Consider the following 56,409-nt stretch of genomic DNA (forward strand, 5'->3'; position numbering starts at 1 on the left):
ACTCTCGACCTCAACCTTGGCAAGGTTGCGCTCTACCAACTGAGCTACTCCCGCAGTGGACAACATTGTATCAGAAGCTCTACTACATCGCCAGTACTACTTTTTACTGCATTTGCTGTTTTTACCTATGACACGATCCAGAAAACTGGAGCGGGAGAAGAGTCTCGAACTCTCGACCTCAACCTTGGCAAGGTTGCGCTCTACCAACTGAGCTACTCCCGCGTCATCAACAACAGGCCAGCATTATAGAGGGATTACAGGGGCTGTCAACGGGCAATATCTGGTCTTTTGCAAAATATTTGGGGTCAGACCCTTTGGGTCTGACCCCAGCTCTTGCGTTTGGGTTAAAAAGACGCCAGCCCAATGCTATCGGCGTCCATCACCTCAATGCAAATTGCCCGCTTTTTCCTTGATGAGCGGCCATGCCAGGCGCAGGTAATAGAACATCGACCACACCGTCAGCACGCAGGCGATCCACAGCAGCTTCTCGCCCCACACATGGGTGTCGATCGCGCCGAAGATCACTTCGTGGTACAGCAGCAAGGGAATGGCCGTCATTTGCGCGGCCGTCTTGATCTTGCCGATCGAGCTGACGGCCACCGATTTCGATGCACCGATCTGCGCCATCCATTCGCGCAAGGCGGAAATGGTGATTTCGCGGCCGATGATGATGAAGGCCAGCACGGCATTGACACGGTCCAGCTGCACCAGCACCAGCAAGGCGCCCGCCACCATCAGCTTGTCGGCCACGGGGTCGAGGAAGGCGCCGAAGGCCGAGGTCTGGTTCCAGCGCCGCGCGAGAAAACCGTCGAACCAGTCGGTCACGGCCGCAACGATGAAGACCAGGGTGGCAACCAGGTTCTGGTCGCCATGCAGCAGCATCGACGGCGGCAGGTAAAACACGCCGACGACGAGCGGGATGAGGGCCACGCGCAGCCAGGTCAAAAGGATGGGAATATTAAAAGGCATAAGAGAGCAATCGGCCGACGGGTAAATTGAGCATGAAGAAAGCGTGAAGAAAGCGCCACTAGTCTACATGGCCCCGGGGTATTAGCCTAGTCCGGTTGCCGCAGCGCCGGACCAGGCCACCTGTTCATTAATGCAGCTGCTTGTAGATTTCTTCCGCCAGCTGCGTGGAAATCCCCTCCACCGACATCAGGTCCTCGACGCTGGCGTCGACCACGCCGCGCAAGCCGCCAAAGCGCGACAGCAGTTTCTGGCGGCGCTTGGCGCCGATGCCTTCGATCTCTTCCAGGCGCGAGGTCTGGCGCGTCTTGGCCCGCTTGGCGCGCATGCCCGTGATGGCGAAGCGGTGCGCCTCGTCGCGGATCTGCGCGATCAGCATCAGCGCCGCCGATTCCTTGCCCAGTTCCTGCGCCGGACGGCCATCGACGAACAGCAGGGTTTCCAGGCCCACCTTGCGCCCTTCCCCCTTGGCCACGCCGACAATCAAGCTGATATCGAGTCCCAGCTCGGCGAACACCTGGCGCGCCATTTCGATCTGTCCCTTGCCGCCGTCGATCAGCACCACGTCGGGCATCACGCCGTCGCCATTGGCCACCTTTTCGTAGCGGCGCATCAAGACCTGGCGCATGGCCGCGTAATCGTCGCCGGGCGTGATGTCGTTGATGTTGTAGCGCCGGTATTCGCCGTTCTGCATGGCGTGGTGGTGGAACACGACGCACGAGGCCTGCGTCGCTTCGCCCTGCGTGTGGCTGATGTCGAAACACTCGACGCGCAGGCTGTCGAGGTCTTCCGTTTCCAGGCGCAGCGCCTCGGCCAGCGCGCGCGTGCGCGACTGCTGCGAACCCTGCTCGGACAACAGGCGCGCCAGCGAAATCTCGGCGCCCTTCTGCGCCATTTCCAGCCACTGGCGGCGCTGCCCCTGCGGCTGGAAGATCAGGTTGATGCGGTGGCCGCACTGCTCCATCAGCGCCACCATCAGGGCCGGCTGGTCGAATTCGATATTCAGGATCAGGGTGCCGGGAATGAATTTTTCCGTGTAGTGCTGGGCCAGGAAGGCAGCCAGCACCTCCACCTCGATGGCTTCTTCGGCAATCGCCGCCGCATCGCTGAGCTGGCTGGGGAAATACGCGCGGTCGCCCAGGTGGCGCCCGCCCCGCACCATGGCCAGGTTGACGCAGGCGCGCCCGCCCTGGACCAGCACGGCGATGATGTCGACGTCGGCGTCGCCCGTCGTCTCCATGCTCTGCTGGTGCAGCACGCGCGACAGCGAAGCGATCTGGTTGCGCACCACCACGGCTTGCTCGAATTTCAGTTCGGCGGCAAACGCGTGCATCTTCTTTTCCAGGTCGGCCATCACCTCGCTCTGGCGCCCGCGCAGGAAGCGCGCCGCGTTTTCCACGTCGTTTTTATAATCTTCCTTGCTGATCAGGTTCACGCACGGCGCGCTGCAGCGGCCGATCTGGTGCAGCAGGCAGGGCCGCGTGCGGTTGGCGTAGACGCTGTCCTCGCAGGTGCGGATCAGGAACACCTTTTGCAGGATCTGCATCGATTCCTTGACGGCCCAGGAACTGGGGAACGGCCCGAAATACTGGTTTTTCTTGTCCACCGCACCCCGGTAATACACCATGCGCGGCGCGTCGCCATTGGTGATTTTCAGATACGGGTACGATTTATCATCGCGGAACAGGATGTTGTAGCGCGGCTGCAGCGCCTTGATCAGATTGTTTTCCAGGATCAGCGCTTCCGCCTCACTGTGCGTGACGGTCGTTTCCAGGCGCGCGATGCGCTCGACCATCATGGCGATGCGGGGGCTGGCCAGGTTTTTCTGGAAATAGCTGGACACGCGTTTTTTCAGGTCGCGTGCCTTGCCGACGTACAACACCTTGTCGGCGGCGTCGAAATAGCGGTACACGCCGGGCAGGTTCGGCAGCTTGGCAACGGTGGCCAGCACCTGCGCGCGCGGGTCGGGTGGCGTTTCCGCCAAGGAAGGTTCTGGGCTTGCTTCGGTCATTGCTGGCTCATTCTTGCACTGCTTGCTCCACGATCACGAACGCGACCGCATATTCTTCTTCATCGCTGATCGTCACTTGCGCGCTCAACCGGTTTTTTTCCATGAAATCCGCCAGCACACCGCTGCAGACGATCATCGGCTTGCCGCTGGGGTGGTTCAGCATCTGCGCGGCGGGCCACGTCATCGGCATGCGCAAGCCCAGACCGATGGCCTTGGAAAACGCTTCTTTTGCGGCGAAGCGCGTGGCGAGAAAACGCACGCCGCGCACGGCATTCTTGGCGCTGCGGGCGCGGAATTTTTCCAGCTCCTGCGGTCCCAGTATCTTTTTGGCGAAACGCTCGCCGTGGCGCGCCAGGGCCGCCTCGATGCGGGGAATCTTGCAGATATCGGTGCCGATGCCGTAAATCACGCCGAGCTCCCTTGTCAGGCCCTGTAGCCCAGGCGCGTGGCCACCATGATGGCCTTCATTTCGCGCACGGCGTTTTCCCAGCCGACAAACACGGCATGGGCGACGATGGCGTGGCCGATGTTCAGTTCGGCAATATCGGGAATCGCGGCAATCGCCTGCACATTGGTGTAATGCAAGCCGTGGCCCGCATTGACCTTCAAGCCGCGGCCCACGCCGAACAGCACGCCGGCCTTGATGCGTTCCAGCTCCGCCAGCTGTTCCGCGCCTTGCGTATCGGCGTAGCGCCCCGTGTGCAGTTCGATCACGGGCGCACCGAGTTCGGCGGCGGTGGCGATCTGTTGCTCATCGGCATCGATGAACAGGCTCACGCGGATGCCCTCGCCTTGCAGCTGCTGCACGGCAGCCTGCACTTCCTTGAAGTAGCGCACCACGTCCAGGCCCCCTTCCGTCGTCACTTCCGTGCGTTTTTCCGGCACCAGGCACACGTCGGCCGGGCGGATGCCGCAGGCGAAGTCGATCATTTCCTGCGTCACTGCCGCTTCCAGGTTCATGCGCGTGAGCAACTGCGGCGCGATGGCGATCACGTCCGCATCCTTGATGTGGCGGCGGTCCTCGCGCAAATGCAGGGTGATGGCGTCGGCGCCCGCCTGTTCGGCCAGCAAGGCCGCGCGGATCGGGTCCGGATACGCGGTGCCGCGCGCATTGCGCAAGGTGGCCACGTGGTCGATGTTGACGCCCAGGTCGATGACGGGGCCGGCAGGCTGCAAAAAGCTCATAGTGATGGTATCCGTAAAGTGCTGTAGCGCAACCGCTACAACTGCATTAAATCGATCAGTATCTGGCGCGTGTTCAAGGTGGCGCCTCCCAGTTGATGGGCCAGCAAAAAACGCATCAGCAGCTTGCTTTGCGCCTGCGTGGCCAGGTCACAATAATCTTCGCGCTCCATGTCGAGCAGGGTCTTGCCCGTGATCTTGGGCCAGGCGTCGGCGGCGCGCGCCGGGCGCGGTCCCCGTTCCGGGTCGACCACGTATACCTGCCCCGCTTCGACGGCCTGGCGCGTGCCCGTGCAGCGCGTCAGGTCGGCCGCCACGCCCGTTTCCTTGAGCAGCGCGCGCTCGAACTTGCGCAGCACGATGGGCGGCGGCTCATTGTGCGCCAGTTGATTCAAGGTGGCAACGTAGTGGTCGAACAGGACGGGATGCGGATCGTCGCGCGCCAGCAGTTTGACGAGCAATTCGTTCAGATAGAAGCCGCACAGCAGGGCCGTCTTTTCCAGCGGCAGCATGCCGCCCACCCATTCCGCGCCCGTCAGGATGCGCAGTTCGGACTTGCCCGTCCAGCCCGCCTGCAGCGGCTGGAACGTCTGCAGCACGCCGCGCAACTGCGAATGGGGCCGCTTGGCGCCCTTGGCGACGAGCGCGATGCGGCCGTACTCGCGCGTAAACACGTCGACGATGAGGCTGGTTTCTTTATGCGGATAGCTGTGCAGCACGAAGGCTGGCTGGCCCGTGATGCGACCGTCGCGCGCGGGCGGACGGCTGCGCCGGGGTGCTGCGGAAGGTGCGGCCGGCGGCGCGATGGCCGCCGGCGCGGGGACAACGGGTGAGGCTGGCGCGGGATCGTGCAGCGCTGGCGTGGTGGTGCTCATGCGTGTGGTGTCGCCCCCGGGTTGCGGATTACTCGTAGCCGTAGGCGCGCAAGCCCGCCTCGTTGTCGGCCCAGCCCGACTTGACCTTGACCCAGATTTCCAGGTACACGGGGCCGCCGAACAGTTTTTCCATATCCAGGCGGGCCTGGGTGGAGACTTCCTTCAGGCGCGCGCCCTTGTTGCCGATGATCATGGATTTATGCGTATCGCGCTCGACCAGGATGGCGGCGAACACGCGGCGCAAATCGCCTTCCTGCTCGAATTTCTCGATCAGCACGGTGCTCGTGTACGGCAGTTCGTCGCCGACGAAGCGGAACAGTTTTTCGCGCACGATTTCCGAGGCGAGGAATTTCTCGCTGCGGTCCGTGATGTCGTCCGGGCCAAAGATGGGCTGGTTTTCCGGCAAGAAGCGCTTGATCTCGTTCTGCAGGCCTTCCAGCTGGAAATGCAGCTTGGCGGACACAGGAACAATGGCGGCGAAGTCGCGCATGGCGGCGATCTTTTGCGCGAACGGCAGCAGCACGGCCTTGTCCTTGACCCTGTCCGATTTATTGATGACGAGGATGCACGGCACTTCCTTCGGCAGCAGGTCCATCACTTGCTGGTCGGCCGGGCCGAACGTGCCCGCCTCGATCACGTACAGGATCACGTCCGAGGAAATCAGCGTGTTCGTGACGGTCTTGTTCAGCGTCTTGTTCAGCGCGTTCGAGTGGCGCGTCTGGAAGCCGGGCGTGTCGACGTAGATGAATTGCGCGTCCGGCACCGTCTGGATGCCCGTGATGCGGTGGCGCGTGGTTTGCGCCTTGCGCGAAGTGATGCTGACCTTCGCGCCGATCAGCACGTTCATCAGGGTCGATTTGCCCACGTTGGGGCGGCCCACGATGGCGATATAGCCACAGCGGAAGTTGTCGGGCATTTTGGTGGCTGTCATGCTAGTGTCGATTCTGTTTAGTGTGAGCGGCGATCGCCGGGGCAGCCGGGGCTGGCGCGTCGTCGCTCTGGATGGTGGCAATGCCGGCCAGCTTGAGCTGGGCGGCGCGCGGTTTGGGCTTGCGGCTGGCGGCAGGCGACTTCAACAGCGCCTGCTCGGCCACGTCCAGCGCCAGTTTGGCGGCGGCTTGCTCACCGGCGCGGCGGCTTCCGCCACGGCCGTAAACCTGGATGTTCAATTTCGGCACCAGGCATTCGATCTCGAATTCCTGGCTGTGGGCGGCGCCATGGGTAGCCACCACGTTGTACTGTGGCAGCGAAATTTTCTTGCTCTGCAAAAACTCCTGCAGCAGGGTCTTGGCATCCTTGCCCAGCGTTTGCGGATCGACCGAGTCGAGGATGGGAATGTAGAAGGCGCGGATCACCGTGCTGGCGGCGTCAAAACCCGTGTCGAGGAAGATGGCGCCCAGCAAGGCTTCCAGCGTGTCGGCGAGGATCGACGGACGGCGGAAGCCGCCCGATTTGAGCTCGCCTTCGCCCAGGCGCAAAAATTGCGACAATTCCAGCTTTTGCGCGATTTCATACAGCGACTGCTGCTTGACCAGGTTGGCGCGCAAGCGCGACAGGTCGCCCTCGTCGATGGTCTTGAAACGTTCGTACAGGATGGAGGCGACCACGCAGTTGAGGATGGAGTCGCCGAGGAATTCCAGCCGCTCGTTATGCAAACTGCTGTGGCTACGGTGCGTCAAGGCTTGCTGCAACAGGCCAGCATCCTGGAACGTATAGCCTAAACGGGTTTGCAATAGCTGAAGATTCATTGTTGTTTCTGTGTCATCTGAGTAATTCGGCTGGCCGCCGCGCGGGGAGTCGGCGCGGCAGCCATGGTTGGTCCATTACAGACCAGGCCGGCTTAGTGTATGCCGCCCACGCGTTTCGGATTGCTGAAGTTCATCCACACCAGGAAAGCCTTGCCGACGATATTCTCGTTCGGCACGAAACCCCAGTAGCGGCTGTCCGCGCTATTGTCGCGGTTATCGCCCATCATGAAGTAATTGCCTTGTGGCACCACACACGTGAAGCCGTCTTCGTTGTAGTTGCACGCCTCCTTGTGCGGGAAATCCTTCACTTCGCGCAAGTTCAACGTGGGAGCGGGCTCGTCGTTGAGGATGCGGTGGCTCACGCCCGTCAGGTTTTCTTCCAGCTGCTTGTGGTAGACCGTGCTTTCGTCATCGAGGTAGTCGTCCAGCGGGGTGTACGCCACTTCCTTGCCGTTGACCGTCAAGCGCTTGTTTTCATAGGTGATTTTATCACCGGGCACCCCGATCACGCGCTTGATATAGTCTTGCGACATATCTTTCGGATACTTGAACACCATCACGTCGCCGCGCTGCGGATCATTGACTTCAATGATGCGCTTGTTGACGATCGGCAAACGAATGCCATAGGTGAACTTGTTTACCAGGATCAAATCGCCGACCAGCAAGGTCGGCACCATCGAGCTCGACGGGATCTTGAACGGCTCGTACAGGAACGAACGCAGGCAAAACACGAGGGCGATGACGGGAAAGAAGCTGCCCGAATACTCGACCCAGGTCGGCTGGCGCAACAGATCTGCCTCGATGGCGGCGCGGCGGCTGCTACTACCATCGGACTTGATGCCTTCAGCCAACGACTTCGCTTGACGCTCATCGAACTCGGCCAGGGCACGGTCGGCCGCCTTGCGGCGCTGCTTGGACAGATAAAATACATCCAGGCACCAGACCAGGCCCGTCAACACCATCAGCACGAACAGGATTAAAGCGAAATTTCCTAAAATCACTTGCAGGTTCATTGATTAACCATCCACTTGTAAAATTGCCAGGAATGCCTCTTGCGGGATCTCCACGGAACCCACTTGCTTCATGCGTTTCTTACCCGCTTTTTGTTTTTCCAGCAATTTCTTCTTGCGGCTGATATCGCCGCCATAGCACTTGGCCAGGACGTTCTTGCGCAAGGCTTTCACGTTCTCGCGCGAAATGATGTTCGCGCCGATGGTCGCCTGGATGGCCACATCGAACATCTGGCGCGGAATCAGTTCGCGCATCTTGGCAGCCACCTGGCGGCCACGGTACTGGCTGTTCGAACGGTGAACGATGATGGCCAGCGCATCGACTTTTTCGCTGTTGATCAGCATGTCGACCTTGACCACGTCGGCCGCGCGGTATTCCTTGAACTCGTAATCCATCGAGGCATAGCCGCGCGACGTCGATTTCAGGCGGTCGAAGAAGTCCAGCACGATCTCGGCCATCGGCATTTCATACACGAGCTTGACCTGGCGGCCGTGGTAGCTCATGTCCATCTGGATGCCGCGCTTGCCGATACACAGGGTGATCACGGAGCCCACGTATTCCTGCGGCATGTACAGATTGACCGTGACGATAGGCTCGCGCACTTCCTCGATGCGCGACGGATCGGGCATCTTCGACGGATTGTCGACGTTGATCATGGTGCCGTCGCGCTGGATCACTTCGTACACCACGGTTGGCGCCGTGGTGATCAGGTCCATGTCGAATTCGCGTTCGAGGCGCTCCTGCACGATTTCCATGTGCAGCAAGCCCAGGAAGCCGCAGCGGAAGCCGAAGCCCAGCGCCTGCGACACTTCCGGCTCGTACATCAGGGCCGCATCGTTCAGTTTCAGCTTTTCCAGCGAGTCGCGCAGCGCGTCGTACTGGTTCGCTTCCACGGGGAACAGGCCGGCGAACACTTGCGGCTGCACTTCCTTGAAGCCAGGCAATGGCGCGGCGGCAGGACGGTTGGCCAGAGTGACGGTATCGCCCACTTTCGCCGCTTTCAATTCCTTGATGCCGGCGATGATGAAGCCCACCTGGCCTGCCGACAACTGCGGCAAGGATTGCGAACGGGGCGAAAACACGCCGATGTCTTCCACCAGCTGCACCGAATCGGTGGCCATCAGGCGGATCTTGTCTTTCGGTTTCAGGGTACCGTTGATCACGCGCACCAGCATGACCACGCCCACATAGGCGTCATACCAGGAGTCGACGATCAGCGCCTGCAGCGGTGCATCGGGGTCGCCCTTCGGTGGCGGCACCTTGACGATCAGCTGCTCGAGCACGTCCAGCACGCCGAAGCCCGTCTTGGCCGAGCAATGCACGGCGTCGGCCGCGTCGATGCCGATCACGTCTTCGATCTCGGCAATCGCGCTCGGTGGATCCGCGTTCGGCAAGTCGATCTTGTTCAGGACGGGCACCACTTCCACGCCTAGGTCCAGCGCCGTGTAGCAGTTGGCGACCGTTTGCGCTTCCACGCCTTGCGATGCATCCACCACCAGCAGCGCGCCTTCGCACGCCGACAGCGAGCGCGACACTTCATAGCTGAAGTCGACGTGGCCGGGCGTATCGATCAGGTTCAGGTTGTAGATCTGGCCATCGCGCGCCTTGTAGTGCAGGGCCGCCGTTTGCGCCTTGATGGTAATGCCGCGCTCGCGCTCCAGATCCATCGAATCGAGCACCTGCGCCTCCATCTCGCGGTCGGACAAGCCGCCGCACAATTGAATGATGCGGTCAGCCAGGGTCGATTTACCGTGGTCAATATGGGCGATGATGGAGAAGTTGCGTATGTTGTTCATTAACTAATATAAGTGCGAAGTTGACGACACTGCTTTAACAGGAATCAGGGGGATCATGTCCGGGCCAAACAGGGCCAAAACCAGGCGCCCCACTCATGATGAAAAAAGCGCTCCGAGCAGGACATCTGCATGCCCAGGCGAGCGCTTTTGAAGCGACAGAAGCTGCTGCCTCGGACAGTAGCTTTTTCGACCTCCCCATTTTACCGGATTTCAGAGTAGAAAGCCCGTCTTATGAGGCCGGCACCGGGGCAAGCCGATATTTTCGGCTGTTTTCAGCACCAGAATGGTGCAATGCAGTGTCAATATTGACAGTTAAACTACATCAGGCTGCGCCGCACGGCCGCCTCGTCGAGAAAATAATGGCAGAGCTCGGGCTGCGCCAGGTCGCCGAACAGCACCGGCACCAGCTCGTCGAAACGGGCCAGCAGGGAGGCGTCGGGCGAGGCGTCGATGTCGATCACCTCCACCGTGAACGGTTTGCCGGGCGGCTGCAGCAGGAGCAAGGCGTCGAGCATGTCCTGGCAAAGGTGGCAATAACTGCGGGAATAGAGCGTGAAGTGCATGGAAAAGAGAAAAAGGCATCCCGGCCACAGCCGGGATGCAGGTGAATCAGAACCTTACTTCGCCGACGGGCGCAGCGAAACGAATTGCGCTACGTCGCCACGGCGCACCAGCACGGCCGACGTCTTTTTCGGATCGAGCTTGGCCACGAGGGCGTTGAACTGCTTGGCGTCTTTCACGGCAACGTTATTCAGCTGCAAGATCACGTCGCCAGGCTGCAGGCCGGCCAGAGCGGCCACGCCATCGGCCTCGTCAACCTGCACGCCGGCGTCGATCTTCAATTCCTGTTTCTTCGCGGCCGGCACGTCGCTGACCTTCAGCCCCAGTGCATTGACGGCTTGCGCTTCCGGCTCCCTGGCGCCCTTCTTCGCCGTTTTCTCGCTTTCCAGTTCGACGACGGTGACGGGAATGTCCTGCTGCGCACCCTTGCGCCAGACGGTGAGCGTGGACTTGCCGTTGACGGGAGCGCCGCCCACCAGACGCGGCAGGTCGGACGAACGCTCGATCGGCGCGCCGTTGAATTTCAGGATGATGTCGCCCGGCTTGATGCCCGCCTTGTCGGCCGGACCGCCCGGCTCCACCATCGACACTTGCGCGCCCTTGGCATTCGGCAAGCCCAGCGATCCCGCCACGTCCTTGCTCACTTCGCCGATCTGCACACCGATGCGGCCGCGCACGACCTTGCCCGTCTTTTTCAGCTGCTCGCCTACGCGCATGGCTTCATCGATGGGCACGGCAAATGAAATGCCGTTGTAGGCGCCGGACAGGGTAGCGATCTGCGAATTGATGCCGATCACTTCGCCGCGCATATTGATCAGGGGACCGCCCGAGTTGCCGGGATTGACGGCAACGTCGCTCTGGATCAACGGCAGGTAGTCGCCCGTGTCGCGCGACTTGGCGGAAATAATGCCGGCCGTCACCGTGTTTTCCAGGTTGAACGGCGAGCCGATGGCGATCACCCATTCGCCCACGCGGATCTTGTTCGAATCGCCGATAGTCAGGCGCGGCAGGTTGCCGCCCTCGATTTTCAGCAGGGCTACGTCGGTGCGCGCATCGGCGCCGATCACCTTGGCCTTGAATTCGCGCTTGTCCGTCAGCGTCACGTAAACCTCGTCGGCGCCATCGACCACGTGGGCATTGCTCAGCACGTAGCCATCGGCCGAGATGATGAAGCCGGAACCGACACCGCGCTGCACTTCCTGTTCCTGCGGCACGGCGCGGCGGCCGCCACGCGGCGCCTGCTGGCGCGGCGTCGGCATGGTGCCGCCGAAGAAGCGGCGCAGGAATTCCTGCATTTCCTGCTCATCCTGACTGCCGGCGCCGGCGCCGCCCATTCTCAGGCGTTCGGTGGTGCGGATATTCACCACGGCCGGGCCAACGGCGTCGACCAGGTCCGAGAAATCAGGCAGTTTCACTGCCGGCACGGCGGCCTGCGCCTGTGGCGCCAGGCCCAGCATGGTGGGAGCCAGAAACACGCCAGCGGTACCGAACAATAAGGCGGAAAGCGTCTTTACTGAAAACGACTTGCTGGCGGCACACATGTTTTTTTTCATGGAAAGGATCTCTTCGAATATATAAACGGATCAAAACGCGAATCAGGCGATTGCCTGCGTGCACGATTGGCCGTCATGACGGCGTCCCCGGGGCAAACCCATCCGGTTGCGCGCATGGCAGCAACAATATATCGCAAAAGCAAGATATTGCCTGCACACAGTGTCAATCGTACCGAAGGCCAGTGTCAAGAGGGCGACAGGAACGTTAAGCCTGGCATAAGATGGCGAAACGCCCTAGCGCTGCGCCAGCGGCCCCGCCTCCAGCGGCTCGGCTGCACCCGGCGGCACGATGGCGGCGGACAGGGGCAGCAGCGGTTCCGCATGGGCAGGCGCCGACTCGGCGGCCAGGCGGCTGGCCAGGCGTGCATCGAACTGGGCGCTCAGTGCATGGCCGCACTGCTCCGAGCGCAGCACGTCACCAATATGGCGATAGACATTCCAGGCTTGCCTCCCCTCATCCGTGTCGAGGGCGGCAAAAGCCAGTTCGAGTTCGCTCGCCGCCAGCTCGCCATCGGCCAGGGCGGAAATAGTCTCGTGCAATCGTGTGTGCGTATCCATGATGGGTCCTGCCATTTCAAGAGGATCGGTGCGAAAACCGGGCGCAGCCATGCCAACCTCATACTCTTCAGATTACCAGCGCTTGTCAATTGGCATGTCCAGCAACGGTTTCAATTTTTCCGCAATCACTTCGCGCGCGCGAAAAATCCGGCTGCGCACGGTGCCGATGGGGCACGCCATGATCTCCGATATTTCTTCATAGCTCAGGCCCTCGATCTCGCGCAGCACGATGGCCGTGCGCAATTCGATGGGCAGCACATCCATGGCCGCATTGACGGTGGCCGCAATCTGCTTGCTCGCCAGCACCGATTCCGGTGTATTGTTGTCACGCAATTTATTGCCATCATCGAAGGACTCGGCCTGCTCGGCGTCGGCATCGCTGGACGTGGCGGCGCGCCTCCCCTGCGTGACGAGATAATTCTTGGCCGTATTGATGCCGATGCGGTACAGCCAAGTATAAAAGGCGGCATCGCCGCGAAAATGGCGCAGCGCCCGGTATGCCTTGATAAAGGTTTCCTGCACCACATCTTCGGCCTCCGCCGGGTCGTGCACCAGGCGCGACACGAGGCGCATCAAGCGGCGCTGGTATTTCGATACCAGCACATCGAATGCCCGTTTGTCGCCAGCCTGCACCCGCTCGACCAGTAACTGATCATACTCGCGCTCTGTCCTCACGCCCAATGTCCCTGTAGTCATGCAGCGTGGGCGCCTGTATGGATATAGAGTTGGCCCGCTGCAAGAAGTTCAGTGTTCGCCCCACTTTTATTCGTCCCCACTCCGCGCCGCAATGGCCCGGCACGCCACGGCCAGCGGGCGGAAGGCGGGGCAGCCGCCGCCGCGCTGCACCAGCACCTGCGTGCGCCGCCCCGCGGCATCGGCCAGGCACAGCACCAGCAGCGACGGCCACAGGGTCGAGCCCGGCAACAGACGCAGTCCTGACGGCGGCGACGGCCCCGGGCCGGGCGGCGCCGCCACCCCGCCGGCATCCGCCCCTGGCGCTCCGCCATGCTCCAGATATACCGCCAGCCGCAATTGGCCAACCGGCGAAATATCAAGCGTCTGCGGCTTTCTGCGCCTGCGCAGCAAAGCGAGCAACAACACGCCGCCAGCCGTGCTCAGCAACGCACCGGGCCAGCCCAGCGCATAGCCGCCCACCAGTTGGCCAGGCACCGCCGCAGCGCGCCACGCACCGCTCAGGGGCCAGGCGGCCAGCAAGGCACACAGTCCCAGCGCCGCTTGCAACAGACGCAAACAGACAGGCGTGCGAATGACAGCCGCTACTGCGATTGACATACTTCATGGGAAAAAAAAGGCGCGCCGGCAACATGCCGGGCAAATTCAGGCGCCAACGAACGTTGGCGCCGAATCAGCGCTCACTACGATTTGACCGTAGCGAGCGCTTGAAAGTTCCTGCTTATTTCGCTTTACCGAAAATCAGTGTGCCATTCGTGCCGCCGAAGCCGAACGAATTCTTCACTGCATAATCGATCTTCATATCCCGCGCCGTGTTGGCACAGAAATCGAGATCGCAAGCCGGATCCTGGTTGAAGATGTTGATGGTCGGTGGCGACACCTGATGGTGCAATGCCAGGACCGTAAACACCGCTTCCAGACCGCCCGCGCCGCCCAGCAAATGGCCCGTCATCGACTTGGTCGAGTTGACAACCAGATTCTTGGCGTGCTCGCCGAAGGTGCGTTTGATGCCCATCACTTCCGCCACGTCGCCTTGCGGGGTCGACGTGCCGTGCGCGTTCAGGTACTGAATCTGATCCGCGTTCAAGCCGGCGTTGTTGAGGGCCGCGATCACCGATTTGCTGCCGCCGCTGCCATCTTCCAGCGGCGAGGTCATGTGATAAGCATCTGCGCTCATCCCGAAACCATGCACTTCGGCATAGATCTTGGCACCACGGGCCACCGCGTGCTCGTAGTCTTCCAGCACCATGACGCCAGCGCCCTCGCCCAGCACGAAGCCGTCGCGGTCGGTATCCCACGGACGCGATGCCGTTGCCGGATCGTCGTTGCGGGTCGACAAGGCGCGCGCCGAGGCGAAACCGCCCAGGCCCAGCGGCGACACGGTCGATTCAGCGCCACCGGCGATCATGACGTCGGCATCGCCGTACTCGATCATGCGCGCTGCGGCACCGATGCTGTGCAAACCGGTGGTACACGCCGTCACGATCGCCAGATTCGGGCCCTTCAGACCATATTTGATCGAAAGGTTGCCAGAGATCATGTTAATGATCGAGGCAGGCACGAAAAAGGGCGAGATACGGCGCGGACCGCGCTTTTCGTACTCGGACTTGGTTTCCTCGATCAGCGGCAAGCCGCCGATACCGGAACCGATGATCACGCCGATGCGCTCGGCGTTTTCTTCGGTCACTTCCAGGCCGGAGTCCTGCATCGCCTGGATGCCGGCAGCCATGCCGTAATGGATAAAGGTATCCATATGGCGTGCTTCCTTACCGGAGATATACTCTTCGATATTGAAGCCTTTGACTTCACCGGCAAAATGCGTGGTGAATGGCTGTGCATCAAACTTGGTAATCGTGGCAATGCCGGATTTACCTTCAATGATTGCGCCCCACGCCTCGGCAATAGTATTGCCGACAGGTGAAACGCAGCCCAGGCCGGTGACAACAACACGACGGTTTTTAGAACGGCTCAAGCGATTCTCCTGAAGTCGGTCAGACAGGCTTAGGCCTTGACGTGTGCGGTGGCGTAGTCGATCGCCTGTTGCACGGTGGTGATTTTTTCAGCTTGTTCGTCAGGGATTTCCATTTCGAATTCGTCTTCCAGGGCCATGACCAGTTCCACGGTGTCCAGGGAATCGGCGCCGAGATCGTCGACGAAGGAGGATTCGATTTTGATGTCTGCTTCTGCAACGCCCAGTTGCTCAGCGACGATTTTCTTAACGCGTTGTTCGATATCCGACATGTTATGGCTCCAAAGTGTGTGTTACGGAAAGTGCGCGCATTTTATCAGGTTTGCGCGTCCGAATACTAATTTCGGTGTCTGCTGCTAATTCGACCGAAGCTGCTGCTAAAAGATGCGATTATAGACAAAAACGGCCATTGAATGATGCCACAAACGCCCGCCCCGTCTAGCTTTCACATCAATTCATGTACATACCGCCGTTCACGTGCAGGGTGGTGCCCGTGATGTAGGCCGCTTGCGGCGAGGCCAAAAAGGCCACCGCCGCCGCCACGTCTTCCGGTTTGCCCAGGCGGGACAGGGGAATTTGCGTCAACAGGGCCGCGTGCTGCTCTTCGCTCAGGGCCTTGGTCATGTCGGTATCGATGAAGCCAGGGGCGATGCAGTTCACGGTAATGTTGCGGCTGCCGATTTCGCGCGCCAGGGCGCGGCTCATGCCTTCCACGCCGGCCTTGGCCGCCGCGTAATTCATTTGCCCCGGATTGCCCGACGACGCCACCACCGACGTGATATTAATGATACGCCCAGTTTTGGCTTTCATCATCCCGCGCAGTACGGCGCGCGACAGGCGGCCGACGGCCGACAGGTTCGTGGAAATCACGCTGTCCCACTCTTCATCCTTCATGCGCATGGCCAGCTGGTCTTGCGTAATGCCCGCGTTATTGACGAGGATGGACAGGCTGCCGTAGGCTTTCTGCACTTCATCGACGACGGCTGCGCAGCGCGCCGCATCGGTCACGTTCAGGACCAGGCCCTTGCCCGTGACGCCTTCGGCGGCCAGGTAATCGGTGATCGCTTGCGCACCGCTTTCCGAGGTGGCGGTGCCAACCACGGTAGCACCCTGTTTGCCCAGTTCGGTGGCGATGGCGCGGCCGATGCCGCGCGAGGCGCCCGTGACCAGCACGACTTGATTTGCTAAATTCATGAGTATCCTTAAAAGCAAGCGCGGCAGGCAGGCTGCCGCGATCTGATGTTTATTTGAGCTGCGTCAAAATGCGTTCCAGCGAAGCCTGGTCGACGATGGCGTCGCCCACCAGCACGGGATCGATGCGCTTGGCCAGGCCCATCAGGACCTTGCCCGGGCCGCATTCGATCACTTGCGTGATGCCGTCTGCCGCCACTTTTTGCATGGTTTCCACCCAGCGCACGGGACTGGCTGCCTGGCGCACGAGCGCATCCTTGATGCCGGCGACGTCGTTGACGATGGCCACGTCGACGTTGTTGATCAGGGCGATCTGCGGCGCGGCGAACGTCAGGCCGGCCATGTACTCGCGCAAGCGGTCCGATGCCGGTTTCAGCAGCGACGAGTGGAATGGCGCGGAAACGGGCAGCTTCATGGCGCGTTTGGCGCCCTTGGCCTTGGCCAGTTCGCAGGCGCGCTCAACGGCCGCCGTGTGGCCGGCGATGACCACTTGCGCCGGCGCATTGAAATTGACGGGCTCGACCACCAAGGCCGGGTTTTCCGCCGCCGCTTCCGCACAGGCGGCGCGCACGTCATCATCCGACAGGCCCAGCACGACAGCCATCGTGCCCTGCCCTACCGGTACGGCTTCCTGCATGGCTTGCGCGCGGAAACGCACGAGCGGCACGGCATCCTTGAACGAGATCACGCCAGCGGCGACCAGCGCCGAATATTCACCGAGGCTGTGGCCGGCCACGACCGTCGGCACGGGGCCGCCGGCCGCCAGCCAGGCGCGGTAGAAGGCCACGGCCGCCGTCAGCATCACCGGTTGCGTATTGGTGGTCAGGTCCAGCTCTTCCTTCGGACCTTCGGCGATCAGCTTGCCCAGGTCGCATTGCAGGGCGTCCGACGCTTCGGCGACGGTTTGCGCAACCACGGGGTTGCCGGCGAAACCATCGAGCATCGCAATCGCTTGCGAGCCTTGGCCTGGGAAAACAAATGCAAATTGTGTCATGTCGACTCCGTTTTTTTAATAGTGTTGCGGGATTACATGCGCGCCAGCACGGCGCCCCAGGTAAAGCCGCCGCCCACGCCTTCCATCATGACGTTGTCGCCCTTCTTGACCCTGCCATCGCGCACGGCGATGTCGAGCGCCAGCGGGATCGAAGCGGCCGAAGTGTTGCCATGCTGGTCGACGGTGACGACCATCTTGTCCAGCGGCAAACCGAGTTTCTTCGCCGTGCTGTTCATGATGCGGATATTTGCCTGGTGCGGGATCAGCCAGTCGATCTGGTCCGACGTCATGTTGGCGTGTTCGAGGGCTTCGTGCGCGACCTTTTCCAGCACGGACACGGCCAGCTTGAAGACGGCCGGGCCATCCATGTACAGGAAGGCGCTGCCGTCCAGCGCGCCGCCAGCCAGGCTGCCCGGCACGCTGAGGATGTTCGAATGGCGGCCGTCCGCGTGCAGCTTGGTGGCCAGAATGCCCGGTTCTTTCGATGCCGTCATGACGATGGCGCCGGCGCCGTCGCCGAACAGCACGCAAGTGCCGCGATCGTCGAAATTGAGGATGCGCGAAAACACTTCGGCGCCGATCACCAGCACGTTTTTATGCATGCCCGATTGAATAAAACTGTCGGCCGTGGCCACCGCATACACGAAACCGCTGCAGACGGCTTGCACGTCGACGGCGGCGCAATTGTTCGTGATGCCCAGCTTGTTTTGCACGATGCAGGCGGTGCTGGGGAAGCTGCCGAAGAAGTCGGGGGTCGAGCTGGCGACGATGATCAGGTCCAGGTCGTTGCCGTTCAGGCCGGCCATGTCCAGGGCCTTTTTGGCCGCTTCCACGCCCAGGTCCGAGGAGTTTTGCGTTGGCGCCGCGTAGTGGCGCGCCGAGATGCCGCTGCGCGACACGATCCATTCATCCGACGTCTCGATGCCCTTGGCGGCCAGCTGTTCGGTCAAGTCCTGGTTGGTGACGCGCTTCTCCGGCAGGTAGCTGCCGGTACCGATAATTTTGCTGTAAGTTTTGCTAAAAACAGTCATGCAAGTACCCGTCCACTAAATGGTAGAGCTTGTTGATGTAGGTTCATCCGGAACTGGCGTGCGCGGCATCAACTCGGCGATCAGGCTGGCCAAGTGCGCTTGCACGTCATTTTTTGCCGCATCAAAGGCGCGGCGCAAGGCCCATTCGAAGGAATAAGCATCGGCGCTGCCATGGCTCTTGAAGACGAGGCCACGCAAGCCCAGCAGGCTGGCGCCGTTGTAACGCGAAGGATTCAAACGGTTGCCGATGGCTTTCAGGGCCCCGCGGGCGATCAGCGCGCCCAGCATGGTAATCGGATTGCGCTTGAATTCGGAAGTGAGCACGTCTTTCATGAAGCGCGCCAGGCCTTCGATGGCCTTCAGGGTCACGTTGCCGACGAAACCGTCGCAGACGACGATATCGGTCGTGCCTTTGAAGATATCGTTGCCTTCCACGTTGCCGTAGAAGTTCAGCGCGCCACGCTCGTGGTCGGCCTGCAGCAGCTTCGAGGTGAGTTTCACCACTTCATTGCCCTTGATATCTTCCGTGCCCACGTTCAGCAAGCCGATCGTGGGACGTTCGATACCCTCCATGGCGGACACGAGCACGGAGCCCATGATGGCGAACTGGTGCAAGTGATGCGGTTCGCAATCGACGTTGGCGCCCAGGTCCAGCATGTAGGTCGGGCCGTTCTTTTGATTCGGCAAGATGCTGCAGATGGCCGGGCGGTCGACGCCGGACATGGTTTTCAATACGTAGCGCGACACGGCCATCAGGGCTGCCGTATTACCGGCGGAAACGGAGGCTTGCGCCACGCCGCTCTTGACCTGTTCGATGGCCACGCGCATGGAGGAATCCTTCTTGCGGCGCAGGGCCACTTCCAGGGGATCGTCCATGGTAACTTGTTCGGAGGCATGCAATACCGACAGGCGCGGATGCGTGTCGGCTTTATGTTTCTTCAGTTCGGCACGAATCACGTCTTCCAATCCAACAAGGATCAGTTCGGCTTCAGGCTCATGTTTTACGAAGGAAATTGCTGCGGGGATAGTGACTGAGGGACCGTGATCTCCGCCCATGCAGTCGATAGAAATTTTGATTGTCATTTGTGTTGATTCAATACCGCTGCGGGCGTGCGGCAAGATGTGAATCGGACTGGAGCATATGCAGGGCGCAGCATGTCATGCACAGGCCTGGACAGCGTGATTCAAAATGACGGGTGTGCAAGATGAATTGCAGCCGATAAAAAAGAAGAAGCGGCGCCACGCCGAATAACCACGCAACACCGCTTTCATCTTACCCAACAAAAACGTCGATTACTCGTCGTTTTTGGTCTTCAACACTTTACGGCCACGATAGAAGCCATTAGGGCTGATATGGTGACGCATGTGTGTTTCGCCGGTAACTGGCTCGACGCTCAATTGCGGCGCGACCAGGAAGTCGTGCGAACGGTGCATGCCGCGCTTGGAAGGGGTTTTCTTGTTCTGTTGAACTGCCATGATGACTCCTAATACATAAGTTCTAAAATTTTAGCACAATCGATTGGCAAATACATGCGAATCGAGTATCCCAGCGGCAAAGACTACCCGAAAATAGCCCGGACCGACATCGTTTATTACAATTACATTTCACTACACTTGCCATACTCGATTACTACACGCGTTTGACACGTTCTTTACAGGAAGCATAAAAAACCTACTGCGCTTCCCGCTATCGCCTCGGCGTTGCTCAGCGTACCTTCGTACGCTTGCGCTACTCAAGACGATATCGGGCCGCTCGCTACGGTTTTTTAAGGCTTCCTTTCTTACACTACTTATTCTGGCTTCAAGTCTTTCAGTGCCGCAAACGGCGACTTCTTTTCAGACTTGAGAGCATCGAGCTGCGCCGTATCGGGGCAGACGTCGTGTTTGGGTACCTGCGGCAGGGCCAGCAAGGCTTCATCTTCGATCAGGGCCGCGGCATCCATGCTGCGGCTGCCGACGATCACGTCGATCAATTCATCGTTGATGATTTCTTCGATCTCGTCTGCGTGCTCGTCATCCTTGCCCAGCATCAGAGTGGTCGTCGAATCAATTGCGTAAGCATACGGAGTCAGGCAGCGCTGGCAAACCAGCTGAACGGTGCCGTTGACCGACAAGGTCAGTTGTGGGTAGCCCAGCTTGCTGGTGCCGCCGACGATCTTCCAGGCGATCTCGCCGGAATTATCTGCACAATCCTTGGTCAACCGGGTCATTTCAGCGACAGGAGTTACACCCTCGCGGCTCCCGCTGATACGACAAAAATCAAAGGCGTCGATCACAAAAGCATTCATTGGTAGAAAATTTCCCCGGAAAACCTGCGATAATAACAGGGTTTTTAGCACGGAGTCAAAGGCTAAGCATCTTTTTTGACGCAATCATTGCCATCAACATGACAACTTCATCAACACCGTCATGCCGCATGGAGCCTCAGTTATGGGCTCTGCGCCCTGGAATTTGCGTGAAATCCCACTGACATCGACCTGCGCGGCCATGCCGGCCGCCATCCACTACCGAATGATACCAACTTCCGCCCCATTGCGCTTGATTCTTGCATCGAGCTCGACCTACCGCAAGGAATTGCTGCAACGCCTGCGCCTGCCTTTTGAGGTGGCCGTGCCCGATCTCGACGAAAGCCCCCTGCCAGGCGAAAGCCCCAGCGCCACGGCCTTGCGCCTGGCGCAGGCCAAGGCGCAGGCCGTGCTCGACCGCTATCCCGGCAGTCTCGTCATCGGCTCCGACCAGGTCGCCACCCTGGACGGCGCGCAGATCGGCAAGCCCGGCAACCATGACTATGCCCTGCGCCAACTGCAAACCATGCGCGGGCGCCAGACCGTGTTCCACACGGCCCTGTGCCTGCTCGATGGCCGCCAGACGCCGGCAGTGGCGCAGGTGGAAGATATCCAGACCCTCGTCACCGTGCGCGACTTGCCCGACGCGGAACTGGACGCCTACCTGCGCATCGAGCAGCCGTACGACTGCGCCGGCAGCGCCAAGAACGAAGGCCTGGGCATCGCCCTGCTCGAACGCATCGACAGCACCGACCCGACCGCCCTCACCGGCTTGCCGCTGATCGCCCTCACCGGCATGCTGCGCAAGGCGGGCGTGGCGTTTTTTAAAATTTAAAATACCCCTAACGGCAACATCTGGGGTCAGACCCGACGGGGGAGTGCGCTCCAATGGAGCACACTCCGATCCCGAAGGGACTGACCCCGGCAGTTTGACGTTGGGGTACTAACATGACTGACTAAAATCCATGACCGGCACCCTGTACCTGATCCCCAACCACCTCGGCCTGTCCGAAGGCGCCATCGACCCGCTGGCCCGCATCATTCCCGAGCAGGTGCGGCAGATCACCTCGCAACTCGATTATTTCGTTGCGGAAAACGCCAAGACGGCGCGCGCCTTCCTGAAATTGATCGGCAACCAGCATCCGCTGGCCAAGCCGCTGCAGGAAATCACGATTTCCGAACTCAACGTCAATACCCCGGCGCAAGCGCTGGCCGGCTTGCTGGCACCGCTGCTGGCGGGACGCGATGCGGGCCTCGTGTCGGAGGCGGGCGTGCCCGCCGTGGCCGACCCCGGCGCCGACCTGGTACGCCTGGCGCATCAGCACGGCATTAAAGTGCGTCCGCTGGTGGGCCCGTCGTCGATCCTGCTGGCCGTGATGGCCAGCGGCTTGAACGGCCAGAGCTTCGCCTTCAATGGCTACCTGCCCACGGACGCGGCCCTGCGCGCCAAGCGCATCAAGGAACTGGAAAGCCGTTCGCGCAATGAAAAGCAAACTCAGCTGTTCATCGAAACGCCATACCGCAACGCCGCCATGCTCGAAGCCCTCGTGGCGCAATGCGCGCCGTCAACCCTGATCTGCGTCGCCACCGACCTGAGCCTGGACTCGGAAAACGTGCAGACGTGGAATGGCGGACAGTGGAAGAAACAATTGGCCGCCGGCAAGGCGCCGGACTTCCACAAGAAACCGACCGTGTTCTTGCTGCTGGGACAGTAATTCCTCGCCAGCCAATAAAAAACGCCATGGTCGACTGCACCGTGGCGTTTGTATTACCTCACTACGACAGTCACTATACGCGACGTGTGCCCGTATTTTTCTGTCCGCCCTTGCCCGTTTCCAGCACAAACTTGGCGCCATCGTCGCGGCCCAGCACCTTGACCAGGTAGGGCATGACTTCGCGCAGCATCGGCTCCAGCGTGTACGGCGGGTTCAAAATGAACATGCCGCTGCTGTGCAAGCCGAAGCCGTCCGGCGACGGCGTGTTGACGGTCAGGGTCACGTGCAGCCAGTCCGAGCTGGGCAGTTGCTTGAGCTTGTCGGCGAACTGGCGCGATTCCATGCGCTGCAGCACCGGGTACCAGACGGCGTAGATGCCGGACGGGAAGCGCACGAGGGCGTCGGCCAGGGTGTCCTTGACCTTGCGGTAATCCATCTTGTCTTCGTATGGCGGGTCGATCAGCACCAGCGCGCGGCGCGATGGCGGCGGCAGCAGGGCTTTCAGGCTCTGGAAACCGTCCGCCTTGGTGATGAGCACGCGCTTGCCGCGCACGGTCGGACGCTCGCCCTGGGCCAGCGCATGCGCCTCGACCTTGCGGAAGTTGTCAGCCAGAATCTTGGCATCGGCAGGATGCAGTTCGAACAGGCGCAGACGGTCTTGCTCGCGGCTGACCTTGTCGGCGCAGTACGGCGAACCCGGGTAGTAGCGCATCTTGCCGCTCGGATTCATTTCCTTGATCAGCTTCATGTACTCGGCCAGCGAGGCCGGCCAGTCCGTACGGTCCCACAGGGGCGCGATGCCCGTTTCGTACTCGGCATTTTTCGAGGCATAACCGCCGTCGAGCGCATACACGCCCGCGCCGGAATGGGTATCGATATAACTATAGGCGGTATCTTTTTGATTCAGGTATTGCAATAACTGAATCTGCACATAATGTTTCAACACATCGGCGTGATTACCCGCGTGAAAGGCGTGGCGGTAACTCAACATAAGCTGGCTAATTCCATAATAAAAATAAACAAAGGCGGGAGCGCTGACACCGGGCAGGGCATGAAAACAGACTGGAGGGGGTCAGGCTGCGGGGCCAGGAAACAGCATGGACCAGCGTAATCAGCGCGCAATTATCAGCATTATCCACCAGAAAGGTGTATTGCATCAAAAAACACCCATAAACAAGCTCATGCATTCTCGGGACCGCGGGGGCCGGGCGCGGTAGAATACGCGCATCGGGCGCCCCGCGCCCATCAGCCTACTAATATATACAGCCATGCACAGCCTGACCCTCACGACCGATAACCGCGCCGACGTCGCGGCAGCCCTGGCCGGCCCGCGCTGGACGGTGGCCTGCCTGTGCGCGCTGTGGTGCGGCACTTGCGGCAGCTACCGCGCCACGTTCGAGGAACTGGCCGCGCGCCATCCGGACACCGTCTTCGTCTGGATCGACATCGAAGACCAGGCCGACGTGGTGGGCGACCTCGACATCGACAACTTCCCCACCCTGCTGATCCAGCACGAAGATAACGTGGCCTTCTTCGGCACCGTGCTGCCCGACGGCGGCCTGGCGCACCGCATGGTGCAGGCGCAGCAGGCGCTCAGCGCCGAGGAACTGGCGGCGCTGGCCACCAGCACGCAGGAACGGCGCGACTGGCAGCGCGACTGCAATCTGCGCCATTTACTGGCTACCACGCTGGCCTGATCCGCATCAAGCCAGGCGCAGCGGCAAGCTGCGCAGGCGTTTGCCCGTCAGACTGAACACGGCGTTGGCCACGGCCGGCGCGATCGGCGGCGTGCCCGGTTCGCCCACGCCTTCCGGATGCTCGGCGCTGGCGATGATGATGGTTTCAACCTCGGGCGTTTGCCCCATGCGCAGCACGGGATAGTCGTGGAAGTTGCCTTGCTCGACCTTCCCTTCCTGGAACGTGATCTCGCCGCCCAGCGCCGCCGACAGGCCGAACAGCACGGCTGACTCCATCTGCTGGGCGATGATGTTCGGATTGACGGCGATGCCGCAATCGATGGCGCACACGACGCGCTGCACGCGGATCTCGCCGTTTTCCACGGACACTTGCGCCACTTGCGCGACGATGCTGCCGAACGACTGGTGCAGGGCCACGCCATGCGCATGGCCGGGCGGAGCACTGCCCGCCCTGGCGACGGCTGCATCGAGCACGGCCAGGTGGCGCGGATGCTGCGTCAGCATGGCGCGGCGGAAGGCGATGCCGTCCTGCCCCGCCGCATGCGCGAGTTCGTCGATAAAGCTTTCCTTGAAGAATGCATTATGCGAATGCCCGACGGAGCGCCAGTAGCCGACCGGCACGGCACTGTCGGCGATCACGTGGGCGATGCGCTGGTTGGCGATTTCATACGGCATGTCGAATTCGCCTTCCGCCGTGGTCTTGTCCGGCCCCGCGCCGGGCAGGCCGAAATTGCGCTGCAGGTACTGGTGCGTGATGGAGCCGCTGACGGATTTATTGTCCCAGGAAGCGATGCGGCCATGCTCGTCGAGCCGGGCCGCGAAGCGGGCCAGCGCGGCGGGACGGTACATATCGTGCTTGGTGTCCTGTTCGCGCGTCCACACCAGCTGCACGGGCGCGCCATCGCACTGCAGCGCGATGGCCACGGCCTGCGCCACCATGTCCACTTCCAGGCGGCGGCCGAAACCGCCGCCGAGCAGCAGCACTTCAATGCTGACATCCTGCGCATCGACGCCGGCCACTTTCGCCGCCACGTCGACGGCGATGCCGGGCGCCTGCGTCGACACCCACAGCATCACCTTGCCATTTTTCACCTGCGCGGTGCAGTTGACGGGTTCCATGGCGGCGTGCGCAAGGAACGGCGCGCGGTATTCGGCCTTGACGCTGCGCAAGCCTTGCACGGCTTTACTTTCCACCTCGCCGCTGGCGTGGTAGGCGTAACCGGCCTCGGTGTCCAGCAGGCGGGCAAATTCCGCATACACGCCCGCGCTGGACAAGTTCGCCTGCGGGCCGGCCTTCCACTGCGTCGGCAAGGCGGCGGCCGCCTGTCTGGCGCGCCACCAGGTGTCGGCCACCACGGCGGCACACGAGACGCTGCGCTGGGCCAGCTGCGGCGTCAGGTCCAGCACTTTCTTTACGCCGGGCATGGCCAGGATGGGCGCCGCATCGAACGCGGACAAGGTATCGCCCAGGCGCGGCGGCAGATGCAGGGCCGCATACAGCATGCCGGGCGGACGCGCATCGATGCCGAAACGCGCGCTGCCGTTGACTTTGGACGGCGTGTCGCGGCGCGGCGCCGGCTGGCCGATCAGTTTGAAATCCTTGGGCAGTTTCAGCACGGGCGTGCCCGGATCGATGGCGGCGGCGCGCTGCGCCAGGCTGGCGTAGCTGGCGCGCCGGCCATCGGGGTGGACCACGGCGCCATTTTCCGTGCGGCATTGCGCGGCCGGCAACTGCCACTGCGCGGCGGCGGCTTGCAGCAGCATGGCGCGCGCGGACGCCCCCGCCTCGCGCATCGGACCCCAGCCATCCTTCACGCTCGACGAGCCGCCCGTGACGATTACGCCCAGTTCGCGTGCCGCCTTGGCCACCGTCCACTGGGCCAGCGCTTTGACGCGGCCCTGGTCATCGGGATGGAACGGCAGGCTATCCTTGAGCATGGCGACGTTGCCGAAGATTTTATCGTTCGGCGCCTGGATCAGCTTGACGCTGGCCAGCGGCACGTCGAGCTCCTCGGCCACCAGCATGGGCAAGGCCGTGTGCACGCCCTGCCCCATCTCGCTGCGCGGCATGGCCAGGGTCACCGTGCCATCCGTGCCTATGGCCAGCCAGCCGTTCAAGGGCACGGCGCCATCCTGGAGCGGCAGCGGCGAACTGCCATGCAAGCGCTGGCGCGGCGGCAGCACGCCCCATCCCAGTACCAGGGCGCCCACGCCGGCCACGCCGAGGCCAAGGCCGCCGAGCAGGAAACGACGGCGCGACGGGGAGGATTGTGCGGCCATGGGCTGTCCTTTATAGTAGTGAGTGATCGATCCAGCGCTCCAGCATATCCTGTGCCAGCACCGGACGGCTATAAAAATAACCTTGCGCCAGCTTGCAGCCATGGCGCAGCAGGAAGGCCGCCTGCTCTTCCGTCTCCACGCCTTCGGCGATCACCGACAATTGCATGCTCTTGCCCAGCTGGATGATGGCAATCGCAATCGCTTCGTCATTGACGTCCGTCGAGATATCCTTGATGAAGGAGCGGTCGATCTTCAAGGTCTGCACGGGCAGTTGCTTCAGATACGCGAGCGAGGAATAGCCGGTGCCGAAATCGTCGATGGCCAGGCCCACGCCGATGGCGTGCAAGTCGTTGATGAAACCGAGGGCGTCGCCCGTGTTCATGATGACGGACTCCGTCACTTCCAGCTGCAGCCGCTGCGGCTCGAGACCCGTTTCCTGCAAGATGGCGGCCACCATGCCGGCGATGCTGCCCCGTTCGAACTGCTTGACGGACAGGTTGACGGCCATCTTCGGCACGTGCAAGCCCTGCGCCTGCCAGCGCATCATCTGGCGGCACGCTTCGTCGAGCACCCATTTTCCCAACTGGTTGATGAAACCGCTGTCTTCGGCCAGCGGAATGAAACGCGCGGGCGGCACCAGGCCCAGTTCCGGGTGGTTCCAGCGCACCAGCGCCTCGACGCCGACCAGGCGGCCCGTGTCGATTTCCACCTGCGGCTGGTAATTGAGGAACATCTCGTTTTTCTCGATCGAGCGGCGCAAAAAGGTTTCCAGGCGCAGCCGCTCGACGCCCTCGCCCGTCATCGACGGCGCATAGAAGCGGTAGCCGTTGCGCCCGCGCGCCTTGGCCTGGTACATGGCCACGTCGGCATTACGTATCAGCATGTTCAAGTCCAGCGCATCGTCCGGATACAGGCTGATGCCCACGCTGCAGGTGACGAACAGTTCGTGGTCGGCCACCGTGAACGGCTGGTCGAACATGGTCATCAGCTTTTCCGCCACCTGCGTCGCGCCATACTCACCGTCGATACCCTCGAGCAGCACGATGAACTCGTCGCCGCCCAGGCGCGCCAGGGTGTCGCCTTCGCGCAGGCGGGCCGCCAGCTGGCCGGCCACCTTCTGCAGCAATTCGTCGCCCACGTGGTGGCCCAAGGTGTCGTTGACGTTCTTGAAGCGGTCCAGGTCGATGAACAGCACGGCCAGCTGCTCCTGATCGCGCGCGGCGCGCAGCAGCGCGTGCTGCAGGCGGTCGTGGAACAGCAGGCGGTTCGGCAGCGCCGTCAGCGGATCGTGGTGGGCCATGTGGTCGAGCTTTTCCTGCGACTCCTTGACCAGCGTGATATCGCTGAACACGCCCACGTAATGCGTGGTGCCGGCGCGCGCGTCGCGCACGGCGCTGATGGTCAGCCACTCCAGATACAGCTCGCCGTTCTTGCGCTGGTGCCAGATCTCGCCACGCCAGAAACCGCTGGCCTTCAATTCGTCCCACATGGCCTGGTAGAACGCAGAGTCGTGGCGCGCCGAGCGTGTCAGCGAGGAATGCTGGCCCACCGCCTCGGCTTCGGTATAGCCGGTGATCTGCGTGAAGGCGGGATTGACGGTGACGATGATGCCGTCCGCATCGACCACCATCACGCCGTCGGCGATATGTTCAAGCACGGTGGCCGATAAACGCAGCTTTTCCTCGGCTTCCTTGCGCGCCGTGATATCGGCATACACCCAGATGCTGCCCTCGTTGGGGCGCAGGGGATCGAGCGCGCAACCGCTGACCAGCGCCCAGAACAGGCTGCCGTCGCGGCGCTTGTACTGGCGCTCCTCGCTGAAATCGCCGCCCGCGGCCATTGCCGGATACTGGCGCTCGCCCGCCTCCTCGAAGTCATATGAGGTCATGAACACGATGGCGGTGGAACTGCCCGTCATCTCGGCATGGCCGTAGCCGAACAGTTCCTCGCAGCGGCGGTTGACGGAAATGATGCGGCGGTGGCGCACGAACATCACGCCGAACATCACGTTGTCGAGGATCGCGCTCTGCTCCGTGAGCAGCGCCTCGATGCGCATCTCGTGGTGCTTGCGCTGGCTGATGTCGGCAATGATGCCGTCGATCCAGATGACGCCCTGCTCGCCCGCCTGCGGCTGGCCATTCTCGGCCACCCAGCGCTCGATGCCGAAAGCGTCGATGATGCGGTATTCGAGCGCATACGGCCGTTCGTCGGCCACGGCCTGGCGCACGGCGCGGCGGTGCTCGCGCCGGTCTTCCGGACAGATCAGGTCGGCCCAGGCATGCGTGGTGCCGCGCATGAACTGGTGCGCCGAATAGCCGGCGATCTCTTCGATGGCGTCGCTGACGAAATCGATGGGCCCATCGGGCCGGTAGCGGAAAACGGCACCCGGCACCTGCGTGACGATGGTGCGGAAACGCTCTTCGCGCTGGCCCACATCCTCGAACAACTGGCCGATGGCCGCGCGCATTTGCTCGAGCTGGGCCGTCAGGCGACCCAGTTCATCATTGCTGTGCGACGTCAGCGGCGTGTCGAAATCGCCGTGCGACAGGCGGTCGGAAAAGCGCGTCAGGCGGCGCAGGGGCTTGAGCAGGCGGCGGTTCAGGAACAGCACGATCAGCGCCATCGACACGGCCAGCTGGGCGCCCAGCACGAAAATATAGGACATCTGCTTTTCGCGCAGCTCCTGCTGGCTGCGCGCGTCGTCCATCTCGACGACGATATGGCCGATGCGTTCGCCGCGCACGAGGATGTCGCGTTCGGCGCGGTACAGATTGCCCACGGGCCGCTGCGGCGCCTGCAGACGGATGAATTCCGTGTCGCCCTGCCCCAGCACCTTCACCAGCAGCACGGCGCGGTCGCGCATCACCGATTCGACCAGCGAATGGGCCGATTCCGCATTCATGTTCCACAGCGACTCCTGCATGCCCAGCGCCAGGATGTCGGCATTGCGCTGCAAGGCTTCGTTCAGGCTGGTCCGCGCCGACTGGCGCTCATGCACGCCGACCAGCACATAGCTGCCGAAAATGGCGGGCACGACCAGGCCGCCGAACACCACCAGCAGCAGGGCGCCATAGATCGATGAGCCGTACAGCACGCGCAGGCTGGCGCGCAGGCGCTGGTAAGGTGAATTAAACATGCGGCAACAGGGCAACAGGGATCAGGCGGGCGATCATCGAACTTTACAGGGGAATTCAGGTGACAAGGCGGGAAGAAACTTTTTCAAAAGCAATTATGCATGGAAAAAGCGGGAAAAGTCACCAATAAACACGTGTCAGCATCCAGGTCATGCTATATAGACAGGCTTGAAAAACCACACGTGGGCCGGCGCGCCCGGGCGGCGCCAGCAAAAAAGCGCGCGGCTTGCTATCATCGCGCCACTTTACCTAGAGGAACCACCATGACCTTCTCCATCTACTCCGCTTCGATCCCCGTCTTCAAACAGATCCTGGGCAGCCTGGCCGCCATCCTGGACAAGGCGGAAACGCACGCGCAAGACAAGAAAATCGACCCGAACGCCCTGCTGCAATTCCGATTGTTCCCGGACATGCTGCCGTTCGTGCGCCAGATCCAGATCGCCACCGACTTCGCCAAGGGCTGCGGCGCGCGTCTGGCCGGCGTGGCCGTGCCGCCGTATGAAGACAGCGAACAGAGCTTTGCAGAGCTGAAAGCGCGCATCGTGAAAACCATCGCCTTCCTGGAAAGCCTGCCCCAAGCGGACATCGACGGCAGCGAAACGCGCGCCATCACCACCGGCAGCGGCGAAAAGACCAAGCACTTCACGGGCCAGACCTATCTGTTCCACTACGCACTGCCGCACTTCTTCTTCCACGCAACGACGGCGTACGACATCCTGCGCCACAATGGCATCGAAGTGGGCAAGAAGGATTTTATCGGTAGTTATTGATCGCTAGCGTCAACAGTACCGGGGTCAGACCCTCAATGCCGCTCACACAAAAGTCATCGCCGGCATGTGAGGGGGTCTGACCCCAGCAGTTGCCCTTGGGTTAGCTAAGTATTCCGGCGCGGATACCCCTGCGCCAGGATACGCACCCACACCACTTCCTTCTCTTCATCCGTCATCGACACCCAGTGGGCCACTTCCACCACGGTGCGGCCGCAGCCGCGGCAGATTTCATCGAACGTCGTCGAGCACACGGCCACGCAAGGCGTGTCTGGACGCGGCGGCAATTCCTTGTCAGCCATCAGGATACCTTCGGCAAGCCGAGCTTTTCCCAGCCTTCGACGCCCAGCGCTTCCAGGGTGGCGATATTCTTGTCGAAGATTTCCGATGCTTCCGGGAAGGCCTCGACGGCGCGCTCGATGCTGTCTTCGCGCAGCAGGTGCAGGGTCGGGTACGGCGAGCGGTTGGTGTAGTTGCTGATGTCGTCCTCGAACGTCTCGGCAAACTGGTAGTGCGGGTGGAAACTGGCCACTTGCAGTTCGCCGGCCAGGTGCATGTCTTCCACGGCCGCGTCGGCCACATCGAGGAACTCGTTGTAGTCGAGGAAATCGTTCAGGGTGTAAGGGTGGATCAGCAAGGTCGTGTCGATCTGTTCCGGGTCCGTGTCGGCCAGGGTTTGCAGCTCGTCCATCAGCATCGCCAGCAAATCTTCCGGGTTCTCCGACTCGCATACCACATAGCGGATCTGCTTCTTGACGTGCACGGCCTTGGCGAACGGGCACAGGTTCAGGCCGATCACGGCCTTTTCCAGCCAGGCAACGGTATTGGCGATGATGACGGCGTTGTCGTCGTCGTGGAGCGGCGGGGTGTTCATATACTTGACTCTCTATCAATAAGGCAGCCGGCAGCCGAATGGCCGGCCAAAACCAAATTGTACGCACTCTTTGCGCAGTCTCATACCGGACGGGCGCCAAGCTTGCGCCAGCCTCGTCGCCATGTATGCTATAACAGCGGCCGAATCGCACATCTGGCAAATTAAATTTGCAATAATTGCATTATTAGCGACTGGAAACATCGCTATTGACGCCTATGTGCTGTCATCATGCTGACATAATTCTTGACTCCGGCATGTGGATATACGTACACTCGCAACTTGATCATGGGTCTGTCCGATGTTTCTCCGACGACAACAATGGAACACTATGCACGAAAACTCCTTTAAATCTACCGTCCTGGCGGCGTTGGCCCTGGCGCTTGCGCCCGCCCTCAGCCAGGCGTACGAAGCCGGTGTTGAGAGCGATAACGCGCCAGTCGCGGCCGCCGCACCTGCCCTGATCCCGATGACCGCCCAGGTCACGGCGAAACTCCCCACCCTCGACAACCGCCTGCAAAAGACCGACCGTCTGCTGAAAAACCTCAGCGACAATTCCGATCCGCTGCGCGAAGCCGACGTCTGGGGCCGCATCCGCAGCGGCTATGCGATTCCCGACATCAACAACCAGCTGGTGGCGAATCACGTCAACTGGTACGCCACCCGCCCCGACTACATCGCCCGCACCACGGCGCGTGCCTCGCGCTACATCTTCCACGTGGTGCAGGAACTGGAAAAGCGCGGCATGCCGACGGAACTGGCCTTGCTGCCGTTCATCGAATCCGCCTTCAACCCGCAGGCGTTCTCCAGCGCCAATGCGGCCGGCATGTGGCAATTCGTGCCCGCCACCGGGCGCGATTTCAACCTCAAGCAAAACATGTTCAAGGACGAGCGCCGCGGCGTGCTGGCCTCGACCGATGCGGCCCTGACATACCTGCAGCGCCTGTATGACATGTTTGGCGACTGGCAACTGGCCCTGGCTGCCTACAACTGGGGCGAAGGTTCGGTGCAGCGCGCCATCAAGAAAAATCAGGCACTGGGCAAGCCGACCGATTTCGAAAGCCTGGCCGACCTGATGCCGGCCGAAACGCGCAACTACGTGCCGAAACTGCAAGCGGTCAAAAACATCATCGCCAATCCGGCCCAGTTCGGCCTGACCCTGCCCGTCGTCGACAACCAGCCGTATTTCACGGCCATCGACAAGACCAGCGACATCGACATCACCGTCGCCGCCCAGCTGGCCGAACTGTCGATGGATGAATTCAAGGCCTTGAATCCGCAATTTAACCGCCCCGTCATCATCGGCGGCGAAAAGACCAAGATTCTGTTGCCGCAGGAAAACGCCGCCAAGTTCACCACCAATCTGGCGCAATGGGGCCATGCCTTGTCGAGCTGGACCACGCACAAGATCACCAATGCGCGCGAACGCATCGAAACGCTGGCGTCGAAATTCGGCACCACGGCCGACGTGCTGCGCCAGGCCAACAATATTCCCCAGCGCACCAGCCTGCGCGCCGGTTCCACCATCCTCGTGCCGAAAACCTCGGCCACGATGAACAGCGACATCACCCAGGAAATCGCCGACAGCGCCACCATGCTGCTGGAAGCGGACCGTCCTGAACGGGCCGCCAAAGCGCTGCGCCGCGTCGCCAAGGGCGGCAAGGCGCAAACGGCACCGATCTCGCTGGTGAAGCCGCGCATCCAGCGTGGCGGCGGTAACAGTCGGGCAAAAGCGCGTCACTGATCGCCTGAGTTGTATTGACGCACTTCACCGGCCGCCACAGCTTTGCTGTCGCGGCCGGTTGTACATCCGCCCGACCCACCACCCCAGACAGGAGTCGTCATGGCTTTCTTGCAAGGCAAAAAAATCCTCATCACGGGCTTGCTGTCGAACCGCTCCATCGCCTATGGCATCGCCAAGGCTTGCCACCGCGAAGGCGCCACCCTCGCCTTCACCTATGTGGGCGAACGCTTCAAGGAGCGCATCACGGAATTTGCGGCGGAATTCGGCAGCGAACTGGTGTTCGACTGCGACGTGTCCAGCGATGAACAGATCGCCGCCGTCTTCCGCGACCTGGCACGCCACTGGGATCAATTGGACGGCCTCGTGCACGCCATCGGCTTCGCGCCGCGCGAAGCGATCGCGGGCGACTTCCTCGACGGCCTGTCGCGCGACAGCTTCCGCATCGCCCACGACATTTCCGCCTACAGTTTTCCCGCCATGGCCAAGGCCGCCCTGCCCCTGCTGCATCCGGGCGCCTCGGTCCTGACCCTGACCTACCTGGGCGCCGTGCGCGCCGTGCCCTACTACAACACCATGGGCCTGGCCAAGGCGTCGCTGGAAGCGTCCGTGCGCTACCTGGCCGAATCGCTGGGCCCGCGCGGCATCCGCGCCAACGGCATCTCCGCCGGCCCCATCAAGACCCTGGCCGCTTCCGGCATCAAGGATTTCAGCAAGCTGCTGGGCTTCGTGGCCGAGCACGCCCCGCTGCGCCGCAACGTCACCATCGAAGAGGTCGGCAACACGGCCGCCTTCCTGCTGTCCGACCTCGCGTCGGGCATCACGGGCGAGATCACCTACGTCGATGGCGGTTTTTCACAAGTGATGGCGGTCAATCCCGAAGTGGAGTAATGCGGTGACGTGTGCCGACCTGGCGGCATGCCAAGGGAATGTATCAGCTGGAGCCCGGCCTGCACGGCAGGCGCCGCCGCTGCCCGCCGACATCGTGGCCATGCTCAATTAAACGGGCGAAATCTACGTATTCCTACTGATTTCAGATAGGAAACATCTTCAAAACGTGGTAGGACTTGCGTTTCTTCCCATTTAGCCCGTGCAAAACGGCGGCAAATACGGTATAGTGTCGTTGTGCGCTGCAATATGTTCCCTTGAAGCGATGGCAACACCGCAGTCATGCACTACAAACTTAGCAGCTTCGCAAGCCTTAGCGCATCCACAGGATGCCGCTTATAAAGCCCTCCCGCCTTGTGTGTCGCACCTGACACCGTCCCGGCGCAAAGCTTTTGTGCCGAAATTTCTTTTTAGTTGAGTCATTTCGTTTTGGTTGGCGTTGCTATTTTGCGTTCTGCTTTTTGCAAGAACGCTGATTTTTACGAAAGAAAAGAATGACATTTGAATCCTTAGGCCTGCATCCGTCCATCATCGCCGCTCTGACCGAATCGGGCTACACCGCGCCAACCGCGGTACAGTCGCAAGCGATTCCAGCCGCGATCGAAGGCCGTGACCTGCTGGTCTCGTCGCAGACCGGTTCGGGCAAGACCGCAGCTTTCATGCTGCCGTCGCTGCACAAACTGGCCAGCGCCGAACAAAGTGCCGCCGGCAAGACGCCGAACCAGGAAATGCAAGCATCGCGCGCCCGCGGCGAGCGTCCACGCTTCAAGGCTGCCCAGCCAAAAATGCTGGTACTGACGCCAACGCGCGAACTGGCCCTGCAAGTGACCACCAACACCGACAAGTACAGCACCGGCATCCGCCGCATCAAGGCTGTGTCGATTCTGGGCGGCATGCCTTACCCGAAACAGATGCAATTGCTGGCCAAGAATCCTGAGATCCTGGTCGCCACCCCTGGCCGTCTGATCGACCACATGGATTCGGGCAAGATCGACTTCTCGCAACTGGAAATCCTGGTGCTGGACGAAGCCGACCGCATGCTGGACATGGGTTTCATCGACGACATCGAAAAAATCGTGGAAGCGACGCCGGAAGGCCGTCAAACCATGCTGTTCTCGGCAACCTTGGACGGCGTCGTCGGCAACATGGCCCGCCGCATCACGAAAAACCCGCTGGTCATCCAGGTGGCAAGCTCGAGCAACAAGCATGAAAACATCACCCAGCGCGTGCACTTCGTCGACGATCTGTCGCACAAGAATCGCCTGCTGGACCACCTGCTGCGCGACGAATCGCTGGACCAGGCTGTTGTGTTCACCGCCACCAAGCGTGACGCCGACACCATCGCCGACCGTCTGAACATCGCCGGTTTCTCGGCCGCCGCCTTGCACGGCGACATGCATCAGGGCGCGCGTAACCGCACCCTGGACGGCATGCGCCGCGGCCAGGTCAAAGTGCTGGTTGCCACCGACGTTGCCGCCCGCGGCATCGACGTGCCGACGATCACCCACGTGTTCAACTACGATCTGCCGAAGTTCCCGGAAGACTACGTCCACCGCATCGGCCGTACCGGCCGCGCTGGCCGCAATGGCCTGGCCATCTCGCTGGTGAACCACGCTGAAGGCATGAACGTCAAGCGCATCGAACGCTTCACCAAGCAATTGATCCCGGTCAATGTCATCGAAGGTTTCGAGCCGAAGAAAACGGCATCGGCACCACGTTCGAGCGCCCGTCCAGGCGGCTGGAAACCAGGCGACAACCGTGGCGGCGCGAAGCCAGGCCAACGCACGTTCAGCAAGCCGGGCGCACCGCGCAAGGACGGCGCGCCGAGCACCGGCGGCGGCTACAAGGGTTCCAACCCGCGCAGCACCGACGGCGCACGCCGCAGCTACGGCGACCGTTAATCACGGTTAGCCGCTGCAAGTCGCAGTAGGAAAAAAAGCCACCAGCGTAATCTGGTGGCTTTTTTTTGCCCGCCGATTTGACAGCGGCATGCCGGCTGACTGCGCCTCTCGGGAGAGATTTCCTATCATAAAAAATGAAAATACTTTCAGATAAAAAACATAAAGGCATCGCATAATCACATACGTTACTCAAGATCAAACTTCACTGGAGTTTTCAGAATATAGTCACATCAGAGAATGCAGATAACAATTAATTCATTGATGTAGCCACGACTGGAAATTTCCTCCATGAATTCCAATCCCATACCGGAAAGCAACTCTCCCTCCCCGGAGGAGAAATCCTCGATCGAGTCGAGAGTACATTCAATGGATCTTCGAATAAATCGCCTTGAGAATCCTGAGCACGGAAGATTTGAAATAATTCAAAAAAGAACAAGCTTCCTGGCTTTACTCATTGGCATACTTTTAAGTGGAATTTCTCTTTTTGACATTTTCTGGAGCCAGCCACGCAATGAACTTTTCAGGGATATGGAAGAATTCAACAAATCCGTGAATGCCGTGTCAAATCTGCGTCAGAACATGATCCAGATTCAATACCAGTCGAACAATCCGCAAATGCTGATGGCGATGAATTCTATGGTCTCTTCCGCCTTTTATACAATGGTATATCTATACGCATGAATGTGCGCATCAATATGTGGGCAGCAACGAAAGGGCCGCCGATTGTTGGGCAATACAACTGGGCAGAGATCAGGGTTTTTTGCCGCCGCAAGCCATTCAACAAATATGCGCCTTCACATTCCCCAACCCGGGCGACTGGACGCATTTACCAGGCCCCATACGTTGCGCAGCAATGCAAATGTGCTACGCACATGGCCAATAACCGGCTGAGGCCATTCATGACGCTACACAACTACTTCTTCGACACCTTCTGGCGCGACAGCTTGCGCAGCTTGGCTTGCTCGAAGCGCGCATGCTGCTCCGGCGTCTCGAGCACCAGTGGCGGCACGGCCACCGGCTTGCGGTTGGCGTCCACGGCCACCATCGTGAAATAGCAGCTGTTGGCGTGGCGCACCAGGCGCTGCTGGATGTTTTCCGTCACCACGCGGATACCCACTTCCATCGACGTCGTGCCCGTGTAATTGATCGAGGCGAGGAACGTCACCAGCTCACCCACGTGGATAGGCTGCAGGAACATCACCTGGTCCACCGACAGGGTCACCACATAGCTGCCCGAATAGCGGCTGGCGCAGGCGTAGGCGACGCTGTCGAGGTATTTCAGGATGGTGCCGCCATGCACGTTACCGGAAAAGTTGGCCATATCGGGCGTCATCAGGACCGTCATCGTCAGTTCGTGGGCCGACCAGTTCATCGCGCTGTCCAAAGTGTTCTCCAAAGGGGAAATAAAAGTGAGGGGGATGTGAAAACCGGCCCCAGGGGCCGGTTGCCGGGACAGGCTGTTACAGTCCCAGGTTGTCGATGTCGGCCAGCGATTCGCGGCCCTTGTCGGAAATGTCGTGGCCCTCGCCTTCGGCGCGCGCCACGATGTGGGCTTTCTTGCCCAGGAAGTAAGCCACGTCCGACTCCAGTTTGGTCAGCGGATCGGCGGCGACGGCGCGCAGCCCCATGATGCAGCGGCGCAGGAACAGCAGTTGCTGCGCCTTATCGGTGATGGACAGACGGCCATCGCGTGCATAGCTGAGCAGCTTCAGGCCGGACAGGCGCTTGGCATTGCGGGCAACGCAGGCGCTCGGGCGCTCGGTCTTGATGCCGCGTGCAACTTGCTCCAGCGCGTCATATTCATCGGTTGTTAATTTCTCGTTCTTCATTACTTTTCCATAAAAGGCCAGGTGTTCGGCCCCCATGGTACGCGCCCCGCTGCGCATCGGCAACAGGCAACGTGCATCCACCGCCGCCGGCCAGGCGGCCAGGCGGCGGAAACACGCGTGTGATGAGCGTTATTTGTAGCTGCGCAGCAGCAGCCATGCGAGGCCGCAACCAGCAACGGCACCCGCCAGGGCCAGCGCCACGAGGTGTTTGCTGGTGATCACAGGCCGCCGGCCCAGGTAGATTTTGTTATGCAAGGAATTGCCCACGATGGTCTCCTGTACAAGAATTTTTATGATGTCTCATTATAAGAACAGAATCGTGACGGCCGCATGACACTCGACAGTTGGGGCTTGATTTGTATCCACTCGGCAACATTTGTGGGCATTTTTGTTGTTTAAATGGCGTACCTCCGGCGAGGCCCGCGCCTTCCATTTCTGACTGGAAATAAACACGGCGCACGCCTGCCCACCGCAGGCCTTGGCGCGGCGCCATTGCACGAAAACCGCTCAATGCATTTTCACGGGCGGCGGCGGCGGCGTTGGCTCCTCGACCGGCACGGGGTCGATGTGCGGCGGCTGTTCCGGCGGCGGCGTGAGGGGATCGCCTTCCGGCGGTGGCGGCATATCGGGTTCGGGCGTGCTGTGTGCACGCAGCGGGGAAAAACGGAATTGTGGCTGCATGGTGGCCTCCTTTGCCCCACTCTAGCCGATGCGGCCAAATCCTGGCGCCCGCCAGTGGCACGCTGCAGGGGAACTAAACGGCGTGGCGCCACTCCAACTTGGCAGGCATCCCCTACAGCACGAGTGCAAGCGACCCTATGGCGCGCAAGAAAATCCTCTTTATGGCCGAGGCAGTGACCCTGGCCCATGTTGGCCGCCCACTGAGCCTGGCCCAGGGCCTGGACGAGGAAGCGTACGAAGTGCACTTTGCCTGCGCCGATGGGTATGACTTTTGTTTCAGGCAAGCCCACTTCCGCCGCTGGCGCATCGACAGCATTTCATCACTGCAATTTCTGCAGGCGCTGGCCCACGGCAAGCCCGTCTATACGGAAAGCACCTTGCATGCGTACGTGGAAGATGACTTGCGCCTGCTTAATGCAGCCCAGCCCGATCTCGTGATCGGCGACTTTCGCCTGTCGCTCTCCGTCAGCGCGCGCCTGCAGCACATTCCCTACATTACCGTCAGCAACGCCTACTGGAGTCCCTGGGTGCGCCAGCATTACACGGTGCCCAGCCTGCCCCTGACGGGCGTGCTGCCCATCTGGCTGGCCGATCCCCTGTTCCGCCTGATCCGCCCGCTGGCCTTCGCCTCGCATGCCGTCCCCCTGAACCGCGTGCGCCGACGCCATGGCCTGCCATCGCTGGGCAGCGACCTGCGGCGCATCTATACGGATGCCGACCGCACCTTGTACGCCGATATTCCCCAGCTGTTCCCGCCGCATGGCATGCCACCCACGCACGACTACCTGGGCCCCATCATCTGGGCGCCGCCGCTCGACTTGCCGGACTGGTGGCAGCGACCGGAACTGAGCAGCGGACGGCCGATCGTCTATGTCACGCTGGGCAGCTCGGGCCAGGGGCAATTGCTGCCGCGCGTGCTGCGCGCGCTGGCGCCCCTGCCCGTCACCGTGCTGGCGGCCACGGCCGGCACCATCCGCGTCGATGCCGTGCCGCCGAATGCCTATGTCGCGCCCTTTCTGCCGGGCGACGCGGCCGCCCGCCGCGCCAGCCTGGTGATCTGCAACGGCGGCAGCCCCACCAGCCAGCAGGCGCTGACGGCAGGCGTACCCGTCATCGGCATCGCCGGCAACCTCGACCAATTCCTCAACATGCACGGCATCGCGGGCGCCGGCGCCGGCCTGCTGCTGCGCGCCGACCGTTTCCAGGAAACCGCCTTGCGCCATGCCGCCACGCGCATGCTCGACGATGGCCGCGCCAGGTTGGCCGCGCGTCAACTGGCCACGGCCATGCGCGACTATGTGCCAGGGCAACGCTTGCTGCCCCATCTGCACGCCCTGCTGGGCTCGTCGCCCCGTGATAGCCAGCCTTGACGGGCGCCGTCGGTTTTTCTTACAACGCGTCCGGCAACACCTGCACTGTGTCAACAAAAGCACGCCAAGTCATTGATTTCAAAAGAACCTCATGCGTTGGCATGGAAGTCGCTTAAGTCTGGCCATGAGCACCTGCCGACAGGACTCAGGCAAGACTTCCAGACTCACTCAACCACGAGGTGAATGACATGAAACTTTCTAAACTGAAACTGCTCCCGGCAGCAGCGACACTGGCCATGCTGTGCGCGGCCGGTAGCGCACAAGCGGGCGCCTACGGCTATTCCTACAACAACATCTTCGGCCTGGTCATCGCCGTGCCGACGGGCCAGATCACGGTGGCCAACAGCACCACGATTTCGCGCAGCACGGCCACCCTGAACGGCGTGAGCGTCATCAACGGCGGCGCCGGTTCGCTCGACGCGCCGCGCGCCAACGTCGGGGCCGTCACCAAGGGCGAAAACGACTTCACCCAGCAAGGCCCCACTGGCACCTATTCGCGCGGCGATGCGCAGATCGTCAGCACGCAGTTCCCTTCGTTCCCGCCCGGCTCCACCTCCACCCAGGTGGTGAACGTGGCCGAAGCCCATCTGGGCGGCCCTGCCGGTACGGCCGATGCCTCCGGGCGCAATGGCTCGACCACAGGTTTTTCCGTCGATTTCGTCGTCGGTTCGCCCACGGCGACGCTGAGCTTTGACTTCCTGGCGTCGCCCTTCATGCAGGTCTTCCTGCAAAGCACGGTCGGCCAGTTGTCCACGGCCACGGCCAACCTGGTCGTCACCTTCACCATCACGGATGCGGCGGGCCTGACGGTGTTCAACTGGACGCCCGATGGCGTGATCGGCTCGGGCATCTTCGGTGGCACGGAAAACGCCGACGGCGCCAACCTGAACACCAGTCTGGCGACCAATTTCCTGACGCGCGGCAACCTGTTCACCTACGACCCTTCCGGCTGCGGCACGCCCACGGGCACGGGCGTGGGTACGGGCTGCGGCAGCAACTTCAGCTCCGTCAGCAATGCTTTAACGGCCGGCAACTACACCTTGACCTTGAATGCGGTGGAAAGCGTGGACCTGGTGAAACAGGCGGTGCCGGAACCTGGCACTCTGGCACTGCTGGGTCTGGGCCTGGCTGGCCTGGGCTATGCCCGCCGCCGCAAGGTTGCCGCCTGAACCAGGCAACAGGGGGATTTACAGGCGAGGGAGTCTCCTCGCCTTTTTTTATGTGGCAAGCCTGTCGGTTTTCCTTACAACGCGGCCGACCGGCAGATGAGGATTTTCATGACTACATTTTCTTGTACCCGCTTGTCAACGGCCTTGCTGGCCTTGCTGTTGCTGGGCAGCAGCGGCACTGCCGGCGCCGCCGCCTATGGCTATTCGTACACCAGCGTCTTTGGCCTCGTCATCAGCAACCCCACCGGCTCCACCACCTTGGTCAGCAATATCGACCTGTCGCGCACCACCGCCACGCTCAATGGCAGCAGCGTCATCCACGGCGGCAGCAACGAGATCGATGCGCAGCAAGCGACACGCGGCGCCGTCACCAAGGGGGAAAATGATTTTACGCAACAAGGCATGGGCACGGCCTCGTTTGCGCGCGGCGAGGCGCAGATCGTCACCTCGCAAATCCCCCCCTTTCCGCCAGGCTCGACCAGTACGCACACGGTGAATGCGGCGGAAACCTTCCTCACGGGCGGCGGCAGCGCCGACGCCTCGGGACGCAACGGTTCCAGTACCGCGATGACCGTCAATTTCGTCGTCGGCCAACCGGGCGCGACCCTGGCCTTCGACTTCCAGGCCCTGCCTTTCATGCAGTTGTACCTCGATGCCCTGGCCGGCACGGGCTCGGCGGCCACGACGAATATGGCGATGACGTTTACCATCATCGATGAACATGGCCAGATCGTCTTCAACTGGGCCCCCGACGGCAACCTGGGCTCCGGCATCCTGGGCGGCACCGAACTGGCCGACGCCGCCAGCCTCAATACAGGGTACGCGCAAACGCCGCTGACCAGCGGCAGCGTGTTCACCTACGATCCCGGCGGCTGCGGCGCGCCCACGGGCACCGGCATCGGCACGACGTGCGGCGGGCAGTATGGCGCCGTCACGGACAATCTGGTGGCAGGCAGCTATACCCTGGTATTGAACATGCTGAACAGTTCCGAACTGGCCTATGTGCCGACGGACACGCCGATACCGCTACCTGGCACCTTGCCGCTGCTGGTGGCGGGTCTGGCGGCGCTGGCTGCCCTGGCGCCACGGCGGCGGCGCTGACCGCGCAGGGAGTCACGCCTCACGGCCCAGCCGTGGGCGCCACCAGCAAGTCTTGCAGCGGACGGCGCAGCGAGCGCGCACTGGCCGCCGGCCCGGCGCCGATGCGCCCGAGGAACACGGCCCGCTCGACCGCCGCCTCCCCCAGCACGCCCTGGCATTGCACGGCCAGCTCCTGCGCCATGTCCTGCATGCCATCGGTGCGCGAAAAGGCGCGCCGTTCGCGCACGTAGCGGGCAAAGATCAGCGGCGTCAGTTCCGGCTGCAATTGCAGTCCCAGTTGCGTGGCCGTCAGCCAGAAGCGCTGCATGGCGCGGCCGGCCGCCACGTAATCGTCGATATGGCGCGGCGGCGCATCGGCCAGCAGCACGAAATGCGCGGCACAATACAGGCCCGGCAGCAAGTCCATCTGCAGCCGCGGGGCAATCGTGCCGCCCAGCCAGGTATTGAAAAAATCCACGCGGCGCCAGCTGTGCATGACCCAGCGCATCAGCCGCGCCGTCATGGCATCGACGCCGAGCGCCTGCTCCGGGATGCGGTCGGCACTGAAGCGCGCCCCCCATTCAATGACGTCGCGGTGCACCTTGTGCGCTTCGGGCATGGTCAGGCGCAGCTTCGCATTGTCGAACATCAGCCGCGCGCAGGCCAGGCGCGCGCGCCCGCCTTCGAACCACTGCACGCCGTAGCCGGGCGGCAAGCTGGCCGCCAATGCCGCCTTTTCGCTGGCGCGCAGGCTGCGCGTGCTGAGCCGGCGCCGCTGCACGCTGCGCCGGGGCAGGAAGGCCGCCAGCGGATCGGGCAGCATGCCCGGGCTGTCGACCAGCCGTACGTCGAAGGTGGGCAAGGTGTCGGGCATGGACAAACGCCGGCGCGCTTCCATGCGCAAGCCGTGACAGCTGGCCGCCAGGGCCATGCTTTCAAGCAAGGCACCCAGCGACAGCTGGCTGGGATGGCCGTCGAGGTCGTACACGCAATGGCTGCGCGTATCGAAACCATGCACGACCACGTGCCGCTGGTCCACGACTTCAAAGCGCCACGGCTGCGTATTGTCGCCGCTGGGCGCCCAGCGCGCCTGCTCGAGGATGTTTTCCAGCACGGGATCGTTCAGCAATGCTTGCGCCATTTATGCCCCCTGTGCGGCGCGGCGCCGCTTGATGATGGCCATCGTCAGGCGCTGCAGCGGATGACGGTTGCCGCCTGGACGCCAAGTATGCACGAGCTTGTTGCGGTAGGCGTCGAAATGCACGCCGTGCGGCGCCGCCATCACCTTGCCCCGTTTTAACAGGATTTTCAAGGCTTCCGTGGCGGCCGCGCCCGCGCACAACTGGCAGCCCATGATGGTCGACGGTCCGCGCCGCTCCTTCAGGTTGATGGCGGACGGGTCGACCAGATACGGGCCGTGCAAGCCGGACGGCGCCAGCCCGACGAGAAAGCGCAGGGCCTTTTCTTCCTCGGGCAAGTCGCCCCAGCCAAAATACTCTTCGAACGTCATGCCGCCCGGCATGAAGCTGAGCACGGCCGTGCCCATGCCCAGCGGTGCGGCCGTGATGGCGGGAATGCCCAGGCGCGCGCACGTGGCGAAGGTGGCCTGGCGCGCGGGGAAGGCAAAGAAATCGAGGCCATCCACGTACAGGTCGACACCGGCAAAGAACTCCGCCAGGTTGCTGTCGTGTATGCCGTCGGGAAATTGTTTAATCTCCAGTTCGGGATTGATGTCCTTCGCCATCTGCGCCAATACGCCCACCTTGGGCTGGCCCAGGGTCGACATCATGGCGCCGGCCTGGCGGTTGAAGTTGGCGATATCGAAGGTGTCGAAATCGGCGATGTGGAAGGCGCCGATGCCCAGCCGCGCCAGGGTCAGCAAGTGCACGCCGCCCACGCCGCCCATGCCCGCGATGGCCACGCGCTTGCCGCGCAAGCTGTTTTGCTCCGCCTGCGTGACCCAGCCCAGGTTGCGGGCAAATGCCGCGTGATAGGAAAAACCTTCTGTCATGCTCACCTCTTCTGTGCATCCATTGCGGACGAAAAAGTTTGGACAGGTGAGCCGGGGATAAGTTCCCCCGTGACAGATAAAAAGCGGCTAGCGCGTCAGGCGCCGCTGCGCCGCGGCCGGCGCCACGGCGCCCACCTTGAACACGCTGACGATCTGCGCCAGCCCGGCCGCCTGCTCGTTCATGGCCTGCGCTGCCGCCGATGCCTGCTCGACCAGGGCCGAGTTTTGCTGCGTCATGTTATCCATCTCGACGATGGCCTGGTTGATCTGCTCGATGCCGGCGCTCTGCTCGGCGCTGGCCGAGGAAATCTCGGCCACGATATCGGTCACGTGCTGCACGCTGGAGACGACTTTTTCCATCGTTTCGCCCGCCAGCGCCACCAGTTTTTCACCGGCGCCCACTTGCTCGGCGGAGCTGTCGATCAGTTGCTTGATTTCCTTGGCGGCACTGGCCGAGCGCTGGGCCAGGTTGCGCACCTCGCTGGCCACGACGGCGAAACCACGGCCCTGCTCGCCCGCGCGCGCCGCTTCCACGGCCGCGTTCAGGGCCAGGATATTCGTCTGGAAGGCGATGCCGTCAATGACGGCGATGATGTCGCCGATTTTCTTCGACGAGGCATTGATGGCGCCCATGGTGTCGACCACCTGGCTCACCACGCCGCCGGCCTGCGTCGCCACTTGCGAGGCAGAAATGGCCAGCTGGTTGGCCTGGCGCGCATTGTCCGCATTCTGGCGCACGGTCGAGGTCATTTCTTCCATGGTCGAGGCCGTTTCTTCCAACGATCCCGCCTGCTGCTCCGTGCGCGCCGACAGGTCGTGGTTGCCCGAGGCGATCTCGCCCGATGCCGTGGAAATCGATTCCGCATCGCTGCGCACCTGGCTCACCAGATGCGCCAGGTTGTCGCGCATGGCCTTGATGGCCATCAACAGACTGGACGTATCACCGGGGCGCGTGTCGATCTGCGTGGTCAGGTCGCCCTGGGCGATTTGTGCCACGATGGCGGCGGCATAGTCGGGTTCGCCGCCGAGCTGGGCCAGGATGCGGCGCAGCATCAACGCTGCCAGCGCGCCCACCACCAGCATCAGCGCACCGCCGATGGCCAGCAGCACGCCCGCCTGGGCCCAGAATTTGTGGTTGATGTCATCGATATACGTGCCCGTGCCGATCAGCCAGTCCCACGGTGCAAATTTCACCACGGCATACATCTTCGCCACGGGGTCGGGCACGCCCGGACGCGTGCCGTCCGCCTGCACGAGGCCGATGCGGCTGTTGGCCAGCGCGGCGCGGTAGCGGTCGCCCGACTGCTTCATGTTCTTTTGCGGCGTGCCGATGCGCGACGCATTCGGATGCACGTACAGCAAGTCCGTGCTGAAATCGCGCACAAAGTAATACATTTCGTCCTTGACGAAGCTGCCGATGGCCAGCTTGGCCTGCTGCTGGGCCTGCTCCCGCGTGAGCTTGCCCGACTGTTCCAGCGCGTACGCCTTTTCCACGGATGCGTTGGCCAATTCGACCAGCACCGTCAATTGCTCGACGCGCTCGGCCATCATGGTCTGGCGCAGGGAATACAGGGAGAAGGAAGCGATGAGGACGATGCCCAGCAAGGTGCTGAAACACAGGAGGAGAATGCGTGAACGGAGTGTCATGGGTGCCTGGAGTGAATAGGAAATTTAATTGCCCGATGGAAATCTTTTCAGAAAAGCAAAACGGGCGGCGCTACCGGGCTGTGCCCGGCAGGCACCGCCCGCTGTAAGTCGTGTTTAAAAGGTCAGGCCAAGGCTTCCTTGGCCGCCTCTTCCGGCGTCAAGCCGTCGTAGAACTGGTCGGTAAACCACTCGACCTGCTCTTCGATGTGGTCCTGCGCCTGCGCCACGGTGGCGCCGCCAGCCACGAGGAAGCCTTCGACCTCGATACACCAGTTGATCAACTCCAGGGTTTCCGGATCGAGCTCTTCTTTCTTAGCCATCGTATTTCCTTGCTTGTTAAATTGCGATATCACATCAATAAGCGGCAGTTTAACAGCTTCGCCACGCTGCCGCCCATGCAGATCAAACACGAGGATTACTTGGCTGCAACATTTTTACGTTCCGGATACAGCACCACCTGCACATAATTGTGCATGTCCAGGTAGCGCTGCGCCGCCAGTTTGACGGCTTGCGGCGTGATGGCGCGCACGCGTTGCTCGTAGCGCAGAATGTGCGCGGGGTCGCGCCCCTGCGTCACCGAACCCATCAACTGATTCATCCAGTAGTTGTTTTCGCGCAGGGATTTCTGCTGGCGCGTGATCCAGTTCAGCTTGACCTTTTCCAGATCGGCCACGGATGGCCCGTCCGCCTTCATCTTGTTGATTTCGGCAAAGGCGGCGGCGATCACCTTGTCCACGTTTTCCGGTCCCGTCGGCAAGTTCAAGGCCACCGAATAATGGCCGTACGGATGCTGGCCCATCGAGGTTTCAAAGCCGCCGCCATAGATCATGCTCATCTTTTCGCGCAGCACTTCGATGACTTTCAGGTTCAGCACCTCGCCCAGCGCCTGCAGGGTCAGCTTTTGCTCGTCCGAATACGCGACGTCGCCATTGAAGGTGATGGAAATCGTACTCTTGGGCTCGCTGCCCATATAGATATCCTTCTTGACGACGCCGGTCACCGGGCGCATGCCCACGTCGCGGTAGGCGTGCGCCACCTCGCCCACGGGCAAGGTGCCCAGGTAGCTGGCGATCAGCGGCTTGATCTTGTCGAGCTCGAAGCTGCCCGCAAAGATGAAGGTCATGTCGCGCGCGCTGGAAAAACGCTGGCGGAAGATGTCCAATGAGCGGTCCAGGCCCACCTTGTCGAAATCGGCCGCGCGCGGCACGCCATCGACACGGGGGTTGTCGCCATACATGGCGTGCTGGATGGCGTCGTAAAACACGGCTTCCGGCTGCGCCATGCTGTTTTTCGCCAGGTCTTGCTGCTTGCCGATGAAGGACTGGTACAGGCCCGCATCCTTGCGCACGTCATTGAAATACAAATACACGAGCTGCAGCATGGCTTCCACATCGGCGCTGCTGGCCGAGCCGCCAAAGCCTTCGCTCAGTTCGCCCAGCGAAGCGCCCACATTGACCGTTTTGCCGGCCAATACTTTTTGCAAGTCCAGCGGCGCCAAATCCTTCAGCCCCATGCTGCCGACCACGGCGCTGGCGTAGCGGGCGTTGTAGATGTCGGCGTCGCCGAACAGGGACTGGCCGCCGAAGCGCGTCGAGCCCATCAGCACCTGGTCATTCTTGAAGTCCGTCGGTTTGAGCAGCACGCGCACGCCATTGCCCAAGGTCAGTTCCGTCACGCCGATGGCACTGTTCAACTTTTCCGAAACGATGCTGCCACCGGCCGGCGGACCGTCCATCAGCTTGCTGGCAAGCACTTTCTCCGTGCGCGGCTCGACCTTCTGCTGCTCGGCCTTCGCCACGGCGTCGAGCAATTGCTGCTGCGTCGGCACGCTGGACGTCGCTTCGCCCGCTTTCGGTTCGGCCCCCATGAAGACCACCAGCTTCTTTTGCTGGTCGGGAATCACTTTGGCCACCGTTTCGTTGATTTCCTGCAAGGTTACCTGCGGCAAGAGTTCCTTCGCGTACAGCAATTCATTGGCGATACCGGGGATGGCTTCCTGCTCCAGGAAGTTGCGCGAATACTCGGCCACGAAGCCGGCCGAATCGGATTTGTCGCGTTCGCTGTACGCGCGCTCGTAATTGCGCAACATATCCTTGCGCGCGCGGTCCAGTTCATCCTGACTGAAACCGAAGCGGCGCGCCCGCTCGTCTTCCTGCACCAGCGCATCGACGGCCGGCTGCACGCCGCCCTTGCCCAGCAAGGCATAGGCGCTGAACGATTCATAGCCGCGCACCAGCTTGCCCATGCTGCTGCCGCCCTGGATGAACGGCGGGTTGGCCTGCTGCGTCAATTCCTGCATGCGCGCGCTGAGCATTTGCCCATACAGGTTTTCGATCATCTGGCGGCGGTAGTCGGCAATGGTGACGGGCTCCTGCGCGGCGCGGATCGGGTAGCGGATGAAGACGCTGTCGTCCGGTGCTTCCTTGTCCGTGATCACCACCGCTTCCGTTTGCGAGCGCTGCGGCACTTCCGCATACAGGCGCGGACGCGGTTTCGCGGGGTTTTTCAGTTTGCCGAAATGCTGGCGTATCATCGCTTCAGCCTGTTTCGGCTCCACGTCGCCGACCACCATCACGGCCATCAGGTCGGGACGGTACCAATCCTTGTAGAAACGCTTGATGGCTTCCGGCTTGAAGGTTTTCAACACGGATTCCTTGCCGATCGGCATGCGTTCCGCATAGCGCGAACCGTTCAGCAGCTTCGGATACAGCACCTTGTTCATGCGGTCGCTGGCGCCCTTGCCCAGGCGCGCCTCTTCCAGCACGATACCGCGCTCGCTGTTGATGTCGGCCGGATTGAATTTCAAGCCGTGCGCCCAGTCTTCCAGCACGAGAAAACCTTTTTCCAGGTTTTCCTTCTTGTTCGTGGGAATCGGCAGCACGTAGACGGTTTCATCGAAGCTCGTGTAAGCATTCAGGTCGGCGCCGAACTTCACGCCGATCGATTGCAAGTAGGAAATCAGCTCATTGCGCTTGAAATGCGTCGAGCCATTGAAGGCCATGTGTTCCGTGAAATGGGCCAGGCCTTGCTGGTCGTCATCTTCCAGGATGGAACCGGCTTTCACCACCAGGCGCAATTCCACTTTCTGCGCGGGACGGGCATTTTTCTTGATGTAGTAGGTCAAGCCGTTCGGCAGTTTTCCGACGGTAACTTCTGGTGCCAGCGGCAAGGGATCGCTCAAACGGATTTCCGCCTGGGCCATGCAGGCGCACGCCAGCAAGACGGCGCCCGAGATCAGGCGTAATTTACTCAGCTTCATGTATTCTCAACGGTAAAATTCAGTAGCCATACCTTACACTGAAATTCTGTTTCCGCCATTAAAAACAGCTTAGGAAAAACCGCTTTTCCCAGGCAACTTTGCCGAATGACAAACTCAACGGTGTCCTGCCAGGTTTTTTCAATTGTGCTAAAGTATTGCCGCCGGTCATGTGGACCGGCACAACAATACGTCTTCGGGGCGGGGTGCGATTCCCCACCGGCGGTAAGACCGGCAACGGTCAAGCCCGCGAGCGCTTTCCAGGCACCGCTTGGCGAGGTCAGCAGATCCGGTGTGATTCCGGGGCCGACGGTATAGTCCGGATGAAAGAAGATGTGCAGTAAACGCGATGTCCCATCGACCTGTCGATGCGGCCGGCTGCGTCTATTCGCTTGCCCTGCAGCGTTTTTCGCCTATGCGAGGAGCGTTTCACCATGTTAGTCAACAGCTATACCCTGCTTTCCAACGACCTGGAAGGTCGTATCCAGTCCGCCCTGGCCGCCATGCGCGCCGGCATCCCCGTCATCCTGCTCGACGATTTCGACCGTGAAAACGAAGCCGACCTGATCCTGTCTGCCGAAAAATTGACGAACGAAACCATGGCTTTGCTGATCCGCGAATGCAGCGGCATCGTCTGCCTGTGCCTGCCGACGGATGTCGTCAGCAAGCTGGAATTGCCGCCCATGTCGTCCGACAACGGCAGCCGCTACGGTACGCCGTTTACCGTCTCCATCGAGGCGCGCGACGGCGTCACGACGGGCGTGTCGGCCGCCGACAGGGTCACCACCATCCGCGCCGCCATCGCGCCAAATGCCAAGCCCGCCGACCTGGTGCGCCCCGGCCACGTCTTCCCCCTGCGCGCCGCGCCCGGCGGCGTGCTCGAGCGCCGTGGCCACACGGAAGGCTCCGTCGACCTGTCGCGCATGGCGGGCCTGAACCCGGCCGCCGTGCTGTGCGAACTGATGAACCCGGACGGCACCATGATGCGCGGCGACGATATCGAGCGCTTCGCCGAACTGCACGGCATGCCGATTCTGACCATCGAAGAACTGGTGGAGTGGCGCAGCACGCGCGAACAGTAAGCCTGCTTCAGGCGGCGGCCACGGCCTTCGGCAGATGCACGTGCCGGTAGACGAGGCCCGCCGCCAGGCCATACGCGGCGGCAATCGTCGCGTAGGCCAGCGGCAGGCGCAGCGACCATTCGGGCAACATGTGCAGGATGCTGCCGATCAGGGCCACGCCCACCAGGGCGCCGATCTGGCGGTTGGCATTCAGGGCGGCCGCCGCGCTGTTCGCATGCTGCTTGCCGGCCACCCGCATCACGGTGGCCGTCATGGCGGGAATGGCGATGCCGATGGCCACATTCATGACGGCCGTGCCCAGCGCCAGCCAGCCATACGGCGTGCCCGGACGCAAGCCCGTCAGCAGCAAGGCCATCACGGCGCCCACCAGCAAGCCGGCCAGCATGGGCCTACGCGTGCCATGGCGCGCCGCAATACTTCCCGCCATGAAATTGCCCACCGTATAGGCCGCCATCATGGGCAGCAGGCGCAAGCCCGACTGCAGGGCGTCGGCGCCGCCCGACTGCTGCAGGAACAGGCTCAATAAGAACAGCTGGCCGAACACGCAGAAATTGATCAAAAAACCCACGCCATTGGCCGCGCCGAAGCTGCTGCTGTGAAACAGCGCGCGCGGCAACAGCGGATGGCTGCCGCTGCGCTCGCGCCGCAGCAATTGCCAGGCCGACAGCAAGGTCAATGCCCCCGCCGCCACGACATCCGGCGACAGCCAGCCCAGCACGGGCCCTTCGATCAGCACGAAACTGAGGCCCGCCAGCGCCGCCACGCCCAGTGCATGGCTGAACAGCGACAAATCGCGCGGCTGACGCGCCGGCGCGACCAGCAACAGCTGCGCCATGACGATGGCCAGCACGCCCAGCGGCACGTTCACCCAGAACACGCTGCGCCAGCCGAACTGGTGCACGAGGATACCGCCGATCAAGGGGCCGGATGCACCGGCCACGCCCACCAGCGCCGACCAGGTGCCGAGCATGCGCGTGCGTTCGCGCTCGTCGTCAAAACTGTGCGTGAGCAAACTCAGCGAACTGGGCATGAACAGGGCCGCGCCCGCCCCCTGCAGCAGGCGCGCCGCCGTCAGGAAATGCCCGTCGGGCGCGGCGCCGCACAGCACCGAGCCGAGCAGCAAGACGCCCAGGCCGCCCTGGTACACGGCTTTCGCCCCGTAGCGGTCGGCCAGCGCGCCGCCGGCCAGCAGCAGCGCGGCAAACGTCAAGGTGTAGCCGTCGACCACCCAGACCAGGCCCGTCAGCGGGATATGCAAGTCCAGCGCGATATCGGACAGCGCCACGTTGACGGCCGTGACGTCGAGCATCGCCATGACGAAGCCGAAGGCCAGGGTCAGCAAGATCAAGCCGTTGGCGCGGCGCGGTGTGGGAACAGACATGGGACTCCTTGCAGTAACAGGGGGGACGGCCATTATGCGAGCGTTGCGCGATGCAGTAAACAGGCATAAACTCGGCATCTTGATGCAAAAATGCATCACAAAAAAAGGAAAATACAATGGACTGGGATAACGCGCGCATCTTTCTCGCCATCGGGCGGGCCGGCACCCTGCGCGGCGCGGCCGCCCTGCTGGGCATCGACCAGGCCACGTGCGGGCGCCGCCTAGCCGCGCTGGAAAGCTCGCTGGGCGCCACCCTGTTCCTGCGCACGCCATCGGGCTACGTGCCCACGCCGGCCGGCGAGCTGGCGCTGACGGCGGCCGAAGCAATGGAGCGGGCGGCCGACAAGCTGCAGCGCGAGATGCAGGGCGTCGACAACCGTTTAAGCGGCCTGGTGCGCGTGGCCACCACGGACACCATGGCCAGCCATTTCGTCATCCGCGCCATGCAGCGGCTGCACGCGGCCCACCCGGACATCCGCATCGTGCTCAACGTGGCGCCCGCGCTGGCCAGCCTGACGCGGCGCGAGGCGGACCTGGCCGTGCGCGGCGTGCGCCCCACCGACCCGGACCTGATCTCGCGCCACCTGGTCAAACGCAGCCTTGGCCTGTACGCCTCGAAAACCTATCTGGCCGAACGGGGCGAACCCGTGCGCGGCACGGCGCTGGCCGGCCACGACATCGTCATCTACCACCAGTCCGTGACGCCGCGCCACGCAGAGAAAATCGCCGGCGAATCCGTCGCCAACGCCCGGGTCGCCATGGAAGTGAACTCGGCGGCCATGCTGCAGGAAGCCACGCGCGCGGGCCTGGGCGTGGCCGAGCTGGCGACTCATCTAGGCGACATCGACCCGCAGCTCGTGCGCATCTGGCCCGAGCGGGCGGAAAGCTACGACGTGTGGCTGGTCATGCACGCGGACCTGAACCGCTCGGCCCGCGTGCGGGCGGCGGCTGACGCCATCATTGCCAGCGTGGCCGGCCCGGCGCACTAGGCGCAAGTCCATCCCCAAAAAAATCATTCCCAAAAGAAACTTTATCTCTTGCGAATCTGATAAAATTCCTCTCCCCGCCGCGCACAGCCGCCGCCAATCGCCGCGGGATCCCTCAATCCCCCTGGAGAATTTTTATGCTTATCTGGCAAGGCTTCGGCATACTTGGCCCCCTTATCTGTTTGATCGTCGTACTGGCCGCGCAAGCGCTGTTTGGCGCCACCCTGGGCGAGGCCTATACAAAGAGCCACACATGGACCCTGGCCCTGGCCTTCCTGCTGGCAGCTGCCGCCAGCTGGTATGCGGGCGTACGCCTGAACAGCGCGCCCGGACGCGAACTGATCGACCCGGCCACGCAGGAGCGCGTGATCCTGCGCCAGCGCCACACCCTGTTCTGGATTCCGATGCAATACATCGCCGTGCTGATGGTCGTCATGGCCGGCTTCGCCCTGTTTGAGTAAGTAGGTCGTGGGAAATTATTGTGAAGTTATGACGAACAGAACCGGATGCGCTGCAAGGCGCCCGTTGCGACGCAGTGCAGGCACTGCTAGCAGCGGGTAACGCCGCAGAGCGCCGGTTATGGAAGTCAGAAATCACAATAATTTATTACGACCTACTTCAGCGCGCACGCCTGACGTGCCCGGCGGGCGGGCAGATGTTAAGATGCCATGATGACCCTATCCGTCTCCCTCATCATCAGCCTGCGCCGCCTGCACCGGGCCACCATGGCCTGGCTGGTCAGCTGGTGGCGCATGCTGCATTTCGCCATCCTCGTGTTTTCGCTGGCCCTGTCGCCATCGAGCTATAACCGCGACAACCGCCCCATCCTCGCGCACCGGCTGGTAACGAACACGGCGCCCAATCTCGTGTGGTTCAGCGTGGCCTGCGCGCTCGTCAGCCTGGTGCTGATCCGCATCGTCGTCGTCAGCGCCCAAAGCTACGGCCTGTCGCGCTATGCGCTGGAAATGGTGGTGCGCGTGCTGGTGCTGGAATTGATACCGCTGACGGCCGCCCTGTTCGTGGCCCTGCGCCTGACCCTGCCCGACGGCATTGCTTTCGCGCAAATGCGCTCGTCCGGCATGCTCGATACCATGCAGCGCCAGGGCATCGACCTGTTGCGCCGCGAATATTTTCCACGTGTCATGTCGGGCATCTTCGCCGTGTGGATGCTGGCCATCGTCAGCTGCGTCACCTCGCTGATCCTCGCCTACCTGACGATCTATGGCTTTACGCCGTGGGCGCTGCAAGGCTACACGCGGGTGGTGGGGCAGATCTTCAATCCGGCCGTGGCCCTGATCCTGATGCTCAAGGTGATCTTCTTCAGCTTTGCCGTGGCCCTGATCCCGCTGGCCTCCTCGTACTATCCGGAAGACCCGCACGGCCGCCGCAACCGCCTGTGGGCCGCGCACGGCCTGTCAGAAATGCTGCGCCTGTTTTCCGTCATCCTGTTGGTCGAAGTGGCTTCGCTGATGGGCAATTACTACTGATGCCCCGCCCGCCACCGCCAGCGATCCCGAACCACCCATACGAGAGCCAGAAGCCATGAGCCAACCGCAAAATCCCGACCAGGTCGACGTCACGGCGCCCGCCGGTCTCGCGCAAGATAGTGTCCTGCCCGCCCCGCCGCCCGTGCGCCACGCCGAACTGAAGGCGGCCATCCTGCTCATCTTCATGTTCGTGCTGGTGGTCGGCTCCGTCGTCTATCTGATGTATGCACGCGGCGCCTTCGAAGCCACGCAAACCCTGGTGCTGACGGCAGACGACTCGGACGGCGTGGGCGTGGGCGCCGACCTGACCTTTTCCGGCTTTCCCATCGGCCGCGTGCAGCGCATCGAGCTGGCGCCGGACGGCCGCGCGCGCGTCATCGTCGACGTGCCGCGCAAGGACGCGCACTGGCTGCGCAGCAGCTCCATCTTCACGCTGGAGCGGGGCATCGTGGGCGGCGCCAAGCTGCGCGCCTACAGCGGCATCCTGACGGACCCGCCGCTGCCCGACGACGCCACGCGCGACTTGCTGGTGGGCGACATGGCGGCGGAAATCCCCCGCCTGCTGGCCGCCGCCAAGGATTTGCTCAACAATGTGGCGACCCTGACGGGCAGCGATTCCGCCCTCGACGGCACCTTGCGCAACGTGCAGGCCGTGACGGGCAAGCTGAGCGGCCCGGGCGGCGCCATGGGCTTGCTGACGGGCGACGACAAGCAGTCGCGCCTGCTGGTCGAGCGGGCCAACGCCCTGCTCGTCACGGCCGACCAGCTGGCGCGCCGCACGGATGGCCTGGTGGCCAATGCCGATACGCGCGTGTTTGGCGACAAGGGCGTGATGACGGATGCGCAAGCGACCATCGTGCAGCTGAACGCGCTGCTGGCCGACACCCGCGCCAGCCTGAAAAAAGTCGACGCCGTGCTGGTCGAGGCGCAAGCCGTGGGCGCCAATGCCAAGGCGGCGACCGCCGACCTGGGCCCGCTGCGCGCCGATGTGGAAAGCAATCTGCGCAAGGTCGAACAGCTGGTCAATGAAATCAACCGCAAATGGCCGTTCAAGCGCAATCCGGAGATCAAACTGCCATGAAAATGTCCCGCCCCGCCCTCGCCGCCCTGCTGTCCACCTTGCTCGCCGCCTGCTCCAGCGGCCCGCCCGTGCCGGACTGGAAGATGAATGCGCAAAGCTCCGTCGAACGGTTTCAAGCGGCCTACCTGGGCGGCAACGCCCTCGTCGAACAGACGGAATTCAGGCGCGCCCGCAGCCAGGTGGCGGGCACGGGCAAGCTCGAACTGGTGGCGCGCATCGAACTGCTGCGCTGCGCCGCCCGCGTGGCCAGCCTGGCCTTCGAGGATTGCGCCGGCTTCGATGCGCTGCAAGCGGACGCGAACGACGCCGACCGCGCGTATGCGGCTTACCTGGCCGGCAAGGCGCAACGGGCCGACGTCGGCCTGCTGCCGGAAGCGCAGCGGGCGGCCGCAGGCGCCGCATCCGACACGGCCGCCGCCAGCGCCGTGGCGGCCATCGATGACCCGCTGTCGCGGCTGGTGGCGGCCGGCGTGCTGCTGCGCTCGGGCCGTGCCACGCCGGCGCTGCTCGACACGGCCGTCGCCACCGCCTCGGACCAGGGCTGGCGCCGTCCGCTGCTGGCCTGGCTGGGCGTGCAGCGCCTGCGCGCCGAACAGGCGGGCGACACGCAAGCGGCGCAGCGCATCGCGCGGCGCATGGCGGTCGTCGAGCAGCCGCCGGCTCCCTGAGCGCGCCGATGGCGGCCCAAGGCAGGCGGAATCAGGCATAATTCAGCCAGGATGACAGCTATGCCGTGCAGGCAGCGAGGTGTGACGATGCAGTTCGAGGATTTCGACCTTTCCACTCCCGATACCGGCCGGCATGCCGGGGCGGCGCCTGGCGATGAAGCACCGGCGGCTACGGCCGTGCGCCTGCAATACCTGCTCGACAATACACCCTCCATCATCTATTGCACCGTGCCCAGCGGCGACTTCAAGATGACTTTTGTCAGCAACAATGCCTTGAACGTGCTGGGCTACCAGCCCGAGGACATGGTCGCCGATCCCAATTTCTGGTTCGACCACATCCACCCGGACGATGCGCCCGGCATCTTTTCCAGCCTGGCGCAGATCTTTGTCGAAGGCGCCCGCGCCTACGAATACCGTTTCCGCGTGCGCGACGGCAGCTACCTGTGGATGCACGACAGCCTGCGCCTCGTGCGCGACGAGCACGGCGTGCCGTTTGAGGTGATCGGCTCGCTGACGGATATCACGGAACGCAAGCGCATGGAAGCGATGCTGCAGGCGCGCGGCGAAGAGCAGCAACTACTGATCAGCAAGTTACAGGAAGCGCACGACCAGCTGCTGCAATCGGAAAAGATGGCGTCCATCGGCCAGCTGGCGGCCGGCATCGCGCACGAAATCAATAACCCGATCGGCTTCGTCAATTCGAACATGAGTTCGCTGCAAGGCTATGTCGGCACCCTGTTCGGCGTGATCGGGCAATACGAAGCGGCGATGCGCGAAACGCCGGACGGCCCGGCCCTGGCCGCGCGCGTGGCCGAGGTACGCGCGCAGGCCGACCTGGCCTTCCTGCAGGACGACATGGTCGATCTGGTGCGCGAATCGATGGATGGCTTGAAACGCGTGCGCGACATCGTGCAGGCGCTGAAGGATTTTTCCCACGTGGGCGAGACGGACTGGCAGGTGGCCAGCCTGCATGCGGGCCTGGACAGCACCCTCAATATCGTCGCCAACGAGTTGAAATACAAGGCGCGCATCGAGAAGCACTATGGCGAGCTGCCGCCGATCCTGTGCCTGGCCTCGCAGCTGAACCAGGTGTTCATGAACCTGCTCGTCAACGCGGGCCAGGCCATCAGCAGCGACGGCGTGATCAGCATCCGCACGGGCCACGCGGGCGACTGGGTGTGGGTGGAGATCGGCGACACGGGCGCCGGCATCGCGCCCGAGCACCTGAACCGCATCTTCGAGCCGTTCTTCACCACCAAGGCC

Annotated in this window: 55 protein-coding genes, 1 tRNA gene and 1 riboswitch (1 of these 57 only partly in view); of the genes, 18 read left to right on the forward strand and 38 right to left on the reverse strand. The window is 62.2% G+C overall.

Annotated features, from left to right (window positions below; translation table 11 throughout):
- Positions 1-146: 146 nt before the first annotated feature.
- From JAB8_RS04310 to JAB8_RS04420, 23 genes are all read right to left on the reverse strand, one after another.
- Positions 147-222, reverse strand: a tRNA-Gly gene (locus JAB8_RS04310).
- A 162-nt stretch (positions 223-384) separates the two neighbouring features.
- Positions 385-969 carry a CDP-diacylglycerol--glycerol-3-phosphate 3-phosphatidyltransferase gene (pgsA, locus tag JAB8_RS04315; protein WP_034749601.1) on the reverse strand — a complete coding sequence of 195 codons (585 nt, stop codon included), beginning with the start codon at positions 967-969 and terminating at the stop codon, positions 385-387.
- Between the two features lie 127 nt (positions 970-1,096).
- Entirely contained in the window at positions 1,097-2,977 is a 1,881-nt protein-coding gene (gene uvrC, locus JAB8_RS04320; protein WP_070288650.1) for an excinuclease ABC subunit UvrC, read from the reverse strand.
- Positions 2,978-2,984: 7 nt separating this feature from the next.
- Positions 2,985-3,386, reverse strand: coding sequence for a holo-ACP synthase (acpS, locus tag JAB8_RS04325; RefSeq protein WP_070288651.1), 402 nt, complete (start codon positions 3,384-3,386; stop codon positions 2,985-2,987).
- A gap of 14 nt (positions 3,387-3,400) precedes the next feature.
- Entirely contained in the window at positions 3,401-4,162 is a 762-nt protein-coding gene (pdxJ, locus tag JAB8_RS04330) for a pyridoxine 5'-phosphate synthase (protein WP_070288652.1), read from the reverse strand.
- A 35-nt stretch (positions 4,163-4,197) separates the two neighbouring features.
- Entirely contained in the window at positions 4,198-5,034 is an 837-nt protein-coding gene (gene recO / locus JAB8_RS04335; RefSeq protein WP_070288653.1) for a DNA repair protein RecO, read from the reverse strand.
- A gap of 28 nt (positions 5,035-5,062) precedes the next feature.
- Complete coding sequence (era, locus tag JAB8_RS04340) at positions 5,063-5,965, reverse strand: GTPase Era (protein ID WP_034749612.1); 903 nt, start codon at positions 5,963-5,965, stop codon at positions 5,063-5,065.
- Between the two features lies 1 nt (position 5,966).
- Positions 5,967-6,782, reverse strand: a complete 816-nt coding sequence (gene rnc, locus JAB8_RS04345; RefSeq protein WP_070223860.1) for a ribonuclease III — start codon at positions 6,780-6,782, stop codon at positions 5,967-5,969.
- A gap of 92 nt (positions 6,783-6,874) precedes the next feature.
- The gene (gene lepB, locus JAB8_RS04350) at positions 6,875-7,795 is read right to left on the reverse strand and encodes a signal peptidase I (RefSeq protein ID WP_070288654.1); all 921 of its coding nucleotides are present in this window, start codon (positions 7,793-7,795) and stop codon (positions 6,875-6,877) included.
- Positions 7,796-7,798: 3 nt separating this feature from the next.
- The gene (gene lepA, locus JAB8_RS04355) at positions 7,799-9,589 is read right to left on the reverse strand and encodes a translation elongation factor 4 (protein WP_070223864.1); all 1,791 of its coding nucleotides are present in this window, start codon (positions 9,587-9,589) and stop codon (positions 7,799-7,801) included.
- Between the two features lie 317 nt (positions 9,590-9,906).
- Positions 9,907-10,152 (reverse strand): glutaredoxin family protein, encoded by a 246-nt coding sequence (locus JAB8_RS04360; protein WP_070288655.1) that lies wholly within the window; start codon positions 10,150-10,152, stop codon positions 9,907-9,909.
- Positions 10,153-10,206: 54 nt separating this feature from the next.
- Positions 10,207-11,703 carry a DegQ family serine endoprotease gene (locus JAB8_RS04365; protein WP_070288656.1) on the reverse strand — a complete coding sequence of 499 codons (1,497 nt, stop codon included), beginning with the start codon at positions 11,701-11,703 and terminating at the stop codon, positions 10,207-10,209.
- A 234-nt stretch (positions 11,704-11,937) separates the two neighbouring features.
- A complete protein-coding gene (locus tag JAB8_RS04370; protein WP_070288657.1) occupies positions 11,938-12,261 on the reverse strand; it encodes a sigma-E factor negative regulatory protein in 324 nt (107 codons plus the stop codon).
- Between the two features lie 72 nt (positions 12,262-12,333).
- Entirely contained in the window at positions 12,334-12,957 is a 624-nt protein-coding gene (gene rpoE, locus JAB8_RS04375) for an RNA polymerase sigma factor RpoE (RefSeq protein WP_070223871.1), read from the reverse strand.
- 66 nt (positions 12,958-13,023) lie between these two features.
- Positions 13,024-13,554 carry a hypothetical protein gene (locus tag JAB8_RS04380; RefSeq protein ID WP_139142943.1) on the reverse strand — a complete coding sequence of 177 codons (531 nt, stop codon included), beginning with the start codon at positions 13,552-13,554 and terminating at the stop codon, positions 13,024-13,026.
- Positions 13,555-13,675: 121 nt separating this feature from the next.
- Entirely contained in the window at positions 13,676-14,926 is a 1,251-nt protein-coding gene (gene fabF, locus JAB8_RS04385; RefSeq protein WP_070223875.1) for a beta-ketoacyl-ACP synthase II, read from the reverse strand.
- Between the two features lie 29 nt (positions 14,927-14,955).
- Positions 14,956-15,195: an acyl carrier protein gene (acpP, locus tag JAB8_RS04390; protein WP_008449912.1), complete on the reverse strand. Its 240-nt coding sequence runs from the start codon at positions 15,193-15,195 to the stop codon at positions 14,956-14,958.
- A 178-nt stretch (positions 15,196-15,373) separates the two neighbouring features.
- Positions 15,374-16,117: a 3-oxoacyl-ACP reductase FabG gene (gene fabG / locus JAB8_RS04395; RefSeq protein ID WP_070223877.1), complete on the reverse strand. Its 744-nt coding sequence runs from the start codon at positions 16,115-16,117 to the stop codon at positions 15,374-15,376.
- 49 nt (positions 16,118-16,166) lie between these two features.
- Positions 16,167-17,108, reverse strand: a complete 942-nt coding sequence (fabD, locus tag JAB8_RS04400) for an ACP S-malonyltransferase (protein WP_070223879.1) — start codon at positions 17,106-17,108, stop codon at positions 16,167-16,169.
- A gap of 32 nt (positions 17,109-17,140) precedes the next feature.
- Complete coding sequence (locus JAB8_RS04405) at positions 17,141-18,139, reverse strand: beta-ketoacyl-ACP synthase III (RefSeq protein ID WP_070223881.1); 999 nt, start codon at positions 18,137-18,139, stop codon at positions 17,141-17,143.
- Positions 18,140-18,154: 15 nt separating this feature from the next.
- Entirely contained in the window at positions 18,155-19,222 is a 1,068-nt protein-coding gene (gene plsX, locus JAB8_RS04410) for a phosphate acyltransferase PlsX (protein ID WP_035820253.1), read from the reverse strand.
- Between the two features lie 210 nt (positions 19,223-19,432).
- Positions 19,433-19,615 (reverse strand): 50S ribosomal protein L32, encoded by a 183-nt coding sequence (rpmF, locus tag JAB8_RS04415; protein ID WP_034749653.1) that lies wholly within the window; start codon positions 19,613-19,615, stop codon positions 19,433-19,435.
- 314 nt (positions 19,616-19,929) lie between these two features.
- A complete protein-coding gene (locus JAB8_RS04420) occupies positions 19,930-20,427 on the reverse strand; it encodes a DUF177 domain-containing protein (RefSeq protein ID WP_070288659.1) in 498 nt (165 codons plus the stop codon).
- A 223-nt stretch (positions 20,428-20,650) separates the two neighbouring features.
- Here JAB8_RS04420 and JAB8_RS04425 point away from each other — a divergent pair, with 223 nt between their 5' ends.
- Both JAB8_RS04425 and JAB8_RS04430 read left to right on the forward strand, forming a co-directional pair.
- Complete coding sequence (locus JAB8_RS04425; protein WP_070288805.1) at positions 20,651-21,259, forward strand: Maf-like protein; 609 nt, start codon at positions 20,651-20,653, stop codon at positions 21,257-21,259.
- A gap of 130 nt (positions 21,260-21,389) precedes the next feature.
- A complete protein-coding gene (locus JAB8_RS04430; RefSeq protein ID WP_070288660.1) occupies positions 21,390-22,139 on the forward strand; it encodes an SAM-dependent methyltransferase in 750 nt (249 codons plus the stop codon).
- Positions 22,140-22,212: 73 nt separating this feature from the next.
- On the opposite strand, the gene rlmJ is transcribed toward JAB8_RS04430, so the two are convergent.
- Positions 22,213-23,130 carry a 23S rRNA (adenine(2030)-N(6))-methyltransferase RlmJ gene (rlmJ, locus tag JAB8_RS04435; RefSeq protein WP_070288661.1) on the reverse strand — a complete coding sequence of 306 codons (918 nt, stop codon included), beginning with the start codon at positions 23,128-23,130 and terminating at the stop codon, positions 22,213-22,215.
- 277 nt (positions 23,131-23,407) lie between these two features.
- Between rlmJ and JAB8_RS04440 the strand changes: the two genes are divergently transcribed.
- Positions 23,408-23,836 carry a thioredoxin family protein gene (locus tag JAB8_RS04440; RefSeq protein WP_070288662.1) on the forward strand — a complete coding sequence of 143 codons (429 nt, stop codon included), beginning with the start codon at positions 23,408-23,410 and terminating at the stop codon, positions 23,834-23,836.
- A gap of 6 nt (positions 23,837-23,842) precedes the next feature.
- Here the strand turns inward: JAB8_RS04440 and JAB8_RS04445 are convergent, their stop codons facing one another.
- Entirely contained in the window at positions 23,843-26,116 is a 2,274-nt protein-coding gene (locus JAB8_RS04445) for a molybdopterin cofactor-binding domain-containing protein (RefSeq protein WP_070288663.1), read from the reverse strand.
- A gap of 10 nt (positions 26,117-26,126) precedes the next feature.
- Positions 26,127-29,252 (reverse strand): EAL domain-containing protein, encoded by a 3,126-nt coding sequence (locus JAB8_RS04450; RefSeq protein WP_070288664.1) that lies wholly within the window; start codon positions 29,250-29,252, stop codon positions 26,127-26,129.
- Between the two features lie 261 nt (positions 29,253-29,513).
- Between JAB8_RS04450 and JAB8_RS04455 the strand changes: the two genes are divergently transcribed.
- Positions 29,514-30,020 (forward strand): DUF1993 domain-containing protein, encoded by a 507-nt coding sequence (locus JAB8_RS04455; RefSeq protein WP_034779265.1) that lies wholly within the window; start codon positions 29,514-29,516, stop codon positions 30,018-30,020.
- 104 nt (positions 30,021-30,124) lie between these two features.
- On the opposite strand, the gene JAB8_RS04460 is transcribed toward JAB8_RS04455, so the two are convergent.
- The gene (locus JAB8_RS04460; protein ID WP_034749680.1) at positions 30,125-30,319 is read right to left on the reverse strand and encodes a DUF1289 domain-containing protein; all 195 of its coding nucleotides are present in this window, start codon (positions 30,317-30,319) and stop codon (positions 30,125-30,127) included.
- Positions 30,319-30,891, reverse strand: a complete 573-nt coding sequence (locus tag JAB8_RS04465; protein ID WP_070288665.1) for a DUF1415 domain-containing protein — start codon at positions 30,889-30,891, stop codon at positions 30,319-30,321. Before JAB8_RS04465 ends, JAB8_RS04460 begins: the two co-directional genes overlap by 1 nt.
- Before the next feature lie 328 nt (positions 30,892-31,219).
- Between JAB8_RS04465 and JAB8_RS04470 the strand changes: the two genes are divergently transcribed.
- From JAB8_RS04470 to JAB8_RS28860, 4 genes are all read left to right on the forward strand, one after another.
- Positions 31,220-32,632 carry a transglycosylase SLT domain-containing protein gene (locus JAB8_RS04470; protein ID WP_070288666.1) on the forward strand — a complete coding sequence of 471 codons (1,413 nt, stop codon included), beginning with the start codon at positions 31,220-31,222 and terminating at the stop codon, positions 32,630-32,632.
- A gap of 99 nt (positions 32,633-32,731) precedes the next feature.
- A complete protein-coding gene (gene fabI, locus JAB8_RS04475) occupies positions 32,732-33,520 on the forward strand; it encodes an enoyl-ACP reductase FabI (RefSeq protein ID WP_070223906.1) in 789 nt (262 codons plus the stop codon).
- Positions 33,521-34,011: 491 nt separating this feature from the next.
- Positions 34,012-35,418 (forward strand): DEAD/DEAH box helicase, encoded by a 1,407-nt coding sequence (locus tag JAB8_RS04480; RefSeq protein ID WP_035820280.1) that lies wholly within the window; start codon positions 34,012-34,014, stop codon positions 35,416-35,418.
- Between the two features lie 288 nt (positions 35,419-35,706).
- Positions 35,707-36,099 (forward strand): hypothetical protein, encoded by a 393-nt coding sequence (locus tag JAB8_RS28860; protein WP_139142944.1) that lies wholly within the window; start codon positions 35,707-35,709, stop codon positions 36,097-36,099.
- 232 nt (positions 36,100-36,331) lie between these two features.
- On the opposite strand, the gene JAB8_RS04485 is transcribed toward JAB8_RS28860, so the two are convergent.
- From JAB8_RS04485 to JAB8_RS29425, 4 genes are all read right to left on the reverse strand, one after another.
- Positions 36,332-36,790 carry an acyl-CoA thioesterase gene (locus JAB8_RS04485; RefSeq protein ID WP_034750191.1) on the reverse strand — a complete coding sequence of 153 codons (459 nt, stop codon included), beginning with the start codon at positions 36,788-36,790 and terminating at the stop codon, positions 36,332-36,334.
- A gap of 88 nt (positions 36,791-36,878) precedes the next feature.
- Entirely contained in the window at positions 36,879-37,247 is a 369-nt protein-coding gene (locus JAB8_RS04490) for a hypothetical protein (protein ID WP_070288667.1), read from the reverse strand.
- 129 nt (positions 37,248-37,376) lie between these two features.
- Complete coding sequence (locus tag JAB8_RS29420; protein WP_162995739.1) at positions 37,377-37,514, reverse strand: hypothetical protein; 138 nt, start codon at positions 37,512-37,514, stop codon at positions 37,377-37,379.
- A 240-nt stretch (positions 37,515-37,754) separates the two neighbouring features.
- Positions 37,755-37,928 (reverse strand): hypothetical protein, encoded by a 174-nt coding sequence (locus tag JAB8_RS29425; protein ID WP_175445159.1) that lies wholly within the window; start codon positions 37,926-37,928, stop codon positions 37,755-37,757.
- Between the two features lie 137 nt (positions 37,929-38,065).
- Between JAB8_RS29425 and JAB8_RS04495 the strand changes: the two genes are divergently transcribed.
- From JAB8_RS04495 to JAB8_RS04505, 3 genes are all read left to right on the forward strand, one after another.
- Positions 38,066-39,298, forward strand: coding sequence for a glycosyltransferase (locus JAB8_RS04495; protein ID WP_070288668.1), 1,233 nt, complete (start codon positions 38,066-38,068; stop codon positions 39,296-39,298).
- 188 nt (positions 39,299-39,486) lie between these two features.
- Positions 39,487-40,467, forward strand: coding sequence for an EDSAP-1 family PEP-CTERM protein (locus JAB8_RS04500; RefSeq protein ID WP_083287582.1), 981 nt, complete (start codon positions 39,487-39,489; stop codon positions 40,465-40,467).
- A 108-nt stretch (positions 40,468-40,575) separates the two neighbouring features.
- Entirely contained in the window at positions 40,576-41,568 is a 993-nt protein-coding gene (locus JAB8_RS04505; protein ID WP_121670012.1) for an EDSAP-1 family PEP-CTERM protein, read from the forward strand.
- A 19-nt stretch (positions 41,569-41,587) separates the two neighbouring features.
- On the opposite strand, the gene JAB8_RS04510 is transcribed toward JAB8_RS04505, so the two are convergent.
- The 5 genes from JAB8_RS04510 to JAB8_RS04530 all read right to left on the reverse strand — a co-directional run bounded on the left by JAB8_RS04510 (position 41,588) and on the right by JAB8_RS04530 (position 48,464).
- Entirely contained in the window at positions 41,588-42,688 is a 1,101-nt protein-coding gene (locus JAB8_RS04510) for a nitroreductase family protein (RefSeq protein WP_070288671.1), read from the reverse strand.
- Positions 42,689-43,558, reverse strand: coding sequence for a ThiF family adenylyltransferase (locus JAB8_RS04515; protein WP_070288672.1), 870 nt, complete (start codon positions 43,556-43,558; stop codon positions 42,689-42,691). It abuts the gene before it with no gap.
- Between the two features lie 87 nt (positions 43,559-43,645).
- Positions 43,646-45,205 (reverse strand): methyl-accepting chemotaxis protein, encoded by a 1,560-nt coding sequence (locus JAB8_RS04520; RefSeq protein WP_070223920.1) that lies wholly within the window; start codon positions 45,203-45,205, stop codon positions 43,646-43,648.
- A 122-nt stretch (positions 45,206-45,327) separates the two neighbouring features.
- The gene (locus JAB8_RS04525; RefSeq protein WP_010399555.1) at positions 45,328-45,525 is read right to left on the reverse strand and encodes a hypothetical protein; all 198 of its coding nucleotides are present in this window, start codon (positions 45,523-45,525) and stop codon (positions 45,328-45,330) included.
- A gap of 95 nt (positions 45,526-45,620) precedes the next feature.
- Positions 45,621-48,464 carry an insulinase family protein gene (locus JAB8_RS04530; protein WP_070288673.1) on the reverse strand — a complete coding sequence of 948 codons (2,844 nt, stop codon included), beginning with the start codon at positions 48,462-48,464 and terminating at the stop codon, positions 45,621-45,623.
- A gap of 185 nt (positions 48,465-48,649) precedes the next feature.
- A riboswitch (FMN riboswitch) is annotated at positions 48,650-48,800 on the forward strand.
- 95 nt (positions 48,801-48,895) lie between these two features.
- Here JAB8_RS04530 and ribB point away from each other — a divergent pair.
- On the forward strand, positions 48,896-49,543 hold the full coding sequence (gene ribB, locus JAB8_RS04535) for a 3,4-dihydroxy-2-butanone-4-phosphate synthase (RefSeq protein WP_070288674.1): 648 nt from the start codon (positions 48,896-48,898) through the stop codon (positions 49,541-49,543).
- Between the two features lie 7 nt (positions 49,544-49,550).
- Here ribB and JAB8_RS04540 read toward each other — a convergent pair whose 3' ends face one another.
- Positions 49,551-50,924, reverse strand: coding sequence for an MFS transporter (locus tag JAB8_RS04540; protein WP_070288675.1), 1,374 nt, complete (start codon positions 50,922-50,924; stop codon positions 49,551-49,553).
- 116 nt (positions 50,925-51,040) lie between these two features.
- Between JAB8_RS04540 and JAB8_RS04545 the strand changes: the two genes are divergently transcribed.
- The 6 genes from JAB8_RS04545 to JAB8_RS04570 form a co-directional block, all read left to right on the forward strand.
- A complete protein-coding gene (locus JAB8_RS04545; protein WP_070288676.1) occupies positions 51,041-51,913 on the forward strand; it encodes a LysR family transcriptional regulator in 873 nt (290 codons plus the stop codon).
- A 134-nt stretch (positions 51,914-52,047) separates the two neighbouring features.
- Complete coding sequence (locus tag JAB8_RS04550) at positions 52,048-52,371, forward strand: hypothetical protein (protein WP_070223930.1); 324 nt, start codon at positions 52,048-52,050, stop codon at positions 52,369-52,371.
- 210 nt (positions 52,372-52,581) lie between these two features.
- The gene (locus JAB8_RS04555) at positions 52,582-53,397 is read left to right on the forward strand and encodes an ABC transporter permease (RefSeq protein ID WP_070288806.1); all 816 of its coding nucleotides are present in this window, start codon (positions 52,582-52,584) and stop codon (positions 53,395-53,397) included.
- A gap of 55 nt (positions 53,398-53,452) precedes the next feature.
- Positions 53,453-54,478 carry an MlaD family protein gene (locus JAB8_RS04560; RefSeq protein WP_070288677.1) on the forward strand — a complete coding sequence of 342 codons (1,026 nt, stop codon included), beginning with the start codon at positions 53,453-53,455 and terminating at the stop codon, positions 54,476-54,478.
- The gene (locus JAB8_RS04565; RefSeq protein ID WP_070288678.1) at positions 54,475-55,146 is read left to right on the forward strand and encodes a hypothetical protein; all 672 of its coding nucleotides are present in this window, start codon (positions 54,475-54,477) and stop codon (positions 55,144-55,146) included. The genes JAB8_RS04560 and JAB8_RS04565 overlap by 4 nt, the downstream gene beginning before the upstream one ends.
- Positions 55,147-55,233: 87 nt before the next feature.
- Positions 55,234-56,409: the 5' portion of an ATP-binding protein gene (locus JAB8_RS04570; protein ID WP_070288679.1), read on the forward strand. The gene runs 156 nt beyond the window's last position; only the first 1,176 of its 1,332 coding nucleotides appear in the window; it begins with the start codon at positions 55,234-55,236; the stop codon falls past the right edge of the window.

Source organism: Janthinobacterium sp. HH106 (assembly GCF_001758725.1).
In the GTDB taxonomy this organism is placed as follows: domain Bacteria; phylum Pseudomonadota; class Gammaproteobacteria; order Burkholderiales; family Burkholderiaceae_D; genus Janthinobacterium.

Coding starts and splice junctions, on each gene's coding strand:
- JAB8_RS04550 (WP_070223930.1), top strand. CDS start 52,048: ATGCTTATCTGGCAAGGCTTCGGCATACTTGGCCCCCTTATCTGTTTG.
- acpP (WP_008449912.1), bottom strand. CDS start 15,195: ATGTCGGATATCGAACAACGCGTTAAGAAAATCGTCGCTGAGCAACTG.
- JAB8_RS04380 (WP_139142943.1), bottom strand. CDS start 13,554: ATGTCAATCGCAGTAGCGGCTGTCATTCGCACGCCTGTCTGTTTGCGT.
- fabD (WP_070223879.1), bottom strand. CDS start 17,108: ATGACACAATTTGCATTTGTTTTCCCAGGCCAAGGCTCGCAAGCGATT.
- JAB8_RS29425 (WP_175445159.1), bottom strand. CDS start 37,928: ATGCAGCCACAATTCCGTTTTTCCCCGCTGCGTGCACACAGCACGCCC.
- ribB (WP_070288674.1), top strand. CDS start 48,896: ATGTTAGTCAACAGCTATACCCTGCTTTCCAACGACCTGGAAGGTCGT.
- recO (WP_070288653.1), bottom strand. CDS start 5,034: ATGAGCACCACCACGCCAGCGCTGCACGATCCCGCGCCAGCCTCACCC.
- JAB8_RS04510 (WP_070288671.1), bottom strand. CDS start 42,688: ATGGCGCAAGCATTGCTGAACGATCCCGTGCTGGAAAACATCCTCGAG.
- JAB8_RS04360 (WP_070288655.1), bottom strand. CDS start 10,152: ATGCACTTCACGCTCTATTCCCGCAGTTATTGCCACCTTTGCCAGGAC.
- JAB8_RS04490 (WP_070288667.1), bottom strand. CDS start 37,247: ATGAAGAACGAGAAATTAACAACCGATGAATATGACGCGCTGGAGCAA.
- JAB8_RS04440 (WP_070288662.1), top strand. CDS start 23,408: ATGCACAGCCTGACCCTCACGACCGATAACCGCGCCGACGTCGCGGCA.
- JAB8_RS04480 (WP_035820280.1), top strand. CDS start 34,012: ATGACATTTGAATCCTTAGGCCTGCATCCGTCCATCATCGCCGCTCTG.
- JAB8_RS04430 (WP_070288660.1), top strand. CDS start 21,390: ATGACCGGCACCCTGTACCTGATCCCCAACCACCTCGGCCTGTCCGAA.
- JAB8_RS04495 (WP_070288668.1), top strand. CDS start 38,066: ATGGCGCGCAAGAAAATCCTCTTTATGGCCGAGGCAGTGACCCTGGCC.
- JAB8_RS04420 (WP_070288659.1), bottom strand. CDS start 20,427: ATGAATGCTTTTGTGATCGACGCCTTTGATTTTTGTCGTATCAGCGGG.
- JAB8_RS04545 (WP_070288676.1), top strand. CDS start 51,041: ATGGACTGGGATAACGCGCGCATCTTTCTCGCCATCGGGCGGGCCGGC.
- rpoE (WP_070223871.1), bottom strand. CDS start 12,957: ATGACTACAGGGACATTGGGCGTGAGGACAGAGCGCGAGTATGATCAG.
- JAB8_RS04515 (WP_070288672.1), bottom strand. CDS start 43,558: ATGACAGAAGGTTTTTCCTATCACGCGGCATTTGCCCGCAACCTGGGC.
- rpmF (WP_034749653.1), bottom strand. CDS start 19,615: ATGGCAGTTCAACAGAACAAGAAAACCCCTTCCAAGCGCGGCATGCAC.
- rnc (WP_070223860.1), bottom strand. CDS start 6,782: ATGAATCTTCAGCTATTGCAAACCCGTTTAGGCTATACGTTCCAGGAT.
- JAB8_RS04470 (WP_070288666.1), top strand. CDS start 31,220: ATGCACGAAAACTCCTTTAAATCTACCGTCCTGGCGGCGTTGGCCCTG.
- uvrC (WP_070288650.1), bottom strand. CDS start 2,977: ATGACCGAAGCAAGCCCAGAACCTTCCTTGGCGGAAACGCCACCCGAC.
- JAB8_RS04425 (WP_070288805.1), top strand. CDS start 20,651: ATGATACCAACTTCCGCCCCATTGCGCTTGATTCTTGCATCGAGCTCG.
- JAB8_RS04500 (WP_083287582.1), top strand. CDS start 39,487: ATGAAACTTTCTAAACTGAAACTGCTCCCGGCAGCAGCGACACTGGCC.
- JAB8_RS04530 (WP_070288673.1), bottom strand. CDS start 48,464: ATGAAGCTGAGTAAATTACGCCTGATCTCGGGCGCCGTCTTGCTGGCG.
- JAB8_RS04555 (WP_070288806.1), top strand. CDS start 52,582: ATGACCCTATCCGTCTCCCTCATCATCAGCCTGCGCCGCCTGCACCGG.
- fabI (WP_070223906.1), top strand. CDS start 32,732: ATGGCTTTCTTGCAAGGCAAAAAAATCCTCATCACGGGCTTGCTGTCG.
- JAB8_RS04365 (WP_070288656.1), bottom strand. CDS start 11,703: ATGAAAAAAAACATGTGTGCCGCCAGCAAGTCGTTTTCAGTAAAGACG.
- JAB8_RS04540 (WP_070288675.1), bottom strand. CDS start 50,924: ATGTCTGTTCCCACACCGCGCCGCGCCAACGGCTTGATCTTGCTGACC.
- JAB8_RS04565 (WP_070288678.1), top strand. CDS start 54,475: ATGAAAATGTCCCGCCCCGCCCTCGCCGCCCTGCTGTCCACCTTGCTC.
- JAB8_RS04560 (WP_070288677.1), top strand. CDS start 53,453: ATGAGCCAACCGCAAAATCCCGACCAGGTCGACGTCACGGCGCCCGCC.
- JAB8_RS04505 (WP_121670012.1), top strand. CDS start 40,576: ATGACTACATTTTCTTGTACCCGCTTGTCAACGGCCTTGCTGGCCTTG.
- JAB8_RS04370 (WP_070288657.1), bottom strand. CDS start 12,261: ATGGATACGCACACACGATTGCACGAGACTATTTCCGCCCTGGCCGAT.
- fabG (WP_070223877.1), bottom strand. CDS start 16,117: ATGAATTTAGCAAATCAAGTCGTGCTGGTCACGGGCGCCTCGCGCGGC.
- JAB8_RS04450 (WP_070288664.1), bottom strand. CDS start 29,252: ATGTTTAATTCACCTTACCAGCGCCTGCGCGCCAGCCTGCGCGTGCTG.
- lepA (WP_070223864.1), bottom strand. CDS start 9,589: ATGAACAACATACGCAACTTCTCCATCATCGCCCATATTGACCACGGT.
- pdxJ (WP_070288652.1), bottom strand. CDS start 4,162: ATGAGCTTTTTGCAGCCTGCCGGCCCCGTCATCGACCTGGGCGTCAAC.
- JAB8_RS04455 (WP_034779265.1), top strand. CDS start 29,514: ATGACCTTCTCCATCTACTCCGCTTCGATCCCCGTCTTCAAACAGATC.
- plsX (WP_035820253.1), bottom strand. CDS start 19,222: ATGACAATCAAAATTTCTATCGACTGCATGGGCGGAGATCACGGTCCC.
- era (WP_034749612.1), bottom strand. CDS start 5,965: ATGACAGCCACCAAAATGCCCGACAACTTCCGCTGTGGCTATATCGCC.
- JAB8_RS28860 (WP_139142944.1), top strand. CDS start 35,707: ATGAATTCCAATCCCATACCGGAAAGCAACTCTCCCTCCCCGGAGGAG.
- pgsA (WP_034749601.1), bottom strand. CDS start 969: ATGCCTTTTAATATTCCCATCCTTTTGACCTGGCTGCGCGTGGCCCTC.
- JAB8_RS04405 (WP_070223881.1), bottom strand. CDS start 18,139: ATGACTGTTTTTAGCAAAACTTACAGCAAAATTATCGGTACCGGCAGC.
- JAB8_RS04445 (WP_070288663.1), bottom strand. CDS start 26,116: ATGGCCGCACAATCCTCCCCGTCGCGCCGTCGTTTCCTGCTCGGCGGC.
- JAB8_RS04520 (WP_070223920.1), bottom strand. CDS start 45,205: ATGACACTCCGTTCACGCATTCTCCTCCTGTGTTTCAGCACCTTGCTG.
- JAB8_RS04465 (WP_070288665.1), bottom strand. CDS start 30,891: ATGAACACCCCGCCGCTCCACGACGACGACAACGCCGTCATCATCGCC.
- JAB8_RS04485 (WP_034750191.1), bottom strand. CDS start 36,790: ATGAACTGGTCGGCCCACGAACTGACGATGACGGTCCTGATGACGCCC.
- lepB (WP_070288654.1), bottom strand. CDS start 7,795: ATGAACCTGCAAGTGATTTTAGGAAATTTCGCTTTAATCCTGTTCGTG.
- rlmJ (WP_070288661.1), bottom strand. CDS start 23,130: ATGTTGAGTTACCGCCACGCCTTTCACGCGGGTAATCACGCCGATGTG.
- JAB8_RS04460 (WP_034749680.1), bottom strand. CDS start 30,319: ATGGCTGACAAGGAATTGCCGCCGCGTCCAGACACGCCTTGCGTGGCC.
- JAB8_RS04525 (WP_010399555.1), bottom strand. CDS start 45,525: ATGGCTAAGAAAGAAGAGCTCGATCCGGAAACCCTGGAGTTGATCAAC.